General features: G+C 69.0%; 46 protein-coding genes and 3 pseudogenes. 15 read left to right on the forward strand and 34 right to left on the reverse strand.

What is annotated here, in order from left to right; translation table 11 throughout:
* Positions 1 to 68 precede the first annotated feature (68 nt).
* Positions 69 to 467, forward strand: a pseudogene (locus A5713_RS10025) (DUF222 domain-containing protein); the annotation flags it as partial.
* 1 nt (position 468) lies between these two features.
* Here A5713_RS10025 and A5713_RS10030 read toward each other — a convergent pair.
* From A5713_RS10030 to A5713_RS10060, 7 genes are all read right to left on the reverse strand, one after another.
* Positions 469 to 1,746, reverse strand: a complete 1,278-nt coding sequence (locus A5713_RS10030; RefSeq protein WP_068095152.1) for a hypothetical protein — start codon at positions 1,744 to 1,746, stop codon at positions 469 to 471.
* 4 nt (positions 1,747 to 1,750) lie between these two features.
* Positions 1,751 to 2,515, reverse strand: a complete 765-nt coding sequence (locus A5713_RS10035) for an SDR family NAD(P)-dependent oxidoreductase (RefSeq protein WP_068095155.1) — start codon at positions 2,513 to 2,515, stop codon at positions 1,751 to 1,753.
* Complete coding sequence (locus A5713_RS10040) at positions 2,512 to 4,845, reverse strand: CaiB/BaiF CoA-transferase family protein (protein ID WP_068095158.1); 2,334 nt, start codon at positions 4,843 to 4,845, stop codon at positions 2,512 to 2,514. Before A5713_RS10040 ends, A5713_RS10035 begins: the two co-directional genes overlap by 4 nt.
* A gap of 18 nt (positions 4,846 to 4,863) precedes the next feature.
* The gene (locus A5713_RS10045) at positions 4,864 to 5,832 is read right to left on the reverse strand and encodes an enoyl-CoA hydratase/isomerase family protein (RefSeq protein WP_068095220.1); all 969 of its coding nucleotides are present in this window, start codon (positions 5,830 to 5,832) and stop codon (positions 4,864 to 4,866) included.
* 30 nt (positions 5,833 to 5,862) lie between these two features.
* Complete coding sequence (locus A5713_RS10050; protein ID WP_068095160.1) at positions 5,863 to 6,699, reverse strand: mycofactocin-coupled SDR family oxidoreductase; 837 nt, start codon at positions 6,697 to 6,699, stop codon at positions 5,863 to 5,865.
* Positions 6,696 to 7,901 carry a cytochrome P450 gene (locus A5713_RS10055; protein ID WP_068095163.1) on the reverse strand — a complete coding sequence of 402 codons (1,206 nt, stop codon included), beginning with the start codon at positions 7,899 to 7,901 and terminating at the stop codon, positions 6,696 to 6,698. Before A5713_RS10055 ends, A5713_RS10050 begins: the two co-directional genes overlap by 4 nt.
* Before the next feature lie 205 nt (positions 7,902 to 8,106).
* Positions 8,107 to 8,787 carry a TetR/AcrR family transcriptional regulator gene (locus A5713_RS10060; RefSeq protein ID WP_068095165.1) on the reverse strand — a complete coding sequence of 227 codons (681 nt, stop codon included), beginning with the start codon at positions 8,785 to 8,787 and terminating at the stop codon, positions 8,107 to 8,109.
* Between the two features lie 175 nt (positions 8,788 to 8,962).
* Here A5713_RS10060 and A5713_RS10065 point away from each other — a divergent pair, with 175 nt between their 5' ends.
* The gene (locus tag A5713_RS10065; RefSeq protein WP_369804392.1) at positions 8,963 to 9,547 is read left to right on the forward strand and encodes a preprotein translocase subunit SecD; all 585 of its coding nucleotides are present in this window, start codon (positions 8,963 to 8,965) and stop codon (positions 9,545 to 9,547) included.
* A 469-nt stretch (positions 9,548 to 10,016) separates the two neighbouring features.
* On the opposite strand, the gene A5713_RS10070 is transcribed toward A5713_RS10065, so the two are convergent.
* Together A5713_RS10070 and A5713_RS10075 are read right to left on the reverse strand one after the other, a co-directional pair.
* Positions 10,017 to 11,300 (reverse strand): FAD-dependent oxidoreductase, encoded by a 1,284-nt coding sequence (locus A5713_RS10070; protein ID WP_082972879.1) that lies wholly within the window; start codon positions 11,298 to 11,300, stop codon positions 10,017 to 10,019.
* A 13-nt stretch (positions 11,301 to 11,313) separates the two neighbouring features.
* Positions 11,314 to 12,915, reverse strand: a complete 1,602-nt coding sequence (locus A5713_RS10075; RefSeq protein WP_068095223.1) for an arylsulfatase — start codon at positions 12,913 to 12,915, stop codon at positions 11,314 to 11,316.
* A 111-nt stretch (positions 12,916 to 13,026) separates the two neighbouring features.
* On the opposite strand from A5713_RS10075, the gene A5713_RS10080 reads away from it, so the two are divergent.
* Positions 13,027 to 14,046: a nitronate monooxygenase family protein gene (locus tag A5713_RS10080; RefSeq protein ID WP_068095169.1), complete on the forward strand. Its 1,020-nt coding sequence runs from the start codon at positions 13,027 to 13,029 to the stop codon at positions 14,044 to 14,046.
* 4 nt (positions 14,047 to 14,050) lie between these two features.
* Here the strand turns inward: A5713_RS10080 and A5713_RS10085 are convergent, their stop codons facing one another.
* The 4 genes from A5713_RS10085 to A5713_RS10100 are packed head-to-tail and all read right to left on the reverse strand — an operon-like array spanning position 14,051 to position 18,552.
* Positions 14,051 to 14,869 (reverse strand): class I SAM-dependent methyltransferase, encoded by an 819-nt coding sequence (locus tag A5713_RS10085; protein ID WP_068095171.1) that lies wholly within the window; start codon positions 14,867 to 14,869, stop codon positions 14,051 to 14,053.
* A 5-nt stretch (positions 14,870 to 14,874) separates the two neighbouring features.
* On the reverse strand, positions 14,875 to 16,143 hold the full coding sequence (locus tag A5713_RS10090) for an amidohydrolase family protein (RefSeq protein ID WP_068095173.1): 1,269 nt from the start codon (positions 16,141 to 16,143) through the stop codon (positions 14,875 to 14,877).
* Positions 16,144 to 16,184: 41 nt separating this feature from the next.
* The gene (locus tag A5713_RS10095; protein ID WP_068095177.1) at positions 16,185 to 16,958 is read right to left on the reverse strand and encodes a class II aldolase/adducin family protein; all 774 of its coding nucleotides are present in this window, start codon (positions 16,956 to 16,958) and stop codon (positions 16,185 to 16,187) included.
* Positions 16,945 to 18,552, reverse strand: a complete 1,608-nt coding sequence (locus A5713_RS10100; protein ID WP_068095179.1) for a class I adenylate-forming enzyme family protein — start codon at positions 18,550 to 18,552, stop codon at positions 16,945 to 16,947. The genes A5713_RS10095 and A5713_RS10100 overlap by 14 nt, the downstream gene beginning before the upstream one ends.
* Before the next feature lie 557 nt (positions 18,553 to 19,109).
* Between A5713_RS10100 and A5713_RS10110 the strand changes: the two genes are divergently transcribed.
* A complete protein-coding gene (locus A5713_RS10110) occupies positions 19,110 to 19,469 on the forward strand; it encodes an SHOCT domain-containing protein (RefSeq protein WP_068095183.1) in 360 nt (119 codons plus the stop codon).
* Here A5713_RS10110 and A5713_RS10115 read toward each other — a convergent pair.
* The 5 genes from A5713_RS10115 to A5713_RS10135 all read right to left on the reverse strand — a co-directional run bounded on the left by A5713_RS10115 (position 19,446) and on the right by A5713_RS10135 (position 24,735).
* The gene (locus tag A5713_RS10115) at positions 19,446 to 19,970 is read right to left on the reverse strand and encodes a hypothetical protein (RefSeq protein ID WP_068095185.1); all 525 of its coding nucleotides are present in this window, start codon (positions 19,968 to 19,970) and stop codon (positions 19,446 to 19,448) included. The two genes, A5713_RS10110 and A5713_RS10115, sit on opposite strands and share 24 nt — an antisense overlap.
* On the reverse strand, positions 19,963 to 21,327 hold the full coding sequence (locus A5713_RS10120) for a molybdopterin-dependent oxidoreductase (RefSeq protein WP_231980331.1): 1,365 nt from the start codon (positions 21,325 to 21,327) through the stop codon (positions 19,963 to 19,965). Before A5713_RS10120 ends, A5713_RS10115 begins: the two co-directional genes overlap by 8 nt.
* A gap of 79 nt (positions 21,328 to 21,406) precedes the next feature.
* Entirely contained in the window at positions 21,407 to 22,147 is a 741-nt protein-coding gene (locus A5713_RS10125) for an SDR family oxidoreductase (protein ID WP_068095187.1), read from the reverse strand.
* A gap of 67 nt (positions 22,148 to 22,214) precedes the next feature.
* Entirely contained in the window at positions 22,215 to 23,621 is a 1,407-nt protein-coding gene (locus A5713_RS10130; protein WP_068095189.1) for an acyl-CoA desaturase, read from the reverse strand.
* Between the two features lie 16 nt (positions 23,622 to 23,637).
* A complete protein-coding gene (locus tag A5713_RS10135; protein WP_068095227.1) occupies positions 23,638 to 24,735 on the reverse strand; it encodes a ferredoxin reductase in 1,098 nt (365 codons plus the stop codon).
* Between the two features lie 263 nt (positions 24,736 to 24,998).
* Between A5713_RS10135 and A5713_RS10140 the strand changes: the two genes are divergently transcribed.
* The gene (locus A5713_RS10140) at positions 24,999 to 25,874 is read left to right on the forward strand and encodes a DMT family transporter (RefSeq protein WP_068095191.1); all 876 of its coding nucleotides are present in this window, start codon (positions 24,999 to 25,001) and stop codon (positions 25,872 to 25,874) included.
* On the opposite strand, the gene fadD1 is transcribed toward A5713_RS10140, so the two are convergent.
* The 9 genes and pseudogenes from fadD1 to A5713_RS10180 all read right to left on the reverse strand — a co-directional run bounded on the left by fadD1 (position 25,850) and on the right by A5713_RS10180 (position 34,637).
* Entirely contained in the window at positions 25,850 to 27,439 is a 1,590-nt protein-coding gene (gene fadD1 / locus A5713_RS10145; RefSeq protein WP_068095193.1) for a fatty-acid--CoA ligase FadD1, read from the reverse strand. The two genes, A5713_RS10140 and fadD1, sit on opposite strands and share 25 nt — an antisense overlap.
* Positions 27,436 to 29,031, reverse strand: coding sequence for an NAD(P)/FAD-dependent oxidoreductase (locus A5713_RS10150; protein ID WP_068095229.1), 1,596 nt, complete (start codon positions 29,029 to 29,031; stop codon positions 27,436 to 27,438). The genes fadD1 and A5713_RS10150 overlap by 4 nt, the downstream gene beginning before the upstream one ends.
* A 20-nt stretch (positions 29,032 to 29,051) precedes the next feature.
* The gene (locus tag A5713_RS10155; RefSeq protein WP_068095195.1) at positions 29,052 to 30,008 is read right to left on the reverse strand and encodes an alpha/beta hydrolase; all 957 of its coding nucleotides are present in this window, start codon (positions 30,006 to 30,008) and stop codon (positions 29,052 to 29,054) included.
* Between the two features lie 29 nt (positions 30,009 to 30,037).
* Positions 30,038 to 30,130, reverse strand: a pseudogene (locus A5713_RS27495) (acyl dehydratase); the annotation flags it as partial.
* Positions 30,131 to 30,174: 44 nt separating this feature from the next.
* Entirely contained in the window at positions 30,175 to 31,374 is a 1,200-nt protein-coding gene (locus A5713_RS10160; protein ID WP_068095197.1) for a thiolase family protein, read from the reverse strand.
* The gene (locus A5713_RS10165; RefSeq protein ID WP_067917404.1) at positions 31,371 to 31,826 is read right to left on the reverse strand and encodes a MaoC/PaaZ C-terminal domain-containing protein; all 456 of its coding nucleotides are present in this window, start codon (positions 31,824 to 31,826) and stop codon (positions 31,371 to 31,373) included. Before A5713_RS10165 ends, A5713_RS10160 begins: the two co-directional genes overlap by 4 nt.
* A 7-nt stretch (positions 31,827 to 31,833) precedes the next feature.
* On the reverse strand, positions 31,834 to 32,334 hold the full coding sequence (locus tag A5713_RS10170; protein ID WP_068095199.1) for a MaoC family dehydratase N-terminal domain-containing protein: 501 nt from the start codon (positions 32,332 to 32,334) through the stop codon (positions 31,834 to 31,836).
* Positions 32,331 to 33,443 carry an acyl-CoA dehydrogenase family protein gene (locus A5713_RS10175; RefSeq protein ID WP_068095201.1) on the reverse strand — a complete coding sequence of 371 codons (1,113 nt, stop codon included), beginning with the start codon at positions 33,441 to 33,443 and terminating at the stop codon, positions 32,331 to 32,333. Before A5713_RS10175 ends, A5713_RS10170 begins: the two co-directional genes overlap by 4 nt.
* Positions 33,444 to 33,446: 3 nt before the next feature.
* On the reverse strand, positions 33,447 to 34,637 hold the full coding sequence (locus A5713_RS10180; RefSeq protein ID WP_067922637.1) for an acyl-CoA dehydrogenase family protein: 1,191 nt from the start codon (positions 34,635 to 34,637) through the stop codon (positions 33,447 to 33,449).
* Between the two features lie 255 nt (positions 34,638 to 34,892).
* Between A5713_RS10180 and A5713_RS28705 the strand changes: the two genes are divergently transcribed.
* A complete protein-coding gene (locus A5713_RS28705; RefSeq protein WP_197509197.1) occupies positions 34,893 to 35,057 on the forward strand; it encodes a hypothetical protein in 165 nt (54 codons plus the stop codon).
* Positions 35,058 to 35,073: 16 nt separating this feature from the next.
* Here A5713_RS28705 and A5713_RS10185 read toward each other — a convergent pair whose 3' ends face one another.
* The 3 genes from A5713_RS10185 to A5713_RS10195 form a co-directional block, all read right to left on the reverse strand.
* Positions 35,074 to 35,787, reverse strand: a complete 714-nt coding sequence (locus tag A5713_RS10185) for an MIP/aquaporin family protein (protein ID WP_082972881.1) — start codon at positions 35,785 to 35,787, stop codon at positions 35,074 to 35,076.
* Positions 35,788 to 35,896: 109 nt separating this feature from the next.
* Positions 35,897 to 38,590, reverse strand: a complete 2,694-nt coding sequence (locus tag A5713_RS10190) for an FHA domain-containing protein (protein WP_082972882.1) — start codon at positions 38,588 to 38,590, stop codon at positions 35,897 to 35,899.
* Positions 38,591 to 38,911: 321 nt separating this feature from the next.
* The gene (locus A5713_RS10195) at positions 38,912 to 39,949 is read right to left on the reverse strand and encodes an alpha/beta hydrolase (RefSeq protein ID WP_068095205.1); all 1,038 of its coding nucleotides are present in this window, start codon (positions 39,947 to 39,949) and stop codon (positions 38,912 to 38,914) included.
* A gap of 207 nt (positions 39,950 to 40,156) precedes the next feature.
* On the opposite strand from A5713_RS10195, the gene A5713_RS10200 reads away from it, so the two are divergent.
* Entirely contained in the window at positions 40,157 to 41,002 is an 846-nt protein-coding gene (locus tag A5713_RS10200) for an SDR family NAD(P)-dependent oxidoreductase (RefSeq protein ID WP_068095207.1), read from the forward strand.
* A 12-nt stretch (positions 41,003 to 41,014) separates the two neighbouring features.
* Here A5713_RS10200 and A5713_RS10205 read toward each other — a convergent pair whose 3' ends face one another.
* From A5713_RS10205 to A5713_RS10215, 3 genes are all read right to left on the reverse strand, one after another.
* A complete protein-coding gene (locus A5713_RS10205) occupies positions 41,015 to 41,518 on the reverse strand; it encodes an isoprenylcysteine carboxyl methyltransferase family protein (protein ID WP_067922650.1) in 504 nt (167 codons plus the stop codon).
* An 11-nt stretch (positions 41,519 to 41,529) separates the two neighbouring features.
* Positions 41,530 to 42,636: a type III polyketide synthase gene (locus A5713_RS10210; RefSeq protein ID WP_082972883.1), complete on the reverse strand. Its 1,107-nt coding sequence runs from the start codon at positions 42,634 to 42,636 to the stop codon at positions 41,530 to 41,532.
* 124 nt (positions 42,637 to 42,760) lie between these two features.
* Complete coding sequence (locus tag A5713_RS10215; protein ID WP_082972884.1) at positions 42,761 to 45,007, reverse strand: molybdopterin oxidoreductase family protein; 2,247 nt, start codon at positions 45,005 to 45,007, stop codon at positions 42,761 to 42,763.
* Positions 45,008 to 45,145: 138 nt separating this feature from the next.
* Between A5713_RS10215 and A5713_RS28250 the strand changes: the two genes are divergently transcribed.
* The 4 genes from A5713_RS28250 to A5713_RS10230 all read left to right on the forward strand — a co-directional run bounded on the left by A5713_RS28250 (position 45,146) and on the right by A5713_RS10230 (position 48,373).
* A complete protein-coding gene (locus tag A5713_RS28250) occupies positions 45,146 to 45,322 on the forward strand; it encodes a hypothetical protein (protein ID WP_156751832.1) in 177 nt (58 codons plus the stop codon).
* A 123-nt stretch (positions 45,323 to 45,445) separates the two neighbouring features.
* Positions 45,446 to 45,880 (forward strand): nuclear transport factor 2 family protein, encoded by a 435-nt coding sequence (locus tag A5713_RS10220; protein WP_068095211.1) that lies wholly within the window; start codon positions 45,446 to 45,448, stop codon positions 45,878 to 45,880.
* A 183-nt stretch (positions 45,881 to 46,063) separates the two neighbouring features.
* Positions 46,064 to 47,452, forward strand: a complete 1,389-nt coding sequence (locus A5713_RS10225) for a wax ester/triacylglycerol synthase family O-acyltransferase (protein ID WP_067922660.1) — start codon at positions 46,064 to 46,066, stop codon at positions 47,450 to 47,452.
* A 57-nt stretch (positions 47,453 to 47,509) separates the two neighbouring features.
* Positions 47,510 to 48,373, forward strand: a complete 864-nt coding sequence (locus A5713_RS10230) for an alpha/beta fold hydrolase (protein ID WP_197516351.1) — start codon at positions 47,510 to 47,512, stop codon at positions 48,371 to 48,373.
* A gap of 136 nt (positions 48,374 to 48,509) precedes the next feature.
* On the opposite strand, the gene A5713_RS10235 is transcribed toward A5713_RS10230, so the two are convergent.
* On the reverse strand, positions 48,510 to 48,980 hold the full coding sequence (locus A5713_RS10235; RefSeq protein ID WP_068095237.1) for a nuclear transport factor 2 family protein: 471 nt from the start codon (positions 48,978 to 48,980) through the stop codon (positions 48,510 to 48,512).
* A gap of 70 nt (positions 48,981 to 49,050) precedes the next feature.
* Between A5713_RS10235 and A5713_RS10240 the strand changes: the two genes are divergently transcribed.
* The 4 genes and pseudogenes from A5713_RS10240 to A5713_RS10255 form a co-directional block, all read left to right on the forward strand.
* The gene (locus A5713_RS10240; RefSeq protein WP_068095213.1) at positions 49,051 to 50,247 is read left to right on the forward strand and encodes an acyl-CoA dehydrogenase family protein; all 1,197 of its coding nucleotides are present in this window, start codon (positions 49,051 to 49,053) and stop codon (positions 50,245 to 50,247) included.
* A gap of 9 nt (positions 50,248 to 50,256) precedes the next feature.
* Positions 50,257 to 51,165, forward strand: coding sequence for a biphenyl-2,3-diol 1,2-dioxygenase (gene bphC, locus A5713_RS10245; RefSeq protein ID WP_068095215.1), 909 nt, complete (start codon positions 50,257 to 50,259; stop codon positions 51,163 to 51,165).
* Positions 51,162 to 52,628, forward strand: a complete 1,467-nt coding sequence (locus A5713_RS10250) for an FAD-dependent oxidoreductase (protein WP_068095218.1) — start codon at positions 51,162 to 51,164, stop codon at positions 52,626 to 52,628. Before bphC ends, A5713_RS10250 begins: the two co-directional genes overlap by 4 nt.
* 315 nt (positions 52,629 to 52,943) lie before the next feature.
* Positions 52,944 to 55,672 (forward strand): annotated as a pseudogene (locus A5713_RS10255) (cation-translocating P-type ATPase); the annotation flags it as partial.

The raw sequence follows: 55,672 nt of genomic DNA on the forward strand, positions 1-55,672 counted from the left end.
CACTTCAGACAAGTCACTTCCCGGGCCCGCAATCACACGCTACAACCAACACCCTTGACACAGAGAGGCGTCACTACTTGGCCGTCTTCGACGAGGGCAAAGCGTTGGCGCTGTACCACACCAAGCGGCTCGCCTCGCGCGGCCAGCGGATCATGTTGTATGCCAAGGACCGTGGTTGCTCGGCACCCGGCTGCACCGTGCCTGGCTATCTCTCCGAGGTCCATCACGTCACCGACTGGGTCAAGTGCCGCCGCACCGACATTGACGGCCTCACCTTCGCCTGCGGCGCTCACCACCGCATGCTCAAACCCGGCGGTTGGACAACCCGCAAGAACGCCAGGGGCGACACCGAATGGGTACCGCCGCCCCGCCTGGACAGGGACCGGCCACGCACCAACACTTTTCACCATCCGGAGAAGCTGCTGCGCGACGATGACGATGACGACGACGACGACGACGCGGCTTAGCTCAGCGGGGCCACTCCGTCAAAGCGGCGTCCAGCAGCTCGCCAACACCATGCCGGTCCCACAGGAACAGCAGATTCGACAGCATCTGCAGCGGCGCTCGCACGCTCTCGTCGTCGCGAATGAGCGGGTGCGTGCGGCTGTCTGGGATGGCCTCGAACCGCTTGCGGATCATCGCGGGCACGCCCAGGAGCCAGGTGACCCCCATTGCCGCCGCGTAAAGCAAGGTGTCCCGGCGCAACCGAACCGGATCGAGTTTCGGCCCGCCGTAACGATGGAACTCGGTCGCAAACAGCTGCAGCAATTCATCGAGATGGGCGTCCCACAAATCGGTCTCGGCGCCCGACATGGCGCCCCAGATCGCCATGCCCAGGTTCATCTGGCCGACGCACCCCCAGTCCATCAGGCCGCAGCACAGAGCGCCGCCGGTGTCGCGCCAGAACCACGCGTTGTCGATGTTGGCGTTCCAATGGCACAGCGCGACATAGTCGGAGTCTTCGGCCAGGAGGCCGGTGATCGCGTGCTCGTGGTGCGCGAGCCGCGGCACTTCTGCACGCAGGCGGGCCATCAACGCCGGCGAACCGCCTGGCAGCAATCCGTCATGAGCCTGGGTGAACGCGGCCAGTTGGTCCACTCGGCGAACCAGCTTGTCCGTCGACAGCGGCGCACGCTCCCCCACCGTCGCGGCCGCCACGTCCAACGGGAACGCCGCGGTCAACTCCGGCAACCTCCCGGACCGGTGGGTGCCGGCAAGCCGGGCCAGCGCGGTGAGCAGCGCGCGGTAATGCTCCACGGGCTGCTGCATCTCGTAGTCGAGGCACTTGTGATACTGCGGTTCGATTCCGTTCTGGCCGAAACGGATCCGTTCGGTGATCAGGATCCCGGTGCCGGTCTCGCCGTGGTAGTCGGCGAATTGCGGCTTCGGTACCGCGATGGGAAACCCCTGCGCGCGGGACAGCGCCGCGAACCGCACCTCCGGCTCCATCTGCGCCTTTCCGCGGTCCCGCGCCGGGTCGTCAAAGTCGCGCGAGAACTTGACGAACAAGTCCGTGGGCAGACCGGGTGCGGGTCCGGCGTATTCGACTGTGAGAGCGACCTTGCGCCCGGTGCTGCCGCCGGCGACCTCACGGAACCCGGTCACCCGAGTAACGCTGTTGTCCCGCAATGCTCCGGATGCGAGTAAGGCCTCGGTGAGAAAGCGCGCACCGCCGCTGTGCAGCGCCGCCGCGTCGGCGGGGAACGCCAGCCCATAACGGTCGCCGACGGCCCAATGCGAACTCAATTGATTACCAGGTTTGTTCGGCCGCGCGCACCAGCATGTGGTTGACGGCCACCCGACGGTCGCGGGTCACCATGAACAGCACCGCGTCGGCGATGTCTTCCGGGCGCAGCTTGACCATGCCGGCGGTCTGGCGCTCGACCGCTTCCCGCGACGACTCGGCGAGGTGGCTGAAGATCTCGGTGTCGACGGTTCCGGGGCCCACCACGCCGACGCGGACCCGCTTCCCGAGCACCTCCTGGCGAACGCCCTCGCTGAACGCGTTGACCCCGAATTTGGTCAGCGAGTAGACGGCCGTGTTGGGCCGGGCCACCCACCCGGCGGTGGAACTGATGGTGACCAGATCGGCGACGCCACGCGGCGAGTCGGCGGCGGCGTCGATCAGGTGCGGCAGCGCCGCACGGGTGACATACAGCACGCCCTGCACGTTGACCGTCACCATCGCGTCCCAATCCCGCAGCGAGGCCTCAACCGCTGGTCCGGATTGCATGAGTCCCGCGTTGTTCACCACGGTGTCGAGCCGGCCGAACTCCGCGACGGCGCGCCGCACAGCCTCCGACACCTGCTCGGCGTCGGTGACGTCGGCCGGCACGGCCAGCGCCGTGCCACCGGCGGACTCGATCTCGGCTTTCAGATCGGCGAGCCGCTCGGCGCGGCGCGCGAGCAGGGCCACCGCCGCGCCTTCGGCGGCCAGTGCTTTGGCCGTCGCGGCCCCGATACCGCTGCTGGCGCCGGTGACCAGCGCCGCGGTGTGTGCAAGCGTCCCCGTCATGCGCCCAGTATCCCGTGGACGACGTACTCGGAGTCCTCGCCCAGATCCGGGGCGCCACGGGCGATGCGCGCCTGACCGCGCGCCATCCGCCAGGACGGGCCGACGATGGGCCGCTGGCCCTCACGGTGGTCGCTGACGAATCGGAACAGTTCGCGGTCCCAGAGTCGTTGGTCGCCGATCACGTCGAGGGCCGTGGCGCTCTTGACCGCCGGGACCCCGGCCGCGCGCAGGCGATGCGCGAGGTGCTCGGCATCGTGGCGTGCCGTGAGTTGCGCCAGGTCGGCGGCGAGCGTTGCGGCGTGGCGCCGCCGCTCGGCCATGGTGGCGCAGCGCGGCTCCCGGGCCAACGGTCCCGCACCGAGCACGTCGCACATGGCCCGCCACTGCGCGTCGCACTCGACGGCCACCGCGACCCAGGCGCCGTCCGCGCACGGATAGCAGCCATGCGGGCACAGGTCGGGGTGGTCGTTACCGTTGGGCTCGAGGCGACGCCCGGTCAACGCTTCCTGGAGCAGGCTGTCGCCAATCATCGTCGACAGGGTTTCCACCGCCGACAGGTCGACGAACTGACCGGCTCCGGTGAGTTCGCGATGCAGCAACGCCACCACGGCGGCGTAGGCGGCGGCCGCGCCGACGGTCGAATCGCCGTAGCGCATGCTCGTCCCCAAGGGTGGCCCACCCCGGTAGCCGACCAGTGACGCGAGCCCGGCCAGCGCGGCGAAGCTTGGCGCGTAACCGGTTTGATGGCCCAGCGGTCCGTCGTTGCCCCACATCTTGATCGACACCGAGATGATGTCCGCCTTGATCTTCCTCAGGTGTTCATAGCCCAGGCCCTGCCGTTCCATCGCGCCTGGGCGCAGGTTGTTGATCACGATGTCGCTGTGGGCGATGAGGTCACGCAACCGCGCCATGCCCTCAGTGGACTTGATATCGAGATCCACACTGAGGATTTCGGGGTTGATGCTCAGGAAGTAGGGCGCGTGGTCGATGTCGGTGCCGCCGTAGGCCCGCATCTCCTCCGGGCTGCCCGCCGTCTCGATCTTGATGACCTCGGCGCCCAGCATCGCCAGCAGCTTGCCCGCGTAGGGGCCGGCCCACACCTTGGTGAGCTCGACGACCCGGACCCCTTCCAGCGGCCCACCGCGCGATTCCCTGGGCGGCTTGAGTTGCGCGGAAACGACCTGCGGCCGCGGGCGGGGCGAGCCGATGCCTTCCAGAACCCGCCCGGTGTGCTGGCCGAGCATGGGTGCGGCGGAGGTGATCCGGGCCGGGGAAGCGCTGAACGCGTACGGCACCGTGGGATACGCGGCGTCGCCGAGCAGCGGGTGCCGGACGTGCTGGAAGAAGCCGCGGTGGCGGTATTGCGGCGACTCGTGCAGGTCGGCGGCGCCGTTCACCGGAACCAGCGGCACGCCCAGGCGCTGAGCGTCCTCGGACGTCGCCTCCTTGGCACGGTCGCGGACCCACGCCGCGAAGCCCCGCCGGAATGCGGCAACCCTTTCCGCGGTGACGGAGAACTCCAGCCAGTCGTCGTCGAACGCATCCAGCCAGTCCGGTTGACCCATCAGCTCTTTGAGGCCCCGCCAGTGGGCGCGGCTGGTCATGTAGAGGTACACGAACCCGTCGGCGCACGCGAAAAACGCTGCCGGACCGGCCTGGTCGTAATCGCCGCGGTGGCCTTCGGCCATGACCTCGCCCGTGATGAACCGGCCGAGGATGCAGTCGGCGCGGGAAACCAGCACGCCGTGCGCGGAGATGTCGATGGAGTCGCCGTGACCGCTGTGCAGGCGCCCGAACAGTGCTGCCGTCACGCAGAGCGCGGCCTCCAGCCCCGCTTCGTAGTCGGCCAGGAACCGGCCGGGCCCCTGCAGCGGCGGCCTGGCGGGGTCGGCATGGCTGGGTGTGTGGTAGCCCCAGCCGCTGGCGTGGAAAACGTTGATGCTCTTCGCATTGGCGAACTCGCGGGGGGCGTCGCGCCCGAACGGTGTGATCGAGCAGAACACCACGGCCGGATGGCGCTGCGACCAGTCGGTGGCCCCGTCGCTGATGACCGCGTCGGCGCTGTCGATGAGCCGGTGGACGGTCTCGACGTCGCCGTCGGAACCCAGATCCAGCACGACCGACTGTTTGTTGGTGTTGAGGTACGCGAACAGCCCGCTCCCGTCACACCCGTCGGCCACGATGGGTGCCATCGCCCGCGTCGGGCTGCCGCACCCCGGCGCCTCGACCTTGGTGACCTCGGCGCCGAAGTCCGCCAACAGCTTTCCGCAGTACTCTCCCGCGACGGAGCCGGCCAGCTCAACGACCCGGAACCCCGTCAGCGCCGACATGCCAGCCCGTCCAATGGGTCAGGGCTTCGCGCGCCCGGAGCGGCTCAGCCGCCACTCCGGCGGGAAGTTCAGGTCGTTGTCCTTGACCACATTGTTCAGGCCCTTCTCGAAGGTGCCCGCGGTCAGGTCGACCTCTTCTGCGTCGTTGGTGATCATCGGGAGCATGCCCTCGACCATGCCGGTGAGCAGGCTGCCGAAGTATTCGCCTTTGTGCTGTTTGTAGAGCTCCAGGAAGGTCTTCTGCACCGCGACCGTGTCGGTCGGCCGGGAGCGCGAACACGCCATCGCGTACTTCAGCGTCTCTTCTTCCAGCTTCTCCCGGGGCACCACGCTGTTGATGAAGCCGCATTCGTACATCTCTTTGGCGGTGAACGGGCGCCCGGTGAACAGCATTTCGGAGAACTTGCGCAGGCCCATCGTCTCGGCCCACCACCACAGCCGCGGGCCCCAGCCCACGGAGCGGAAGGCCGGGTGCCCGAACAGGGCGTCGTCGGAGGACACCACCAGGTCCGCGTCGCCGGCCTGGTAGAAATGCCAGCCGTAGCAATAGCCCTTGGCCTCGATGATGCTGATCTTGCGCAGCTCCTGAAGCGGGCGGTTTCCGGCGCGGGCCTTGGCGTAGAAGTCGGTGACCGTCGACAGGTAGCGGTAGGACCCGCCGGGCGGGTACTTGACGTCGTCGTCGTTGATCGCCAGCTCGTGCAGCAGCGGCATCCCGGGGTTCTCCAGCATTCCCCGCTGTTCGGGCAGATCGCCACCGCTCCCGAAATCCTCACCCTCGCCGCGGATCACGACGACCTTGACGTCGTCGTCGACGTTGCACTTGTGGATCAGGTCGGCGTAGTTCTGCCGCATGCCCAGGGTGGTGGAGTTCAACTCCTCGGGTCGGTTGAAGGTGATGTAGGCGATCCGGTTCTTCTTGTCCTTCTCGAACTTGATGAACCGCTCGGCTTCCTTCTTCATTTCTTCGTAGTCGTACTCGGGCATGGTCTTCTCCACCTTCTCTTGAACGTGCGCCTATTTGAGCAAGCTGCCCGCGTCGACGGGAAGCGAAACGCCGGTGACATAACGCGATTCGTCAGAGGCGAGGAACAGGACCGCGTTGCTGATGTCAGCGGGTTCCATCCACGGCACGGGCAGGGTGTGCATCATCTGGGAAATGGGGGCGAAGGCGTCCGGTCCCGGGTTTTCCAGGTCGGGGCGGAACAGTCGAAACGTATTGTCGTTCATCACCATTGTGGTGCTGACCTGGCTGGGTAGCACCGCGTTGACGCGGATCATGTGCGGGCCCAGCTCCACGGCGAAGGCACGCATCAGGCCGATGACGCCGTGTTTGGCCGCGACGTAGTGGCCGGTGTTCGGATAGGCCTTGAGCCCGCCGACCGAGCTGGTCAGCACGATCGATCCGCCCCGGCCGCCCGCGAGTACGTGCGGGACGCCGGCTTTGACCGTGTGCCAGACGCCGGTCAGGTTGATGTCGATCATGTCCTGCCAGACGTTCTCCCGAATCTTGTGCAGCTTCCTGCCGTCGGTGCCCACGCCCGCGTTCGCGACGATGATGTCGAGCCGCCCGAGCTGTTCCACACCCCCGTCCACCGCGGATTTGAGCCCCTCGTAGTCGCGGACGTCCACCTGCGCGGTGACGACGCGACGGTCCTGGGCTTTCACCAAGTCGGCCGTCTCGGCCAGGTCTTGCGGCGTCGAGTGGGGATAGGCCAGGTTTTCGATCGGCCCGCAGACGTCGATCGCGATGATGTCGGCGCCCTCCTGCGCCAGGCGCACCGCATGGCTGCGGCCCTGGCCCCGGGCGGCGCCGCTGACGAACGCGACCTTGCCCTCGACGCGGCCGGTCATCTGGGCACCAGGGCAGGCATGCACTCCCAGCCGCGCACCGTCGACGTCGGGCTCAGCGTGGCATTGGCCAGGTCGATCTCCCACTCCGGGAATCGCTTCAAGATCTCCTCCAACGCGACCCGGCCCTCCAGGCGCGCGAGCGCCGATCCCAGGCAGAAGTGGGTGCCCACACTGAAGGTGAGGTGGGGGCGGACGGTCCGGTGGATGTTGAATTCGCCGGCGTCGGGCCCGAATTGGCGTTCGTCGCGGCAGGCCGCACCGATGAGCATCATCAGGACACTGCCCTCGGGCACCGTCCGGCCATAGAGCTCGACGTCGCGGGTCACATACCGCGAAACGTGGGGGGCGGGCGGCTCGTAGCGCAGCAACTCCTCGATCGCCTGCGGGATCAGCTCGGGATGCGCGGCAAGGTCGCGACGCTGGTCGGGGTGCTCGGCGAGAACCTTTCCGGCCCAACCGATCAGCCTGGTCGTGGTCTCGTTGCCCGCGCCGGCCACGACGTTGAGGTAGACCAGGATCTCGTCGCGGGTGAGCCGCCGCGTGGTGCCGGCCTCGTCGACGAATTCGACGTTGAGCAGCTCGGTCATGATGTCATCCGACGGATGGTCGGCGCGCCAGTCGATGTAGGCCTCGAACTGCTCGCCCACCGACAGCCCGTGCTCGGCCGCGGCCATCGGCTTGCCCGCCTCGGTGCGCAGCTGCGCGTTGCCGCGGTCCCGGATGTACACCTGGTCGTCCTCCGGGATGCCGAGCAGCGAGCTGATGACCTTCATCGGCATCTGTGCGCCGAGGTCGGCGACGAAGTCGAAGTGCCCCGAGCCGATCAGCGGGTCCAGCAGTTGGGCGCAGTAGTCGCGGATCATCGGCTCGAGCGCCGCGATCCGTCGTGGGGTGAACATCCGCGACAACAGCTTGCGGTGCACGTCGTGAATCGGCGGGTCTTCGAAGATGAGCATCCCCGAGGGAATCTCGAGGTTCGCCTTGATCAATTCCAAAATGGCGCCCCGGGCGGAACTGAAAGTCGCGTGGTCGACCAGCGCTTTGTTCACGTCGGCATATCGGCTCACCGCGAAAAAGTCGTATTCGGCGTTGTAGTAAAGCGGCGCCTCTTCGCGCAGCCGCGCGAACATCGGATACGGGTCGGCGATCAGCTCGACGTCGTACGGGTCGAATCGCACATGGCTCTCGGTGCTCGTCGTCACGAAATCCCTCCTACGGGAGCCTTTTACCGGGCATCCCCGCCACCTGGCAGCGCCGGATCCGGATCGGGCAATTTATACACTCCGCTTAATTGCATTTGCTGCGACTTGCGCATGGGCTGGGTCGAAATCCGCCCCTCAGCGTGGCTTAACTCTATTCTCGTAGAGAACCATACGGGGAATGGTCTGGCAAGACCCCATGCCGTGCTCACCCAGTCGCCGTGGCGCGCCGCACCGGGCGCCGTCCTGCGGACTCGGTCAGCCGGCCCCGGTGGGGGCTGCGCAGAATGCCGGCCGCGATGGCCGAAAGGATCCCGTCGAGCCGCTCGGGGGTGTCGACGATCCGGTCGCCGTGTGCGAACCGCAGCAGCAGGCCGTTGATGAACGTCAGCGTCACGTTGCTCAGATCCTCGACCACCGCGGGATCCAGGTCCGCGCCGTGCGGCATGAGCTGAACCAGGATCTCGCGATGCAGCTTGGTGAACTCGTCGGTGGCGCGCTGCAGGATGGCGGCCAGCGACGGGTCGCGGGCGGCCTGCATGGTCAGCTCGTAGCGGGCCCTGGTCCTGGACAATTGCGGCTCGTCGCCGGATCGGATGACCACCTGCGACAGCCGCGAGGGCGACGGGTTGCCTCCCCGGCCGTCGGAGTCGTCGGCGACGGACTGCAGGTCGGCGAGGTCCAGCTCGGCGAGGCGTTCGGCCACGGCGCGCAGCAACGCCGAGCGGGTGCGGAAATAGAACGACGTCGTCCCGTCGGGCACCTCGGCCTTGCGGTCCACCTTGAGATGGCTCAGCCCCTTGGCCCCGTCGTCGGCCAACAACTGAATCGCCGCATCGCAAAGGTCGCGGCGGCGCGCACCGGGATTAGGCTTGCGACGTTGCTCCATGGCGTCCTCTCCGCTCGAGACGCTACTCTATATTCGTAGTGCCGGTAAAGCGTGCCGCCCCCTTTTGTGCCGGGCTCATTTGCGGTGCGGTTCCGGCTGGAAGAATGGCCGGATGATTCGACGCCGGACCGGTGACCCGGTGGACGCGGTGACGCACCGGCCCACGCGTGGCCGATTGCGCGTCACGGCCGCCTGGCTGGCGTGCAGTGGCTTGCTCGGCGCGCTGACGTGCGCCTGCCACGCGACGCGGCACCAGGCGGCGCCCACCACGTCGACCACTACCCCGGCACCCACGACAACCGCGCCGGTCACGCCGGCCGCACCCATCGTGAAAATCGCGCCGCTGCCGGTTCGCCCGGTCAACAAGTCGCAGCCGACCAGCCCGCAGAAGTGCCCGGCCGCCGACCCGAATCACGGCGTGGCGCCGACCGATCCGCTCACCACGTGCGACATCGGGCGAACAACGTTGTACATGCTCGGCCCGGAGACCATGCAACTCGGGCTGCTGCACGTCGACCCGCCGAGGTCGCTGACCGCGGGTTTTTACGACGTGACCCTGAGCCTGGATCCCTCGTCGGCGGCCGCATGGGCGTCATACACCGGCGCCCACCTGCAGGACCACGTGGCCTTCGTCCGCGACAATCTCGTCATCGAGGCGCCGATCATCGAAGAACAGGTCACTTCCGGACGCATCGCGCTGACCACCCAAACGGCCGAGGGGGCCGCACAACTGGCCCAGCTGGCCGGTCGGCCCACCTGACACGGCGCCCGGCGTCCGCGTATTCGGGTCTCCGCCAGGGGAATTCTTGCGGAGATCAGCCCCGAGGCCGGCTACCCCGGGATCAGGTGCAGGGAACCCCGTGCGGGCCGCCGATCCAATGGCCGGGCGGGGCCTGCCAGGGACAAATCTGCTTGACCTGCCCAGGCGGCAGCGGATTCCAGTGACCATCGTCGACCACGTGCGGACCCGGTGGGACCGGCGGAGGCCACGGTCCCGGGTGGGCCTGCGCCACGCCGGTACCGAGACCGAGTGCCGCCGCGCTCAACGCGCCGGCGACGGCGGCTTGACCTGCGATTTTCTTGAGATTCACCATTTCTGGCCCCCTCTCGGTCCAGGGCTCGCCAGAGGCGGCGTCCGCGCTGCGCGGATAGGACCGATTTCCCGACCTCAAATTGTCACGAGAGGGTTACCCCAGGTCGCTAAGTAGCAAACCTCTCGGGGAGCCGACTCAGCCATCGCGGTCGGCGGCGGGGCGGCGCGCGAACGCGGGGGCATGCTCGGGCCGCACGCCGACGCCGACGAAGTAGGCCGGTACGGCCGACAGCCACGGCAGCCGCTGCATCAGGCCGAGCAGCGCCGCCGGCGGCGTGGGATCCGCACCGCGCAGCAACGGCCCGAGCAACATCCGGTGCAGCACCTGCTGGACCAGTTGCGTCACCACCGTGGGGAACACGCGCCTGCGGTGCACCGCGGCGAGTTCGCGCCGGCCGACCCGGTGCCGCCGCAGCGGTTCAGCCAGCACCGTCGCGGCGGCGACGGCATCCTGGACGGCGAGGTTGATGCCGACGCCGCCCAGCGGCGACATCGCGTGCGCCGCATCGCCGATGCACAGCAGCCCCCGAGTGTGCCAGCGACGGAGCCGATTCACGTGCACGTCCAGGTGTTTGACGTCGTCCATGGATTGCAGCGCCGCCACCGATTCGGGCATATCGGGAAGCAGCTCTTGGACGTCGCGCCGGAACGCCTCGATGCCGCGCGCCCGCAGCTGGGCGTCGGTGCCCTTCGGCCCGAGATACGCGATCTGGAAATAGCCCTCGCGCGGGATCACGGCGAGCCCCTTGCCCGGGCCCAACCGTGGCAGGAACGAATATTCGGTGTCTTCCTTGTGCGGCAACCGAAACCACCACACGTCGAACTTCACCGGGTATTCGCGCGCCTCAAGCCCCGCCGCCCGGCGCGCGACCGACCAGCGGCCGTCGCAGGCCACGGTCAACTCCGCCCGCAGTTCGCCCGGACCGTCGGGACCGCGGTAGCGCACTCCGGCAACCCTGCCGTCGTCCCACAGGAGCCCGGTGACTTCGGTGTTCATCCGCAGCGAGAAGCTCGGCTCCGCCTGTGCCGCATCGGCCAGCAGGTTGAGCAGGTCCCACTGCGGCACCATCGCGACGAAGGGATGCGGCTGGCGCAACCGCTCGAAGTCGACGTAGGTCACCGACCGCCCGTCGGATTCGAGCTTCGCGGTGCGGACCTCGGTGAAAGGCAACGCCGCGAAGGGTTCCCACAGCCCCAGCTCGTCGAGCAGTCGCATGGTGGTCGGGTGGACGGTGTCGCCGCGGAAGTCCCGCAGGAAGTCGCCGTGCTTCTCCATCAGGGTCACCTGGACACCCGCCCGGGCCAGTAACAGCCCCAGCACCATGCCGGCCGGGCCGCCACCGACGATCGCGCACGTCGTCGTCTCAGCTGTCGTCTCAACTGTCGTCTCAGCTGTCGTCTCAGCTGTCGTCTCAGCCATCAGAACTCACCCGTCACAGCTCGAGGTCGAACACCGAGACGGGGTCGAGGATCACGCCGTTTTCCTCGACGTAGCGATCCCACAACGCCAGCAGGTCGGCCAGCTTGTCGGGGTGGGAGTCCGCCAGGTCGTGGATTTCTCCGGGATCCGAGGCCAGATCGTAGAGCTGCCAACTGCCCGGGCCGTACGGTGCCGGCAGGTGCAGCGCCTTCCAGTCCCCCTGCCGAATGGCGCGGCGTCCGAACAACTCCCAGCCCGTGCCGGTATCGGCGCCGTGCACCGTTTCCGCGCCGCCCGACAGGTATCCCACCAAAGAGCGGCCGCGCATCGGTGCCACTTCGCGCCCGCGATACGCCGCCCCGGGATGCGTGGCGCCCGCCAGTTCGAGCACCGTCGGCGCGATGTCCATCACGGTGCTGAACGCGGTGCCGATCTGTGCTTGCCGGTCGAATCCGGGCCAGGTGATGAAACCGACCACCCGGATCCCGCCCTCGGTGGTGAACGCCTTGTGCAGCCGCGACGGCGCCGTGGCGGCTTGCGCCCACCGCGGCCCGTACCAGATGAACGAGGAGGGCCGGCCGAGGTTGTCGACGCTGTTGTCGCAATGCTTTTCGATCTGCTCGGCGATGCGGGGACCGACCAGCGGCATCGCTTCGACGATTGCGCCCTCGGCACCGTTGTCGGACAGGAAGATCACGACCGTGTCGTCGAGTTCGCCGGTCTCCGAGAGGAAGTCGATCACCCGGCCGATATTCCAGTCCATCCGGTCGACCATGGCGGCGTAGACCTCCATGCTGCGGGCCGACACCGCACGCTGTTCGTCGGTCATGTCGGCCCACTCCGGGGCGCCGTCGGCGACGACCGGGTGCGGCTCGACGTCCGGAGGGCACAGGCCCAGCCCCTTGAGGGCCGCCAGGCGTTCCTCGCGCAGCGCGTCGGGGCCGGCGTCGTAGCGGCCGCGGTACTTCGCGATCGATTCGTCCGGGGCCTGCAGCGGCCAGTGGGGCGCCTGGAAGGGCAGGTACGCGAAGAACGGCCGGTCGTCGCCTGGTGCGCGTTCCCCCAGGTACTGCAACAGCTTGTCGGTGTAGGAGTCCGACGAATAGAAGTCGTCCCCGACGGTGACGAACCGGTCGTCCTCGGTGTAAAGCGTAGGCACCGGCGAGAAACTCCGGGCCCCGCCGCCGCCGAAGTGGCTGGCCCCGGCCGGCAGCAGCGCGAACGACCGTTCGAATCCGCGTGCCCAGGGCGATGTCTCGATGGTGGCGCCCAGATGCCACTTGCCGGACATCAACGTCAGGTATCCGGCGTCGCGCAGCAGTTCAGGCAAGGCCACCACCCTGTCGTTGAGGTAGCCCTCGTACCCCGGGGCGCCGCGGAAGCCGGGGCCCGCGACCTCCAGCATCGTGCCGATCCCCGCAACGTGGTGGTCCGTTCCGGTCAGCAGCATCGCCCGGGTGGGCGAGCAGGCCGGCGCGGAATGGAAGTCGGTGAACCGGAGGCCGGCGTGGGCGAGCCGATCCAGGTTGGGTGTCTCGATTTCTCCGCCGAAGGCGCCGATATCGGAAAACCCGAGGTCGTCCGCAACGATCACGAGGAAGTTGGGCCTCTTCACGCTGAAGCATCCTGCCAGGTCCGGCCGCGGTGCGGAATGCCGCCGCGACGGCACGTCGTTATTGTCAGAGCGGCGCCATGCGCGCCCGCGAGACGGGAAGGGCCCTTGAAGATGCTGACACAGTTCGGGATGTCCATTCCGCTGGTCGCCGCCCCGATGTCGGGCGGCCCGACCACGCCCGCGATGGTGTCGGCCGCGAACCGCGCCGGCGCCCTCGGCCTGCTGGCCGCGGGTTACAAGACCGTGGAGGCCGTCGAAGCGGAACTGAAAGAGGTTCGGGCCGAAGGCATCCCGTTCGGCATCAATCTGTTTGCACCCAATCCCCTACCAGTCGATACCGGGAGTTACCGGGCGTATGCCGCGATCGTTCAGCGCGACGCCGACCAGTTCGGCTTGACGCTGCCCCCGGAACCCGTCGAGGACACCGACAAATTCGACGAGAAGATCGCGCTGTTGCTCGACGACCCGGTTCCGATGGTGTCGTTCACGTTCGGCATCCCGCCGCGCGGTGTGATCTCCGCGCTGCAGAAAGCCCAGAGCGTGGTGGTCCAGACGGTGACCACGCCCGAGGAGGCGGTGCAGGCGCGTGACGCCGGGGTCGACATGCTCGCCGTGCAGGCCGTCGCCGCAGGTGGTCACTCCGGCACGCTCTCGCCCCGGAAGCCGTTGACGCCGGTACCGATCGCCGAGCTCGTCGCACGGGTCGTCGCGGCGGTGCCGCTGCCGGTGATGGCGGCCGGCGGGCTCGCCACCCCCGCCGCCGTGGCCGAGGTGATCCGCGCCGGGGCGGCGGCGGCCGCCGTCGGGACGGTTCTGTTGCGCGCCGACGAAAGCGGCGCCTCGGCCACCCACCGGGCGGCCCTGACCGATCCCAGGTACACCGAGACGGTGCTCACGCACGCCTTCACCGGCCGCCCCGCCCGCGGGCTGCGCAATGCGTTCATCGACGCCCACGAGGCCCAGGCGCCGCTGGGCTATCCCGCCCTCCACCACCTCACCAGCCCGCTGCGCAAGGCCGCGGCCGCGGCGGGCAAACCCGACTTCGTCCACCTCTGGGCGGGCACCGGGTACCGCAACGCCACCGCCGAACCGGCGGCCGACATCCTGCGGCGGCTGGCTTCCGACCTGTGATGGCTTAGAACTCGAAGCGGTTCAGCACGTCGTAGTTGCGGGCGCCCGCAAACCACATCACCCGGTAGATGGTCCGCACCGCCGTCGAGTCGATCCGCTGGTAGCCCGCCAGGGTCGACGTCTGTTCGAGCAACCGCAGCCTGGGGTTCCACGCCTGCAGCTCCCGCGCGTCGCGGATACCCCACTTGATGATCCCCCTGGTGAACAGCTTCGACAGCAGCGGCGCCAGCGCCGACAGCGTGTCGAAATGCATTTCCCCACAGTCGAATCGGTCGGTCAACCGCTGTAGCAGCTGCCGCACCTGCTGCTCGGTCAAATACATCAGCAGGCCCTCGGCGACCACCAGCGTGGGGCGCCCGGCCGGGACCTGATCCAGCCACCGCGGATCGGTCACCGACGAGCCGATCATCCGGTAGCGCTCCGTGTCGTCGTAGAGCCGCCGCCTCAGCTCGATCACGGCGGGCTGATCGACGTCGAACCACGAAACCGACGACGGCACCGGCAGCCGGAACGCCCGGCCGTCGAGGCCGCACCCCAGATGCAGCACCACCGCGTCGGGGTGACGCCGCAGGAACGCCGCGCACCAGTCGTCGAGCGTCTTGGCCCGCAGGGCGACCAGGTACTGGTTGGACGCCGGCAGCGAGCTGCGGTGGATTCGCTTGAAGTCGTAGTCGATGCGGTCCACCGCTTCCGCGGCGGTCTTGTCATTCAGAATGGGCCGGCGGGAACGGCTTTCGCACGCGCGCAGGTAGAGCGTGACGAGGTTCGTCCACTCCACCGAGCCCCAGGACACGGAGCTGAAGTCGACTCTGGCGGTGGCCATGTCGGTCAGAACGCGTCGGGATCGCGCTGCACTGCCACCGGCACGGGATGCCGGTACAGGCGGGACGCGTTCTCCCAGGTGAACTTGCGAATCACGTCCGGGGGCAGGTCGCCGACTTGTTCGTGGATGGTCTGCTGGGTGTGCGGCCACGTGGAGTCGCAGTGCGGGTAGTCGGCTTCCAGCATGATGTTGTCGACACCGATCCGGTCGCGCTGGACGAACGACGATTTGTCCTCCACGGCGCAGAACCAGAAGTTCCGCGTGAAAACCTCCGCCGGAGTGAGGCTTTCGCCCAGGGCCTGCCAGGTGCCGTACATCGCGTGATAGCTGAGCATGTGGTCGAGCCGATCCAGCAGCCCGGCGACCCAACCGATTCCGCCCTCCGACAGGCAGATCTTCAGGTTGGGGAACCGGCTGGGCAGGCCGGAATACAACCAGTCGACGGCCGCGGAGATCGCGTAGGCGAAGAACAACACGCCCTGCACGTCCGGCGGCGCGTCGGCGGTGGTGGACGGCGACGACCCCGACGAGCCGATGTGCAGGTTCACCACCGTGTCCGTCTCGGCGCACGCCGCCATCATCGGGTCCCAGTGCCCGGAGTGAATGCTCGGCAGGCCCAGCATCGCCGGGTTCTCGCTGAACGTCACCGCGTGGAACCCACGCTCGGCGTTCTCGTAGATCATCTTGGCGCCGAGCTCGGGGTCCAGCAGCCAGGGCAGCTGGCACGGAATGATGCGTTCGGGATACGAGCCCGCCCACACCTCCAGGTGCCAGTCGTTCCACGCGCGCACCGACGCCAGCGCCAGCTCGCGGTCGCCGGTGACCTGCTGCAGCCGCTGGCCGGCGAATCCGGGGAGAAAGGACGGGAAGTTGAGCGAGGCGTAGATGCCGTTGAGGTCCATGTCCTTGACGCGCTCGTGAATATCCCAGGCGCCCCGGCGCATTTCGTCGAACCGCACCGGTTCGAAGCCGTATTCGGCCACCGGCCGGCCCACGACCGCGTTGAACCCGACGTTGGGCAGTTCCCGGCCGTCGTAGACCCAGGTCTGTCCCCCGATGTCGGTTTCCACCACTTTGGGTGCACGGTCGGCGAATTTGCGCGGCAACCGTCCGGTGAAGGTGTCCGGCGGTTCGACGATGTGATCGTCAACCGAGATCACCGTGTAGCGCCGCGGCGCCCGGGGCGGGTCCGGCAGGAAGGTGACCGAACGCTGCTCACCGGTCTTGGCGGTGGTGAAGCTGAGGTCGGCGGCCAGCTCGTCGATCGATTTCACTCGTCAATCTCCTTGCCCGACAGCGTCGTTGAGTGTGCGCTTCACGTGAGCACGTCGGGATCGGCCTTGATGGTCATCCTGGCGGCGCCCGCCCAGTACACGTCGGCGGCCCGTTCGACGAGCGACCGCTGCATGCCCACCATGTCCGACCAGTCCATGGCCACCGGCTGGATGCCGGTGAGCAGCACGTCGTAGGCCAGCTTGCAGACCCGTTCGATGGACGCGGCGCGGTAGACGGCCTCGGGCAGGGTGCGCCCGGTCGCGATGACGCCGTGGTTGGCCAGGATGGTCAGGTTGGCGGCGCCGATGCGGGCGGCCAGGTCGGCGGCGCGCGCCGGGCTGTCGACCTCGCCGTCGTAGGTGTCCACCAGGCACAGGTCGTCGAGAAAGAGCGAACCGGTCTGGTGCACCAATTCGGGCAGCCGGCCCAGCGCGGCGAGCACGCAGACGTAGTAGGGGTGGTTGTGGATGACCACCCGGGCGTCGTCGCGGACGCGGTGCAGCTCGGTGTGGATGTGGATCGCCGGGGTGACGTCCCAGCGGCCGCGCAGCACCCGGGCGTCGGCGTCGACCACACAGATGTCGGACGCCGTGATCTCCTGCCACCACAGCCCCCACGGATTGACCAACATGTCCGTCTGGCCGTCGGGTTGCCAGGTGATGTGTCCGGCCATGTTCTCGGCGAACCCGATGGCGGCCAGGTGGCGGAAGGCCACCGCGAGCGCCTGCTCGTCGGACAGGTCGACCCCGATCGGGGGAACCACCGACGGTGCCCAGACCTCCAGGCCGCCCCGGCGCGCGTTAGGAGCATTCATGATCGGCCTCCGTTCTGGCTCGAATATCCTCGCGGAGCCGGCCTTTGGCAACCTTCCCGCCCGACGAGCGCGGGAGGTCGTCGACCACGATGAGCCGCTCGGGCAACAGCTCCTTGGACACTCCCAGCGCCAGCAGGTGTTCGACCAGCTCGGGCAGGTCGATCGTCGCCGAATCGACGAGTTCGGCGTAGAGGCAGACCCTTTCGCCGAACACCGGATCGGGCATCGCGACCGCCGCCGCCACCGCGATGGCGGGGTGGGTGGTGACGGCGTCCTCGACCTGCGTTGCGCTGATGTTCTTCCCCCCGCGCAGGATGAAGTCGGAGGTTCGCCCGGTGACGGTCAGATACCCATCCGCGTCGATTTCGCAGAGGTCCCCCATGCGCATCCAGCCGTCTCGGGTGAACAACTTGTCGTGATCGGTCCCGCCGAGATAGCCGAGGCTGGTCGCCGGGCCGCGGCAGGCCGGCTGACCTTTGCCCGTCGCGGTCACGTCCCTGTCCCCGTCGAAGAGCCGGACCGCCATTTCGGGCACGATCCGGCCGCCGGTGCGCAGTCGGCGTTCTCGCGTGTCGTCGAGGCTGGTGGCGCTCAGCATCCCGGTTTCGTTCGAGCCGTAGAACTGCAGGATCTTGGCGCCGGTGAGCTCCTCGAACTCGGCGGCCGGCCGGTACGGCAGCGCCTCGCCGCCGGTGAACACGACGCGCAGCGAGCTCAGGTCATGGTCGCGGGTCGCGGGATCCGCCATCAGCATGGTCAACTGCGTACTGACACAGCACAATACGGTGGCCCGGTGCCGGGATATCGCCTCGCAGGCCGCCCCCGTGCTGAACCGTCCCAGAATGACCGCGGTGGCGCCCAGATAGATAGGCGTGGTGTGGCTGGTCCACAACCCGAAGCCGAACGGCATCGGGATGACCGGCAGGAAAACGTCTTCCGGCGTCAGCAGCCCGTTGGCGACGGCCTTCTGGTGGAAGTAATACCAACGGTTCTGGGTGTGCACCACGCACTTGGGCTGGCCGGTGGTCCCCGAGGTGGAGTTGATGAGGAAGACATCGTCGGGCCCGAGCCGGGATTCGGCGCCAAGCGCCTTGGGCGCCACCCGCACGTCGAGTCGTGGCGCGCCGGCGTCCGTGCTCAACATCAGCGTGGGGAGCGCAAGCTCGCCGGCGACGGCCGCCGCGGTATCGCCGCGCTGCGGGTCGCTGATCAGGATGTGCGGCTGGGCGCTGCGCAGTATCGCCGCGACCTCACGGGCTCCGGCGCGCGCGCCGATGCCGACGACGACGGCCCCGCAGCGCTCGATCGCCACGAACAGCACGTGCAGGGCAGCGGAGTCGCCGTGCCACACCGCGACCCGGTCGCCGGGAGCCGCGCCCGCGCCGGCCAGGCTTTCGGCCAAATCGGTCGCAATGCTGTCGAATTCGCGCCACGTCAACGATGCCCCGGGGTGGTCGACGTAGGCGGGGCGATCCGGGAACCGTTCGGCGTTGGAACGCACCGTGTCCGACAATGTCGTGTCAGACCACCATCCGGCAGCCCGAAACCGGGCCGAGTCCTCGGCACTGAACGCCGGCGAGGACTCGATCTCCATCAGCCGATGATAGGAAAGCGGCCGGCGGCCTCGTCGGGTAACGGCCCCCTAGGGGTTCTCCGGGGCCGGCGCGGCCGCGTCGTGTTGCGGGTCGCTAACGGGGCCCGGAGGACGGGGGCGCGGCTTATGGCAGTTGCGCGTGCAACCGCAGTTGAGGCCGATGATGCAGCCGCCCCCGCCGGCGGGTTGGACCGGCAGGGCGCCGCCCGGGGCAGGCGGGGGCGGGGTCACGCTCGACGAAGAAGCGGCCGCCACGGCCACGTCGCCGGCCGACCAACCGAACGCCACGACCAGCGCGGCCCCGCAGGCGCACAGCGCCATGGCCGTCCTGCTTCGCCCGTTCCCCACGCCTGACCACTCTAGTAACTCGCGTCGCCACGCGCAGAACACGCGCGCACTTCAAAGGACACTCCAAGAACTCGTCAAGGATCCGCCAAGGGCAGCCGCTCACGGTGAAGCAGCCCGGCGCCCTTGGGATCGGTAGCGCCGGGGGTGGTTTGCACTTGCCACAAGACGCTGCCGCCGACGGCGGCGAACTACACGGAGGTACACCGCGGATGAAAACAAAGGTCGTCGTGCTGCTGGCCGGCGGGCTGCTCGCGCTGGTTCTGCTGACGCGCTATTTCGCGCTGAGCCGAGCCGGCATGCCGCTGGAGTGGATGCTCTACCTCGGCCTGCCGATCACGGGCGCCGGCGTGCTGTTCGCCCTGCGGCTCATCGACCTGGGCGCTGGATGGACCACCAAGGGCGGCACCGTGCAGCACCACGGCGGGCTGCACGCCCGCCCGGCCGCGCTCCCGCTGTCGGAGCCGCCGGCTCCCGAACGCCTCAGACAATTGGAGCAGCTGCACGCCCGGGGCGCGATCTCCGACACCGAGTACAGCGCGCAGCGCCTACAGATCATCGCCAACATGTAGCCCGGGCACCCGCCCCGGCCGCGTGCCCGCCGTTGCCAGCCGGACCGCGTAGACGGCGGCGCTGACCCCGAACATCGCCGCGGTCAACAGCAACCAGCGGCCCAGAAAGGGGTCCTGGGTCTGACCGGTCGCCGCCGAATAGGTCGCGGCGCCCTGTCTGATGATGCCGGGCAGGAACACCAGCAGCGTCAGAACGGCGCCCAATGCCGGCACCCGGATGTGGTTGACCACCGGGACGCGAGGCGGCGCGAGCCGCGCGACGGTCCGCGACAGCAGCCCGTCGAGCAGCGCATAGACCGGGAACAGCACCAGGTCGTGGGCGACGATCGCCGCGGCGAACCACACGATGATCGACTGCCACCACACCTGCGGGTTCCACAGCGCGGCCGGCCCCACGGTGGCCACCACGTAGCCCAAGAGCGCGAACCCGGCGACCAGGATCAGCAGGTGCAGCGGGCGCGATCCGTAGAGCCTGACGAAATGGGTTCGGGCGCTACCCATTCGCGGCCGCCCGGAAGGCGATGGACTCCACCCACTTGGTGTTGTGCACCCCGGGCAGCGCCGGCACGATGACGCGCGCCGGGAAGCCGTGATCCGGGGACAGATCCGTTCCGTTGACACGCAACGCCAGCAGCGCGTCGGGGTGCAGCACCTGGCTCCCCTGCAGTGTGGCGCGGCCGAACGCCCCGGAGCGCTCCAGCGAGGAGACGTGCGCCGCTTCCGGGGCGGACACGCCGGCGAGGCGGGCCAGGTCCGCCAGTCGCACCCCGGTCCAGGTTTGGGTGGTGGACCAGCCTTCCACGCAGGCGATCGGCAGCACGGCGGTGTGCTGCGGCATGGCGAGCAGCGCGGAGCGGTCCAGCGTGACGGGGGCCGCGCCCCCGCGCAGGGTCAGCCGCCACCGCTCGCCGGCGTTCGCGGCGGAAATCCCGGCCACGGTGGCGGTGCGATTGACCTCGAAGTCGTTGGGCCCGTCACCGCGGCTGCGCCCGCGCGGCAGCAGCAGCGCGGCGGGCCGCGCGTAGCCACCCAGCGTCTGGCCCGCCGTGATGACCGCCATGAACAGCGCTCCGCCGCCCACCAGCGCCAGGGCGCCCCGGCGGCTGACCGTCGCGGGGTGCGGGTCGGCGGCGACCAATCCGTCCGGATCCCGCGCCTGCGCCGTCGTCTCGGCACGCCCCGTGCGCAGGACGTCCCGCGGTGAGATCGAGCGGAGGCCCGCCCACATGGCCGGGATCTTGATCGCGATATGCACGACGAAACCGGCGATGAACACCCACGCGCCGAAGTAGTGCGCCGTGTAGAAGCTGAAGCCGAAGATGTAGTCGTATTGAATGTTCAGCACGCCCGTGACGATCTCGAACAGGACGCCGCCGACCAGCATCAGCAGCGAAACCCGTTCCAGCAGTTGGGCGATCGATCGGGCGGGCGGCCACGCGAACAACCTCGGTATCACCGACCAGAGTTTGGCCAGCACCACCGGGATCAGAACCAGCCCGAGTCCGACATGCAGGCCCTGGGTCAGCCGGTACAGCCAGGGCGGGTTGGTGGGCCAATCGAACGTCGGCAGCTTCAACCACCCCACGTCGCCGGGGATGGCCTGGCCGAACCGCGGCCCGTAGGCGATGTACGACAGCAGGCCGGTGATGATAACGATCGGCAGCGTCACCAGCAGCACCGAACCGAACACGGAAGTCAGCCACGGTCCCCGCAGCGGGCTGCGCCACCGCTGCGCACGCCCGACCCCCGGGGGCGGGTGTTCGTCCAGCAGACGCCACAGGCGCGACGGAAACCCGTAGCCCCGGGAATCATCTGTCGGCCCGGTGTCCCGGGTGTCGGACCTGCGGCTGCGGTGCATCATCGATGATCATCCACGACCGGGCGGCGAAAAGGGTTCAGATCCGGCGCCTGTTCACACGGTGGCAGTCTGGCGCTGGCTAGCCCTGAACGGTGGGCCGAATGGTGATGTCGCCGATCTCGACGTCGTGCGGTTGTTCGATCGCGAAGGCGATGGCCCGCGCCACCGCCGCTGGCGGGAGGCCGAAGTCGGTCATGTTGCGGCGGATCTGCGCGCGCACCTCCGCGTCGTCAATGGAGCTGTCGAGTTGGGTGTCGACGAATCCCGGTGAGATCGACGTGGTCCGGATGACACCGTCGGTCGATTCCTGGCGCAGGCCCTCCATCAACGTGCGAACGGCGTTCTTCGTGGCGGCGTACACCGCCATGGTGGGGACGATCTTCAGCCCCGCGGTCGACACCGTCGTGACGAAGTGGCCGCGTCCCTGGCGCCGAAACACCGGCAGCGCCGCCGCGATCCCGTGCAGGACGCCCCGCAGGTTGACGTCGATCATCGCCGACCATCCGTCGACGTCGAGATCGGACATCGGCCCGATCTTGCTGATGCCGGCGTTGCTCACCAGGACGTCGAGCCGGCCGAACTCGCCGGTTGCCGCGGCGACCAGTCGCTCGAGGTCTTCGCGCCGCGAGACGTCGGTCTCGCAGGCGATGGCTTGTCCGCCGCGGTCGCGTATCCGTCGTGCGGTGTCGTCGAGGCGCTCGACCCGCCGAGCGCCCAGGGCCACCCGCGCTCCGCGCTCGGCGAGCAGGAGGGCGGTCGCCTCCCCGATGCCACTGCTTGCGCCGGTGATGGCCACGACCTGCCCGTCGATCCCCGCCATTGCGCTCCCTGAGTCGTGTCCGAATCCCGTTGCGGGTTAAGGCTACTCGGGGCGCCCGGCCGTCGCGTCAGTCCTCGCCGCGCGGTGGCGGCTCCACCTCGACACCGGTGGCCTCGTGTTCGGGACCCGCCGCCGGGTGCTCGGCCGGGACGCGGTCGCGGAACCGCGTGCCCTCACTGGGCCGCCCCGGATCCGGCCGGTGGACGTTGCCGCGGTAGGGACCCGGCTTCGGCCGGGACCTTCCGCCCGGGAAGGCCAGCCGGAAGATGCTGCGGTGCACCATCAACCACTGCTTGCCGAACCGGCCGGAGTTGTAGGGCAGTTCGTAGCGTTCGCAGATGTCCTTGACCTGCGGCGCGATCTCCGAGTATCGGCTGCTCGGCATGTCCGGGTAGAGGTGGTGCTCGACCTGGTAACCGAGATTGCCGCTGATGATGTGGAACAGCGGGCTGCCGTCGATGTTCGCGGCGCCGAGCAATTGGCGTACATACCAACCGCCGCGCGTCTCGTTCTCGACTTCCTCCTGCGTGAACGTGTAGGTCTGGTCCGGGAAGTGGCCGCAGAAAATGATCGCGTGCGCCCACACGTTGCGGATCAGGTTGGCGACCGCGTCGGCGCCCAGCGTGCGCAGGTAGGTGCTTTCCACGCCGGGCAACACCTTGTCGAGGAAGGCGGCCGCCGCGCCGACCCGGCCGCGGGTCGACACCTTGCGGAGCCTCCTGCCCAGGCGCGACTCGGCCGGCTGGCCGAGTCGGCCGCGCAACGCCAACTGCGCGAGCCCGAATGCCCCGGCACTGATCAGCGGCCAGCCGAGGTAGTCCTTGTAGATCTGCGCCCGCGCCTTGACCCCGATGCCTTTCAGGTCCTTGCGCACCTCCGACCACGGCTTCTCGCGCTTGCGGATGGCCTCGATGTCCATGTCGTGGACGGCCACTCCCCACTCGAACAGGAGGGTGAGCAGCAGGTTGTAGATCGGCTGGAACAGGAACCGGGGCTCCCATTTCTGGTTCGGGTCGATCCGCATGATCTCGTACCCGAGGTCCTTGTCCTTGCCGAGAATGTTGGTGAAGGTGTGGTGAATGTAGTTGTGCGAGTGCTTCCACGACTCCGCGGTCGACGCCGTGTCCCAGTCCCAGACCGAGGAGTGGATGTCGGGGTCGTTCATCCAATCCCATTGCCCGTGCATGACGTTGTGGCCGATCTCCATGTTCTCCAGGATCTTGGCCATGGACAGACAGGCGGTGCCGAGCAGCCACGCGGTCTTCGAGCGCGACGCCAGCAACAGCACCCGGCCGGCCACCACGATCTGTCGCTGCGCCGAGATGACGTTCTTGATGTAGCGCCGGTCGCGGTCGCCGAGGTCGGCGAACACCTCGTCGTGGATGGCGTCGAATTCCTTCGCGAGCTTTTCGAGTTCTTGTTCCCCAAGGCGGGAAAGCGGTGATTCCACAGTCTTTTTCACGGCAGTCGTCATAAGCCGCTCCTTTCGATCAGAGTTCGAGTTCGACGTCGCCCTCGGCGGTGTTGATGCAGATCCGGACGTCCTGCTCGATCGGTTCGATCACGTCACCCGAGCGCAGGTCGCGCAGCTTGCCCGATTTCAGCGTCCCGACGCAGGTATGGCAGATTCCGATGCGACAGCCGTAGGCGAGGTTGAGACCCGCCTTCTCGCCCGCCTCGAGAATCGATGTCCCACCGTCACATTCGACTTCCTTGTCACTGTCGAGGAAGCAGACGGTGCCGCCCTCGCCGGCGTTGGCGTCGCCGCCGATCTTCGGTTGGAACCGCTCGAAGTGCAGGCGGTCCCGATCGCCGTTGTCCTCCCAGTGCTCGATCAGCGCGTCGAGCATCTCGCCGGGCCCCGAGCAGAAGGCCTCGCGCTGACGCCAGTCCGGGCACACGTCGTCCAGGTCGGCGGGCGAAAGTCTGCCCTGTTCGGAGGTGAGGCGCAGGTCCAGCCGCATTCCCGGGTGCCGCTTTTCGAGCTCTTCCAAGGCGGGCAGGAACATCGCCTGTTCGCGGGTTCGCGCGGAATGCAGGACCACCGCGTCGCGCAATTGCCCGCGATGGTCCAGGTCGCGCAGCATGCTGATGATCGGTGTGATGCCGCTTCCGGCGCTGATGAACAACAGCTTGTCCGGCAGCGGCTCGGGCAGCGTGAAGACGCCTTCGATCTCGCCCAGCCGCACCAGGTCCCCCGGCTGGATCTTGTGCACGAGATACGGCGACACCACGCCGCCGTCGACCCGCTTCGGCGTGACGCTGATCAGCCCGTCTTCGGGCCTGGGATCCGACGTGAGCGAGTAGGCGCGCCAGTGGTAGACGCCGTCGATGACCACACCGAGGCGCACGTACTGACCGGGCTTGTGGCCGGGCCATTCGTAGCCGGGCCGGATGAGAATGCTGGCCGCTTCCGAGCCCTGCTGCTCGATGCCGTCGACCTTTCCGCGTAGCTCCTTGGTGGTCCACAGCGGGTTGATCATCTCGAGGTAGTCATCCGGCTGCAGCGGGCTGAACAACCGCCGCACCGCCCGCAGGAACAACCGCCGTCCCCATGGGACCTGGGGCTGGGCGCCGCGTTCTGCCATGTCGTCAGAGTACACAGGTGTACACTGAGTTCAAACGTCGATTTCGAATTAGCTTGTGGCGCTTTGCTTTGGCAGACCATCAATGACGACAGTAACGGCGCATGACTGTTCGCCCGTTGATATGGGTTTTGACCAGCCCCCCAGCCACGCGTACTTGTGACGTGCCCGGACTCCCCCTCGCCCAAACATTTGTTCAGAGAACTCTCAGGCGCCGCCCGCGCCGCCCGTCGCAGGCGCCTATTGTTCCGCCTATTGTTCGACGTGTGCTGATCGGATTCCTGCTCGCGCTGGGCTGCTCCGTCTGTTACGGCACGGCGTCGGTGTTGCAGGCGGCGGCCACCCGCTCCGTGGAGGCCGGCAGCGGCAGTGGTGTCGACACCGTGCTGCTGTGGCGCGCGGCTCGGCAGTGGCGCTACGTCCTCGGCGTTGGTCTCGACGGGCTCGGTTTCATCCTTCAAGTCGCGGCGTTGCGCCTGGTGCCCATCTATGTGGTCGCCGCCGCGCTGGCCGCCTCGATCGCGGTCACCGGCATCGTGTCCGCATGGGTGCTGTCGGTGCGGTTGTCGCCCGCCGAATGGAGCGCGGTGGGCATCGTGTGCGCGAGCCTGGTGGTGCTCGCACTCGCCGCCGGGCCCGGGCACTTCCGGCATGCGCCCGCCGGACTGGGTTGGGCACTGCTGGGGGTGGTGGCCGCGATCTTCGTCGCCGGCGCCGTGGCGGGCCGGCTGCCGGACCGGCCGCGCGCGCTGGCGCTGGGGCTGGCGGCCGGAACCGGCTTCGGCGCGATCGAGGTCGGCGTGCGGCTGATCGAGGTGCTCGATCCGACCCGACGCGCCTTCTACACCAATCCGGCGCTGTACGCGGCGGCCGCGGGCGGGGCGGCCGGTTTCCTGCTGCTGACCTCCGCGCTGCATCGCGGTTCGGTGACCACGGCCGTCGCCGGGATGGTCGTCGGTGAAACCATCGCCCCCGCGTTCGTCGGCGTGGTGTGGCTGGGCGACAGCGCGCGCGACGGGCTCGGCTGGCTGGTCATCGCGGGCTTCGCCGTGGCCGTGTCGGCAACGCTGGTGCTGGCGCGGTTCGGGGAAGCTCCCGAGGACCTTTCCGAATCGGCTCAGGCCGGCGAACCCGTCAGCTGACTGTAGGTGGTACCGCGCTGCGGGCGCGTCCACAGGACACCGCCCTCCGCGGTGACGCCGGCCGCCATCAGCGCGCGCTTGAGGACCTTGTTCGTCGCCGTCGTCGGCAGGTCTTCGTTGATGCGCACGTACCGGGGCCACGCTTTGGGCGACAGGTCCGGTTGCGCGGCAAGGAAATTCGCGAAGTCGTCCGGGCCGAGCCGCGCGCCCGCGCGCACTACCAGCGCGGCCATCACCTGATCGCCGACCCGGTCGTCGGGCACCGCGTAGACCGCGGCCTGGCTGATCTCGGGCAGGCGTCCCAGGATCCGCTCGATCGGCCCCGCGGCCAGGTTCTCGCCGTCCACCCGCATCCAGTCGGCGGTGCGGCCGGCCAGGTAGATCCAGCCGTCGGCGTCGCGGTAGGCGAGGTCGCCCGACCAGTACATGCCGTGCCGCATCCGCTCCGCGGTGGCGGCCGGGTCGTTGTAGTAGCCGGCGAAGGGGCCCGCGCCCTGGGTATTGACGAGTTCGCCGACCGCGTCGTCGAAGTTGGTCAGCGCCCCGTGCTCGTCGAATTCCGCGACGGCGCACTCCCGCACCGTCGCCGGGTTGTAGATGCCGACCCCCGGATACGGCTTGCCGATCGACCCCGGCGGGGTGCCATCCTCGCGGACGACGATGACCGCGAACTCGCTGGAACCGAAGCTGTCCACCACCCGGCAACCGAAACGCCTGGCGAATTCGGCGATGTCGCGGTCGGTGGCCTCGTTGCCGAACGCCACCCGCAGCGTGTTGTCCGCGTCGTCGGGCAGCTCAGGGGTGGACAGGATCAACGCGAGCGGCTTGCCCACATAGTTGAGATACGTCACGCCGTAGCGGCGCACGTCGTCGAGGAACCGCGACGGCGAGAACCGGGCCGGGACCATGGTGGCGCCCGCGCCGATGGCGACCGCCCACCCGGCGGCGACGCCGTTGGAGTGAAAGAGCGGCATCGACAGGTAGCACACGTCGGCGGCGGTGACGTCGTACTGGAAGATCAGGCTGGCGCCGCACATGATCGCCATCGCGTGGGCGAGCCGGACGACCTTCGGGTCGCCGCTGGTCCCGGAGGTGAAGATCATCATCAGGGTGTCACCGCCGGCGACCTCACGGTGCGGCACCAGGGCCGGCGCGGCGGCCACCAGTTCGGCGTAGCGCCGGCCGGTCACGTCGAGCACCTCGACTCCGCTGAGATCCACGCCGTCCAACAGCTCACGGTGTTCGGGGTCGACGAGCAGCAACTGGCAGTCGGAGCGCCGGATGTCGGCCAGCAGGCCGTCCCCGCGCCGGGTCGTGTTGATCCCGCACAGCACGTAGCCGCCCAGCGCGGCCGCGGCCATGGCGCGCAGCATCGCCGGGGAGTTGGGCAGCAGGGCCCCGACGTGCAGCGGACGGGCCGGGTCGGCGAGACCGATCAGGGCGGCGGCCTCCGCCTCGGCCTCCGTGAGGTGTTCTCTCCAGGTCCAGACGCGTTCGCCGTGGGCGAGCGCCGGGGTGTCGTCGTCCCGGCGTTGCCGCAGCAGTTGCTGCACCGTTTCGATCATCGGGTGGTCAGCACCAGCCCGGCATAGTGCCGGCGCGCGACGTCGTCGCAGTGGCGTCGGTAGGTGCCGAATCCCCCGGCGTAGGGCATGAAGACCCGCTTCTTGCCCTCGATGTTGGCGCCGAGGTACCACGACGAGGCGGCTTTCGGGAACAGCGTCTGCTCGGCCGCCGTCGCGACATGCTCCGTCCAGGCCTCGGCGGCGTCGCGGCGCGGCTCCACCTCCGTCACCCCGAGGCGGCGCATCGTCACCAGCAGCTCGATCACCCAGTCGACCTGCACCTCGGCGTGCAGCACCATGTTGGCCAGCACCGAGGGGCTGCCCGGGCCGCTGATGGTGAACATGTTGGGCAGGCCGGGCACCATCAGGCCGAGGAAGGTCAGGGGGCCGTCGGCCCAGAGGTCGCGCAGCCGCGCTCCCCCGGGCCCCTGCGGGTCGATGCGGGTCAGCGCTCCGGTGAGCGCGTCGAAGCCGGTGGCGAAGATCAGCACGTCGCACGGGTAGGTCGCGGCGGTGGTTCGCACGCCGTCGGCGGTGATGGTCTCGATGGGCTCGCGGCGCAGGTTGACCAGGTGGACGTTGTCCCGGTTGAACGCGGCGTAATAGCCACCGTCGGTGCAGATTCGCTTCGTCCCGATCGGGTGGTCGACGGGGATGAGGTCGTGGGCGACGAGGGGGTCGGCCACGATTTCGCGGATCCGCTCCTCGGCGAACTCCCGCGCGATGTGGTTGGCCGCGAGGTCGGAGTTCTGGTCGGGGAACGTCTTGGCGAACAGCACCCCGCCCTCGCGCCAGCGCCGCCACAGCGCCTCGGCGCGTTCCGCTGGATCGGTATCGATCGCGTTCTTGTGGTACGTGCCGTGCGGCGTGCCCGAGGCCGCGTAGGCCGAGGCGCGACGGCGCTCGGGGTACTGCTCCCGGATCTGTCGTTGTTCCTCCGGCGTCCAGGGCCGGTTGGGCATCGGGATGCTGTAGTTCGCCGATCGCTGGAACACCACCAGCCGGTCCGCCTGCGCGGCGACGATCGGAACCGCTTGAATGCCGGAGGATCCCGTGCCGATCAGGCCGACCCGCTTGCCGCGCAGGTCAGGGTCCTCGCGCGGCCATGCGGCGGTGAAGTAGACCTCGCCCGCGAAATCGTCGGCGCCGGGGATGTCCGGGCGGTTGACCGCCGACAGGCAACCCGTCGCGCAGATGAGGAACCGGGCGGCATAGGTCTGGTGGTCGCGGGTGCGGACCCGCCATCGGCCTTGGGCGAACGTGGCGCCGACGACGTCGACCCCGAACCTGTAGTGGCGGCGCAGATCGAACCGGTCGGCAACGTGGCCCAGGTAGGCAAGGATTTCCGGTTGGGCCGCGAAACGTTCGGTCCACGTCCAGCCCTGCTGGAGCTCCTCATCGAATGAGTAGGAATAGTCGACACTTTCGACGTCGCACCGCGCGCCCGGGTAGCGGTTCCAGTACCAGGTGCCGCCCACATCGGGTGCCGCCTCGATGCCGAGCACCGACAGTCCCGCCGACGCGGCGCGGTGCACGGCGTAGAGCCCGGCGAACCCCGCGCCTATAACGATCACGTCGATCACGTCGGTCATGTCTTTCACATCGTTATCGGTCATGTCGCCTCACGAAGGGTCGTCCGGAGCAACCCCCGCAGGTCGGCGCAGATCAGGTCAAGCGCCGAGACCGCAGGGGGAAAGGCCGGGATGGTCAGGAAGCCGTGAAACAGGTCCGGGAAATCGCGGTGCACCGCGGGCACCCCCGCGTTGCGTAATCGGCGCGCATAGTCGCAGCCCTCGCTGTGCAGCGGATCGAGGCCGGCGGTGACGACCACGGCCGGAGGGAGGCCGGCGTGCGAGTCGGCGCGAGCCGGCGCCACCAAATCGGTTTGGCCCGAGGCTGTTTCGCCACCGAGGTACTGGCGCCAGTACCATTGCATGGCTGCGCTGGTGAGGAAGTAGCCGGTGGCGCAGCGCCGGTAGCTGTCGGTGTCGAACGACGGGTCGATGACCGGATAGATAAGGAGTTGCGCGGCCGGCCCGGGGACCCGGCGTTCGCGGCAGCGGATGGCGGTCACCGCGGCGAGGTTGCCGCCGGCGCTGTCACCGGCGATGGCCGTGCGTGCCGGGTCGATGCCGAGTTCGGGCGCGTGGTCGACCACCCAGCGGAACGCGGCGAAGGCGTCCAGCGCGGCCGCGGGCGCCGGGTGTTCGGGCGCGAGGCGGTAGCCGATCGACACCACGACCGCCTGCACACCGCGGGACAGTGCGCGACAGAAGCCGTCGTGAGACTCGATGTCGCACAACACGAATCCGCCGCCATGGTAGAAGACGACCGCGGCGCGGTCAGCCTGCGGTTCGCCGTGCGGGTAGTAGATCCGCGCGGGGATGTCCCCGGCGGGCCCGGGAATCGACCGGTCTTCGGTGCGGCGGACGTCGTCGATGTTGTCGACGGGCCTGCGCCGCTCGGCGACGGCCGCGCGAGCCTGCACGGCGGTCATGGTCTCGATACGCGGGAATCCCGCGTCCAACTCGCGCAACAGCGCCCGGACGCCGCCAAAGGGGTCGTCCATCTACACCTCCGAGCTCGTCGTTGAGCCGGTCACGCCGGCCGGTATTTCAAGAGGGTGATTCCGGCTTCGGGCAGATCGTAGAACACCGGCTCGACCCGGATACCGATTCCGATGTCGCCCGGGGTCCGCGACACCGGCGTCGGCTCGGGAACTGGGAGGCGCATCGCTAGTCCCCCCGCATCAGCAGCGCGACCTGCTCGCTCATGATGCCGCCGTTGCCGGTGACGAACGCCGTGTGGCAGTCGCTCACCTGCGCGTCACCCGCCCGGCCCATGACCTGCCGGGCGCCGTCGACGACGTGGTGCATGCCGCCGGCCATCCCGGCCTGCCCGAAGGACAGCTGCCCGCCGGCGGTGTTGAGCGGAAAATCGCCGCGGTAGGTCAGGTCGTGGCGGATGATCCAGGACATCCCGTGGCCCTTGTCGCAGAAGCCGGCGTCTTCGAGGCTCATCAGCACGGTGATGGTGTAGCAGTCGTAGATCGACGCCACGTCCACGTCGGAGCGGTGCAGACCGGCCATGGCGAATGCCCTGTCGGCGGCGCGGGCGATCGGGGTGCGCAGCAGGTCCTCGGCGTAGGTCGGGGTCTTGAAGGCGATGTGCTCGCCAAAACCCTTGATCCACACCGGTCGGTGGCGGGCGGTGCGGGCGATGTCGGCGTTGGCGATCAGCACGCCCGCTCCCCCGTGCACCCGCATCACGGTCTCGAGCATGTGAATGGGATCGGCGATCATCGGGCTGGCGAGCACGTCGTCCACCGTGATCGGGGTGCCGTGGAACACCGCGCCGGGGTGGGCGCACGCGTTGGTCCGCTGATCGACGGCGATCTTGGCGACCGCGGCAGGGTCGTAACCGAATTCGGCGGCGTAACGCTGGGCGATCTGCGCGTACGGCGCGTTCTGGCCCACGTTGCCGTACGGGATCTCGAATTCCGCCTGCGGCGACCCGTAGTTGTTCGACGACGCCCCATACCAATTCGGGTCCGGCGGGGGCCGCTTCTCGGACTGCGGCTGCGACGCCGAGCCCGGCACGACGGCCAGGACGGCATCGCAGATGCCCAGCTCCACCGCGGCCGCCGCCCGCCAGATCATGCCCGCCGCGGTGGCCCCGCCCAGGTCGACCCGCTCACCGAAGTCCAGGGGCAGGCCGAGGTACTCGCACAGGGTGGCTGGCGCGAACATCGCCGACTCGGCGATGCCGTGGGTCAGCAAACCGTTGACGCAGGAGGCGTCGACGCCCGCGTCGTCGATCACCAATTTCGCCAGCACCGCGTACTGGTCGAGCGTGAACAGCGGTCGAGTGGGACGCCGCTGCGCCGGCAGTTCGGCGATGCCGACGATCGCCGCCTCGCCGCGCAGCCCGGTCACTGATCGGCCTGCCGAGGCGTTCCGCGCCGGGGCAGCTCGACGGTCGCGGTTCCGGGCATCAGCACCGTCTGCTCGCGGCGGCCGGCGATGTCGAGATCCACCAGGCCGGCGCCCTCGCCGGAGAGGCGCATGCCGGTGATCGTGCCGCCGAAGCTCAGCGGCTGGCCGGGATGGGCGACCGCGCGGTTCTGGACGGAAAAGGACACCAGCCGGCCACGCCCGCCGATCCAGTCCCCGATGGCCCGGCCGAGCAGCGCGGCCTGCAGGGGTCCGTGGACCAGTACGTCGTCGTAGCCTTCGACCGTGCGCGCCCAGTCTTTGTCGTAGTGGATGCGGTGGCCGTTGTAGGTGGCGGCGCTGAAAAAGAACAACTGCGTTTCGTCGACGGTCAAGGTGAGTTCGGGCATCTGGTGGCCCACCTCGACGTCCTCGTAGAAGACTTGGCCGGTCATCGGGCTCCTAGGGGCGGGCGATCATGGACGTCGACGCTTCGGCGAGCAGGTCCTGGTGCTGGTTGCGGTACACCGTGTGCCAGGTGACCAAGACGAATTTGCCGGAGCGGCCCTGCTTTTCGACGATGGAGGCGATGGTGCGCACCATCTCGACTTCGTCGCGGTGATACGCCGGCAGGTGGAAGGCGAAGCTTTCCCCGCCGGCCATCCGCTTGGGGGCGCGCGGAAACGCGAGGCTGCCCGAGACAGCGCCAGAGGAACCGTCGGGCCGCAGCGCCTCGAGGTGCGTGACACCGAGCACGGCGTACTGCAGGAAAAGCGGGGGGCAGACGATGTCGCGAAAGCCGTTTGCCCTGGCGTAGTCCGGATCGAACCACAGCGGGTTGTGGTCCCCGATCGCCGCCGCCCACCGTTGCCAGTCCCGCCGGTTCACCTCACCGGTCGCCGTGGCGGCGACCGTGCCGACGCGCGACGCCGATTCGGGGTCGATCAAGCTGTCGTCGTTCATTCGGTCTCGTCCAAGGTTTCCTCCAGCCACGATGCGGCGACGTCCGCCCCGCCGCCCCACGTCGAGCCCAACCGTGCCCGCTCGGACCACAGGTGCAAATCGGTCTCGGTGACGTACCCCATGCCGCCGTGCAATTGGTGGGCGTCCAACGTGATCAACCGGGAAGCGGTGGCGGCGTGCATGCGCGCGATGGCGGTCTCCCGGGTCGCCATGCGGCCGCGCGCGATCCAGAAGACCGCCGCATGCGCGGCCAGCCGGGCCGCCGACAGGGCGATGTGCATGTCGGCGACGAGGTGCTGGGCGGCCTGGAACGACGCGATGGGCCGGCCGAATTGGTGACGCAGCGTGGTGTAGTCGACGGTGCGGTCGATCACGGCCTGCCCGACGCCCACCAAGTCGAGCGACCCCAGGGCGACCGCGGCGTTGGCCACGCGCCGCAACGCCGTGGCGGTGGCGTCGCCCACCAGCGCGTCGGCGCCGACCATGACGTCGTCGAAGCGGGCCGTGAACGCCCGGTGCCCGCCCGCCATGGCGAGCGGCTCCACGGACACACCGGGGGCGTCGGGGTCGACGACGAACACCAACGTATCGTCTTGCACCGCAGCCGATATCACGATGACATCGGCGACGTCGACGTCGGCAATGTAGTCCGCGGTGCCGCTCAGCCGCCAACCCGCGGCAACGGGATCGGCCCGCAGCTCGGCCGACACCACGGCGGCGTCGCGTGGGCTCCACAGCGCGGTGGTGCCGCGGATCGCGCCCGACACAAGGCCCGGCAGCAAGCTCCGCTTGGCCACCGGGGAGCCGAGTTGATCGATCGCCAGCGCCGCGTGGATGCTGCTGGCGATCGTCGTCGGGCACAGCGCGCGTCCGGCCTCGATGGAGAAAACGGCGAGGTCGTCCAGCGTGCCGCCGGAGCCGCCGTACTCCTCGCCGATGACCAGCCCGAGCACACCCGCCTCGGTCAGCGCCTTCCACAGCGCTGGGGTACGCCGGTCGGCGCCCGGTTCGGTCAGCGCGCGCACCAGGGGCACCGGGCACTCGGCGGCCAGCAGGGCGCGCAGCGACGACGCGAACGCGCGCTGTTCGGCGGTGGGTATCACCTTCATGCGTCAGCGCCCGTAGCTGGGCATGTTGTGCCCGCGCTGGGCGATGATGTCGCGGAGCACCTCGTTGGTGCCGCCGCCGAATCGCATCAGGGGCGCCGCCCGGTAGAGCCGCTCGAACGTGCCGGCCAGCGGCGCGGCAGGGCTGCGGTGCGCCAGCAAGCCGTCCGGGCCGAGCAGATCGAGCGCGAGGACGGCGATGCGCTGGCGCAGCTCGCTGGTGAACACCTTTTCGACGCTGACCTCCACCGAGGGGATCACTCCGCCGTCGAGGATGGACGCGGCCTCGTAGCCCATCAGGGTGGCGACCGCCACGTCCGCCTCGGCCTGCGCGAGCCTGCGCCGCAGCGACGGGCTTGCGGCCGGCACGGTGCCATCGCGTCGCGGCCGCCGCGCGAGCTCCCGCAACTCGTCCACGGCGCGCCGCAGGTCGCCCGCGTTGGTCAGCGCACCGCGTTCCAGATCCAGCGCGCCGGTGATGTAGGTCCAGCCGCGGTTGACTTCGCCCACCAGGTTGGTGACCGGCACCCGCACGTCGCGAAAATGCACCTCGTTGGTGCGGTAGCCCGACCACGCGTAGAGCGGGCGGACCGTCACGCCGGGACTGTCGATTCCGACGACGATGACCGAGATGCCCCGATGGCGGGCGGCCGCGGGATCGGTGCGCACGCAGAGCCACTCGTGGGTGGCACGCTGCGCGCCGCTGTTCCAGATCTTGGTGCCGTTGATCACCCACTCGTCGCCGTCGCGGACCGCACTGGTGCGCAGGTTGGCCAGGTCGGTGCCCGCGTCGGGCTCGGAATATCCGACGGCGCAGATCATTTCGCCCCTGGCAATCAGGGGTAGCCATTCGGCTCTGTTCCGTTCGGTGCCGTGCCGCATGATCATGGGCGCCACCGAGGTGACCGTCAGATCGGGCCCGGGCACGCCCCAGTACTCGAATTCGCTCATCAACAGGTGCAGGTGCATGGCACCCAGGCCCTCTTTGTCGGCAAGGCCGCCGTACTCGGGTGGCCAGTTCAGCCCGAACCAGCCCTTCTGCCCGATCTTGCGACGGAACCGCGCCACCTCTCCGTCCGGGAATTCCAGGTCGTGCTGGGCGAGCTCGGCGCGCAGCTCCGCGGTGACGTTGTCGTGGAGGAACTCGCGGACCTCGGCCAGCCACGCGCGCTGCCCGGCGTCGAGTTCGAAATCCATGCGGGCGCCTGTGCCTTTCTGCCAGCCTTACACCAAGCAGCGTCAGCGTAACGCTACGGCGATCGTGCGCCCGGAATTTCGCCGCAACGTCAGGCCCGGCGCCGGTGATTCGTGGGCGCCGACTGTAAATACGCTGTCAAACTCCCGTTAATTCGCATCGGCGCTCTCGCAGATCGGTGGCACGGCTGCCAAAATTTGTGAATCGGCTGGTCGACGCGGACCAGGACCTGCCCGAGGGAGCCCGAGGGAGATGTCATGCCCACCGTTGAGACACGCCTCCGCGAAGACTTACGCAACTATGCCGTCGAATTGCGGCAACTGGCATACACCCTTCCGCTCGGTGTGGGCGAGCACGCGCTCTTGCAGTTGTCCGACCGCATGCGCGCCGCCGCCGAGCAGGCCATGCGCAAGGGAGCCTGACCGCGATCCGACGCGCTTACGCGTCGTCCGGGTTCAGACCGGCAAACGTCAGTCCTGCGGCGACGGCGGCTATGGCCTGCGCGACCAGATAGATCCATAACGTCGGCCACGCGAACAGACCATCGAGCGCGGCACCCACTGCGACCGACGGGTTGAACGCGCCACCGGAGACGGAGCCGACCGCGAAAGCCCCTGCCACCACGGTGAATCCGATGGCCAGGCCGTAGTACGAGTTGTCGGGGTGCGCGCTGCTCGTGGCGACGTTGAGCACGACGTAGCACAGGGCGAAGGTGAACAGGAACTCCACGACGAACACGGCGACCAGTCTGTCGGTCGGCAGCACCAGCGTCGCCGGCCTCCCGGCGTGCGCGGGGTCGACGACCCAGTGCACCACCGCCGCCGCGATCAGCCCGGCGCCCAATTGCGCGGCCCAGTACCAGGCGGCCTCCGCCGCCGATATCCGCCGCCGCACCAGCACGGCCAGCGTGACCGCCGGGTTGTAGTGGCCCCCGGAGATGTGGCCGCCCGCGTACACCATCACCATCAGTACCGCACCGATCGCCAACGGCGCCAGCGGGTTTCCGCTGCCGGCCGCGGCACCGCAGGTGAACACCAAGAAAAAGGTGCCGATCGCCTCGACCACGCACTTCGCTGCGGTACGTGAGCGGCCGGCGGCGGGGTCCGCTTCGACAGTGGTGTCCTTGCCCTCGAGCTGGGTGATTCGTTGCATGACACCACCATCGCCCGGGATGGGGGCGGCGTCGTCGGTGCTGCCGCCCGTCGACGCCCCCGGCTGGCGTCAGTTTCGCGATTCCTGCCAGCCGCAACCGCCTGCCCGCTCAGCCGCCCTTGAGCCGGATCTTCCAGCGGACGAAGCTCAGGTAGAAGACGCTGATCACCACCAGCATGCCGATGTCGAACCACCACGCGGCCGGCGTGTGCCGCCAGTGCGAGTCCTTCGGGCTGAGCGGGCCGGGAACCAATTTGGACAGGTCCGCGGTGGAGGCCGACGCCGCGAAGCCCCAGCGCGCCGGAGTGGCCCAGGACATCTGGTCCAGCCCGAGCCGGCCCGTCACCGGGATCATGCCGCCGGAGAACACCAGCTGCGACATCACGGCCACCACCAGCAGCGGCATGATCTGTTCGTTCGACTTGGCGATGGCCGACAGCGCCAACCCGAGCATGGCCGACGCCACGCACGTCAGCGCGACGTCGGCGAACAGTTCGAGACCGGGCCGGCCGAGGGCCACCGCACCCTGGGTCGGACCGCCCTTGCCGATCAGCACGATGATGGTCACGATCGCCGACTGGATGACCGCGAAAACCGTGTAGACGCAGACCTTGGCCAGCAGGTAGGCGCTGGTGGACAGCCCGACCGCCTGTTCGCGCAAAAAGATCGGGCGTTCACCGATCAGGTCACGGATGGTCAGCGCAGTTCCCATGAACACCGCACCGACGTTGAGCAGCACCAGGATCTGCCCGGGTTCGTTGGGCGCGGCGCCGTACGGGTTGGGGATGCCGAACCCGACGTTGCCGGGCACCGACATGGACAGCGAACCCATGATGAACGGCAGCACCGCCAGGAACACGAAGTAGCCCCGGTCGGAGAAGATCAGCCGGACCTGCCGCCGCGCGATCGTGGAGAACTGCCGGACGAGGCTGGTGTGCGACGGGTCGCCCAGGTCGGCGGGCTGCTGCGCGGGCGGCGGCGGCGGTGTCGGGCCGGTGCGGGCCAGGTAGCGGGCCTTCGCCCCGTCGGGATCGCCCGCGACGCTGCTGAAAATGTCGGCCCAGTTCGTGGTCCCCATGGCCGCCCCGATCTGGCTGGGCGGCCCACAGAAGGCGGTCTTGCCGCCGGGGGCCAGCAGCAGGACCTGATCGCAGACGTCCAGGTAGGTCAGCGAGTGGGTGACCACGAGCACCACGCGGCCGGCGTCGGCCAGCTGCCGCAGCATGGTCATCACCTGGCGGTCCAGCGCGGGGTCCAGGCCGGAGGTCGGCTCGTCGAGGATCAGCAGCGACGGCCCGGTCAGCAACTCCAGGGCGACCGAGGCGCGCTTGCGCTGGCCGCCGGAGAGCTTGTCGACCCGGGTGTGCAGGTGCTGGGTCATCTCGAGTTCCTCGAGCACCCGGGCGACCACCTGGGCCCGGTCGTCCTTGGTGGTGTCCGGCGGCAGCCGCAGCTCGGCGGCGTACATCAGCGCCTGCTGCACCGTCAGCTGCCCGTGCACCACGTCGTCCTGGGGCACCATGCCGATCCTGCTGCGCAGCGAGGCGTACTCGGCGTGCACGTTGTGGCCCTCGAACGCGACGGTGCCCCTGGTCGGGTGCGTGTACCCCGCGACCAGCCGGGCGAACGTCGACTTGCCCGCCCCCGACGGCCCGATGACGGCCGTCAGCGTCCCGGGCTGCGCACCCAACGAGATGTCGTCCAGCAGCGTCTTGTTGTTCTCGATCGTCCACGTCACGCCGCGCACGTCCAGCCCACCCGTGGGGGTCGCGGTCGCGCTCTCGTCGCGCCGGGCCAGCGTGCCGCCGGCGAAGACGAGGTCGATGTTGCCGATCGTGACGACGTCGCCGTCGTGTAGCACCGCCGAGTCGACCCGGGCGCCGTTGACGAAGGTGCCGTTGATGCTGCGGTTGTCGTGGATCTCGGTGCCGTGCGGCGTCGGGACCAAGGTGGCGTGATGGCGCGACGCCAGCACTTCGGGAATGACGATGTCGTTGTCGTTGGCCCGACCGATCTTGATCGCGCCCGGGACCGATTCCGCGGCCTTGCCCGGCCGCAGGATCTTCATCATCGATGTCGCGATGTTGGACGCGTCGCCGCCGACCCGCCCGGTCTCCAATCCCGCCGGCTGCCCGGCGGGGGCCGGGGGCACGTTCACTGGCTGCGGGCGGTAGATCTGCGGCGCGTGTTGCGCCCCGCTGGGCGGCGCCGCCGGGTGGGCGCCGGTCGGGTACCGCGGCTGCGGGGCCGAGGGGTGGCTCGGCATCGATCCGCTCGGCGGATGCACGGGCTGCGGCCCGCTGGGCGGGTGGACGGGCTGCGGCCCACTCGGCTGATGCGTGGGCTGCCGGAACGAGGCCGACGCCGGTTGGTGCGGCTGGCCGGGCCAGTGCGCGCCGGACGGTTGGGACTGGGTCACGCGGGAGTTCGCCGCGGCGGCCGGGCTGACGATCGGGATCGACGTCGTCAGCGGGGGTCGCCCGGCCGAGCCCTGGTGGCGGCCGACCTCGAAGGTCAGCGCCGGCCCGTCCGGATTGCCGATGTTGACGCGCATGCCGTCCTGGATATCGACCATGGGCACGCGATGGTGATTGACGAACAGCCCGTTGAGGCTGCCGTTGTCGATGGCTATCCATCGGCCCTGGTCGAATCGGACGATGAGGTGCGTGCGGGAGATCAAGGGATGTGCCACGCGGACGTCGGCGCGGAGGTCACGCCCGATCGCGACATCGTTGCCTGCGGCGAACGTGCGCTCGGATCCTTCGTACCGCACGGTCAATACAGGTGGGGCTGATCGGCTCATTACGACCAACTGTATCGGCAGCGCCGGGAATCGGGTCGTGGAATCTCGACCGGGTGGGCTCCCCGCGCCCCGGCGCCGGCCGGCCCGCCGTCCCTGCCTGAGGGGGACGACGGTTTTCCCGACGACGTTCCCGTCGCCGATGCCGCGAAGAAGCGGCGTGCCGGGGCCCGCCTCGGAGTTCCCCTCGGGCGGTCAGGGTCCGACTGGGCGGAGCGGCGGCGCACGGTGCCGGCGACGCCCACAGTCGAGGACGGTGACGGGCAGTGGCGGTTACCGATCATGGCCGGATAGGCTTGCTGCCCTGCCACTTTCGTAGTTAAGTTAGCCGGCTGCCGCGGTGGTGTGCAGGCCGCGCCGCCACGGTGGAGCCTCGGCGGTGACGTCCTTGACGAAATCCCCGATATGGCGGATGGCGCGCCTGCCCTCCGGCAGGATGTCCGCCGCCAACGGAAAATCGTGGATCTGCCCGTCCCACAGGTGTAGATCACACGCAATGCCGCTGGCTTCCAAGCGCTTTGCCATCAGCTCGGCATCCGGGAGCAGCAGTTCATCGGAGCTGGCGTGGATGGTAACGGGCGGCAGCGCGGACAGGTCGGCGTCCACCGGCGAAGCCACGGCGGAGTCGCGGCGCCCCTCCACAACCTGTGCCTGACTCAGGTATTGGGCGAACATCGACAACGCCCCGCGCGTGAACATCGAGCACTTCCGCGCGTTGGGGTGCCGCAGCTTTCGCGCCGGGTCGGCATCGGTGAACGGTGAGATGGTCGCAATTCCCGCCGGCCGCATCACTTCGTTGCGAATGGCCAACAGCGTGGTCATGAACGCGAGATATCCGCCGGCCGAGTCGCCGGCGACGACCACCTGGTCACCGTCGAAACCACGATCCTGCAGCCAGCGAAGCCCGCTGATCCCGTCGTCGATCGCGTCGGTGATGTGATGCGAGGGCAGCTTTCGGTATCCCACGGTGAGCACCGCCGCATCCGCCGCCTTCGACAAGCGGGTGACCACCGAGCGGTGCGTGTTGAGACCGCAGGTGAGGAAGGCGCCGCCGTGCAAATAGAGGATCGCCCGGTCGGTCGACGCGCCGGGGGCGCAAACCCACTCGGCCGCACAGTTTTCCAGTCGCACCGGTTCGATTTCGGCGGAGATGCCCACGCGCGGCACCAATCCCGCGAGCCCGTCGACGTACTCGAATGGCCAGTGCAAGTTGGGAGTAACGGCCCAGGCGCGCACTGTGTTTTTCACGATCAATCGGCTGGCCAAGGAGACCGCGACCGATTGCGGGCTGTGGCGCCGGTGGACCCGCCGCTTCATTGCGCCACTTGGCAATACGCGATGTGGATCGGTGGTGCTAACCATGCAATCCCTCCTAAGTGGGCAGGGGATACCCGCGCGAGGCCGGGAAAAACTGCGGGTGAAGGTGTCGCGAATGTTGGGTACATCACGGTTTACCGCCGGTGGCCGGTGGGTATAGGTGAACTTTCCGGCTCTTGATGAAGGGCTCTTCTAGAGAGCTCCAGGGGCCCGGGCCTCGCGAATCTGGCCCGGTGGCCCAGGATATGAGCCATGAAACCCGAGATGCGGGCCGACCCGCTGTTGAGTGGCCGGGTGGCGGTGGTGACCGGCGGTGGCGGCGGCATCGGCGCGGCCACCGCCAGGGTGTTCGCGGCGCACGGAGCCCACGTGGTGATCGTCGACGTGGATGCCGCGCTAGCCGCAGGGACGGTCGACGACATCGCGGCCGCGGGTGGATCGGCCGTGGCCGTGGTCAGCGACGTCCGGGACGCGGATGCGGTCGACGACTTGGCGCGGTCGGTGCTGGATCGCTACGGTCGGGCCGACGTCCTGGTCAACAATGTGGGCCACTGGCTGCGGCATCCGGGCGACTTCGTCGACACCGACGCGCAATTCTGGGACGAGCTCTACCGGATCAACCTGCACCACGTCTTCCTGGTCACCCGGGCTTTCCTGCCGGCGATGACCGCCCGGCGGGCCGGCGCGATCGTCAATGTCTCCTCCGTGGAGGGGTTGCGCGGCTATCCGGAGGACCCGGTCTATGCCGCCTTCAAGGCCGCCGTCATCCAGTTCACCCGCAGCCTCGCCGTGCAGGTGGGCCGGCACGGGGTGCGGGTCAACGCGATCGCCCCCGACGTGACGGAATCGCTGCAGGTGCCCTACTCGCAATGGCTGTCGCCCGAAGAGCAGGCGCAGTGGCCGCAATGGGTTCCGGTCGGCCGGATGGGGGTGCCCGAGGATCAGGCCGACGTGATCCTGTTTCTGGCGTCGGACTTGTCGGCGTTCGTCACCGGCCACACCATCCCGACCGACGGCGGAACCGGCGCGGCGGGCGGCTGGTTCCGCTCGTCGCGCCGGCCCGACCGCGAATGGACGAATCGGCCGATCGCGCCGTGATCGTCCGGGCCCTCAGACCAGCCCCAACGCGGCGTTCTCCGCCCGGATCCGGACGTTGAGCACCAGTGCGTTCGCGATGCTGAATGCGATCGCCGTCAGCCACGCCGAGTGCACCAGCGGCAGCGCGGCCACCTCCGCCGTGACGGCGGCGTAATTCGGGTGGCGTACCCATCGGTAGAGTCCGTCGCGCACCAACGGCGCGCCCGGGATGACGATGAGCCGTGGATTCCAGCGCCTGCCGAGCACGCTCACGCAGCGCCAGCGCACCGCGGTGCTCAGCGCCACCACCGCGAGCATCGGCCAGCCCAGCCATCCGATGAACGGCCGTGCGAACACCCAGGTTTCCACGACGCATGAAACCAGCAGCAGGGCATGCATACTGACCATGGCCGGGTAGTGGTCACGGCCGAATTCCTTGCCGCCGTGCGCGAGTGACCATTTGGTGTTCCGTTGTGAGACCGCCAGCTCCACCAGGCGCTCGACGCCGATGGCCAGAATGAACAGGTAGTAGTACATGGCCTCGTCCCTCACCACTGCAGCAGGAGCAGCTCGAAGCTGAAGCCCGGCCCCATCGCCAGCATCACCCCGAAGGCCCCTTCGGCGGGCGGTTGGGCGACGGTTCGGCGCAGGACGTCGAGCACGGACGCCGAGGAGATGTTGCCGTTGTCCCGCATCGAGTTTCGGCTGTGCACCAACGCCTCCGGCGGGAGTTCAAGCGCATCCTCGATCGAGTCGAGGACTTTCGGGCCGCCGGGATGACACACCCACGCCGAGACGTCGGCCAGGGACAGGCCGTGGTCGGCCAGGAAACCGTCGACCTCGTCCCGCAGGTAGGCATCGGCCATCTTGGGCACGTCGCGCGACATCACCAGCTGGAACCCGCTGGATCCCACGTTCCACCCCATGACGTCAACGGTCTCGGGCACCACACAGCTGCGCGTCCCCAAGAGCCGGGGCGCACGACGTCCGTTGTGGGCGGGGGGGATTCGGTCGGCTCCGGTGGCGACCACGGCGGCGGCGCCGTCACCGAACAGGGACACCCCGATCAGGGCGGGGATCGAGGTGTCGTCGCGCTGCAGCGTGAGGGAGCACAACTCGACCGACAGGAGCACGGCCACATCCCCCGAGTAGCCATGCAGATAGTCGTGCACGCGCGCCATCCCGGCGGCGCCGGCCACACAGCCGAGGCCGAACAGCGGAACGCGCTTGATGTTGGGCCGCAGGCCGATTCGGGTCATCAGCCGCGCGTCGATGGTCGGCACCGCGACGCCTGTGCTGGAGACCATCACGATGGTGTCCACCTCGTGTGCCGCGATGCCGGCCTCCTCCAGCGCCGAACGTATCGCCCGTTCGCCGAGATCGACGGCGACCTCGAGATAGGCGTCGTTGGCTTCGGTGAAGCCGCTCAGCTGTGGGTAGCGTGACAGCGGCAGCGCGAGGCTGCGGTGGTCTACCCCCGTCGTCTCGGCGAAACGCAGGAACCGCGGATCGGTGAATTCGGTGAGCTCGCGGGCGACTTCGTCTTGGTTGTACCGGTGCGGGGTGAAGGCCACCGCCGCCCCGGCGATGTGCGGTGCGCCCTGCTCGCGGTGAGCGGCCCGGCGCGGCGATGTGAGATGCGTTGTTGCGGTCATGCCTATGCCGACGACGGGCCGCGCCGCACGGTTCATCCGAATGACTCGCGGGTGAGATGAACCACACGGCGGCGCTTGCCGTTAACCAACCGAGGGGATGGCAGGGGAAGTAGCGCGACGCGAGTCAGGGTGTCTGCGCAGGGCGGAACCGTGCCTGGTCGTCGATGACCGTGACCGGTATGCCGTTGAGCGCACCGTTTCCGGACGGCTCGTCGATAAACGTCGGTGGGGAAAGCACATTCGTGTTGACCCCCGGTGAACTGTTGGCGACCGACAGTCGAGTGCCCGGCTTGCCGTGCCCCCATCCGTGAGGCATCGACACCACGCCCGGTTTGATTGCGTCGGTGATCTCCACGGGCACCTTGATCTCGCCGGCCGCCGACTTCACGGTGACGACGTCGTCGTCGGCGACACCGCAGCGCGCCGCGTCGTCGGGATGAATCAGCAACGTGCAGCGGTCCTTTCCCTTCATCAGCGCCGGCACGTTGTGCAGCCAGGTGTTGTTCGAGCGCAGGTGCCTGCGACTGACCAGGACCAGCGGCTCGGCGGGCCGCTCCAGCCGCGCCGTGAGCCTCGGCAGGTCATCCAGCAGGTATTGCGGGGCGAGATGGATCTTCTTGTCGAGGGTGCCCAAGATCTCGGGCAGCTGCGGCACCATCGGGCCGAAGTCTATGCCGTTCGGGTTGGCCTTGAGCATGTCCAGGGTGAGCCCGCCCGGGTTCTTGCCGTACTGGTCCCCGAACGGCCCGGTGCGCAGCGTGAGGTCCAGCATGCGCTCGGGGCCACCTTTCAAACCGGCTTCGTCATACAGCTTGCGGATCTCCGCGCCGTCGAGGCCCCGGGTGAAGGCGAGGTAGTCGAAGAAGCCGTCGTCGATCGCCGCGACGTCGACGTCCTCGGCCGGTGTCCCGGTGCATAGGCCGGTCAGCCGGATCAGGATCTCCCACTCGTGCGGGCGGTCGCCCGGATCAAACACCGGCGCGGAGTAGTTCGCGATGCTGCGGATCGCGAAAAGCAGGATCAGGTCGTCGTGGTGCGGCTGCTCCAGCGGGGACAGGCCCGGCAGGATCACATCGGCGTGCCGCGTCGTCTCGTTGAGCCAAAGGTCAACGGAGATCATCGCTTCCAGCGTCGGCAACACCTCGTCGAGCTTGTCGCCGCCCGGGGTGGACAGGACCGGATTGCCTGCGACGGTGATCAGCGCCTTGAGCTGGCCCTCGCCTGGGGTGGCGATCTCCTCGGCCATGCAGGACACCGGCGCCTGGCCCAGCACTTCCTTCGCCCCGCGCACCCGGGTGTGCCAGCGGCCGAATTCGGGCAGGCCGCCCTCCAGGCCGGGCAGCGGCTGCGTGGTGATCGACCACGCCGCCGGCTTCGGAAACATCGCTCCCCCGGGCACGTCGAAGTGGCCGGTCAGGATGTTGATCACGTCCACCAGCCAGCTGGCCAGGCTGCCGAACTCTTGGTTGCACAAACCAATTCGCCCGTACACCACGGATCTCTCGGTGCCGGCGAGCTCCCGGGCCAGAAGCCGGATGCGGTGCCCGTCGATGCCGGTGACCGCGCTGACCCGTTTCGGCGGCCACTCCGCGGCCACCCGGCGCATGGTGTCGACACCGTCGACGTGCGGCCCTGGATTGATCAGGTCTTCGTCGAACAGCGTGTGCGCCACGGCCAGCAGCAGCGCGGCGTCGGTGCCGGGCACGATGGGAAGCCATTCGTCGGCGCGGTCCGCCGTCTGCGTGCGCACCGGGTCGATCACGATCACCTTGCCTCGCTTGCGGATCGCCTCGATCAGGCCCATCACGTTGGGCGCGGCCAGCAGCGACCCCTGCGACGCGGCGGGGTTGGCCCCCATGATGACCATCAGGTCGGTGCGTTCGATGTCGGGCACCGGGAAGTTCCACCAGAGGCCGTACATCAGGTGTGAGGACAGGTTCTTCGGCCATTGGTCGACCGTTCCCGGCGAATACGTCACCGGCATGCCGGACATACCCATCAGCACACCGGCGTACCGGGCCAGCGAAAACGAGTGCGCCAGCGGGTTGCCCGTGTAGGCGGTGACCGCGCCGATCCCGTATTTCTCGATCACCGGCGTCAGCAATTCGGTGCAGCGGCGGAAGGCCGCGTCCCAGCTGACCTCGCGCCATTGGCCGTCGACCTTGATCATGGGCCGGCGGATGCGATCCGGGTCGTCGTGCAGCGCCGCAAGTGAGACACCCTTCGGGCAGATGTGTCCGCGGCTCCACACGTCGTCGCGGTTTCCCCGGATGCCGGTGACCTTGCCGCCGTCGACCCGAATCTCCAAGCCGCACATGGCTTCACAGAGGGGGCAGGTGCGCAGGTGCCTGCCGTCTTCGCCCGTTGTCACCCACCCACTGTATTCCGCTACCGACCGTCGCGGAAGTGGCAAAATGCGGCAACCGGCGGCCGACGAATTCCTTGAGAGACATTTGAATCGGGTCGGTGCGCTGTACAAGGGCGAGTCGCCGAACTTAGCGTCGACGCCGTGAGCGATCACGCCACCGCCATCGAATACCTGCGCGCTGAAGTCATCGACCGGATAGACGCCCAGCCCTTCGAGGACTGGTCCCCCGCCCTGCTGCGGGCCCTGATCGCGGTCTTCGACCTGAACGGCGTGGTCCCGGCCACCCCCCGCGCCTTCCGGCCGCACATCGTGAAGTAGCCGTCGCAAGCGCGAAAACGGCACTGGCAGAGCGCTTTCCACGACGCCTCGGTGACGGGGCAACGTCCGCGTATTAGGCTCCGGGAAAGCCCGGCAACCCGGCGGGAGAACGGAGCCACCGCGGTGGAGATGTGGGAACTGTCCGCGCGTGAGCGGATCCGCGACACGATCGCCCGCTACAACTGGGCCGGAGACGCCGGCGATGCGGACGGCCTGGCCGCGACGTTCTGCGTGGACGGCGTCCTGGAAATCCGCGGCCGCGAGCCGCTGCGGGGACGATCGGCGATCGCCGCGTTTCTGCGCGGTGTGGCCGTCACCCGGGAAGCAGACGTCAAGCCGATCGTCCGGCACATCGTCACCAACGTGCTGTTCACCGGGCTCAGCCACGACACGGCGCACGTCTCGTCGTACTTCACCGTGGTCACCCACGTCGGCCTCGACCATGCCGGCCGCTACCGCGACACCTTGGTGCCCGACGGCGGCACCTGGCTCATCAGCCATCGAAAGGTGTCGACCGACTGGGTGGCCCCGGACTCCGCCATGGCTCACCGCAGATGAACGTCGGTGGCGATTCCGTTGAATGTCTGGCCGACGATGTTTGCCGCGGACCGCTCAACGGCTACAGATAGAAATCACACCTAGACATTGCGGTTGATCCTGATTGCGTTCGCCGGTGGGCCCCGGGACTGAGCGCACGCTGTGTGACCAGCGGTCATAGCCGCACCGACGAGACGAGCGGATATGGAACGACTGAGCGGTTTTGACGCGTTCTTCCTGTACATGGAATCACCGACGCAGCCCTTGAACGTTTGCTGCGTGCTGGAGTTGGACCCGTCGACCATGCCGGGTGGCTACACATTCGGCCGGTTGCATGAAGCGCTGTCGGCGCGGCTGGACGCGGTGCCGGAATTCCGTCTCAAGCTGGCCGACAGCCAACTGAACCTCGACCATCCGGTGTGGACCGACGACGATGATTTCGACCTCGGGCGGCATCTGCACCGTGCTGCGGTCCCGGCGCCCGGCGGGCCCCGGGAGTTAGCGGAGATCTGTGGTCACGTCGCCGGGCTCCCACTCGATCGCGATCGACCGCTGTGGGAGATGTGGGTGATCGAGGGCCTGCACGGCAACGAGGCGCTGGCCGTCGTCCTCAAGGTTCACCACGCGGTGGTGGACGGGGTGGGTGGGGCCAACCTGTTGGCCCAGTTGTGCAGCAGCGCGCCCGACGCCCCGGCGCCGGAACCCGCCACCCGCGTCGGCGCGGCGAATCCCCTGCTGATCGCCGCCTCCGGGCTGGTCGCCGCCGGGCTGCGGCCGTGGCGCCTGGCCAAGGTGTTGCCGACGACCGCGCTGACGCTGGCCCAGACGGTGCTGCGCGCCCGCGGCGGTGGACACACCATGGCGGCCCCCTTCGCCGGGCCGCCGACGCCTTTCAGCGGCCGCTTCACCAAACGCCGCAACGTCGCCTTGGCCAGCCTGGACCTTGAAGACGTCAAGAAGGTCAAGAACAGGTTCGGCGTCACCGTCAACGACGTGGTCACCGCGCTGTGCGCGGGGGCGCTGCGGCAGTTCTTGCTGGAGCGGGGCGAACTGACCGACAGGCCGCTGGTGGCCAGTGTGCCGGTTTCGGTCCGGGGCAAATCGGACCGGCCGGGCCGCAACCAGACCACCTGGATGCTGTGCCGGCTGGAAACCCACATCGACGACCCGGCGCAACGACTGCGCAGCATCGCCGAAGGCAACACCGCCGCCAAGGAGCACGCCGCCGCCCTCGGTCCCAGCCTGCTGCAGGACTGGACGCAGGTGGCCGGACAGACGATGTTCGGCGCCGCGATGAAGCTGCTGCCGCGCATACCCCTGCCTGAGAAGCCGCCGCACAACCTGGTGATGTCCAACGTGCCCGGCCCGCAGGAACAGCTCTACTTCCTGGGCTGCCGGCTCGACGCCATGTACCCGCTCGGCCCGATCATCGCCGGCGCCGGACTCAACATCACCGTGATGTCGCTCAACGGGCGGCTCGGCATCGGCCTCATCGCCTGCCCCGACCTGGTCGCCGACCTGTGGGACGTCGCCGACGCCTTCCCCGCCGCGCTCAAAGAGCTGCTGAATTGCAGCGAACCCAGCCACGATTAAACCCGGCCCGCGCAGCCCCGTCGGACCACGCGGCCGTGGCATGGCAAGGTGACTTCCGTGGCACACACCGTTGCGCAACATGACCTGCGTGAAATCAGCACTCCCAAGGGCGCTTTGCGTTACTACGACACCGGCCCGGAATCCGCCCCGGTGCTGCTGTTCCTGCACGGCTCCGGCCCGGGCGTCACCGGATGGCGCAACTTTCGCGGCATCCTGCCCGCGTTCGCCGAGCGGTTCCGCTGCCTGATCCTGGAGTTTCCCGGCTTCGGTGTCAGCGACGACTTCGGCGGCCACCCGATGGTCACCGCGTTCGGGACCGTGTCGCCCTTCCTGGACGCGCTCGAGGTCCGGAAGGTGCACATCGTCGGCAATTCGATGGGCGGCGGGGTCGGCATCAACTTCGCCACCCACAACCCCGACCGCGTCGACCGATTGGTGACCATCGGCGGCATCGGGACCAACATCTTCAGCCCGAGCCCGAGCGAGGGCATCCGGCTGCTGCAGGAGTTCGTCGAGGACCCCACCCGGCAGCGGCTGGTCGACTGGCTCAAGTCGATGGTCTACGACCAGGCGCTGATCACCGAGGAGCTGATCGCGGAACGCTGGGAGCTGGCCACCGACCCGGACACGCTGGCCGCGGCGCGCCGCATGTACGGGAAGGCGGCCTTCGCCGCGATGAACGCCGCGATGGCCGCCTCCGACCGCCCGATGCCGTGGGCCGTCATGCACAAGCTGACCGCGCCCACCCTGCTGACGTGGGGACGCGACGACCGGGTGAGCCCGCCGGACATGGCCCTCATCCCGATGCGCACCATCCCCAACGCGGAGCTGCACATCTTCCCCAATTCCGGGCACTGGGCGATGATCGAGGCCCGGGAGGCGTTCGAGAGCGTCGTGCTGGCGTTCCTCTCGCGGGGCTAGCGGCGACGGCCAGCGCGGCGAAGCCGGGCGAAGCGGGTCGATGCCATCTACACGCCGACGCCCGTGTCTCCCCTCGAAATCGACGCCAGCGCGGAAAAGTGTGAGAAGAGTTGGCGCTAACGTCGATTTCGACGGCCTAGCCGGCGAGGCCTTGGGTCAGCAACGCGCGCGCGTCCGGATTGCCGTCCAGGACACGGGTGGTGCGGACGCCGATCCGCCACTCGCCGTCGATCCGCAGCAGCGTGAAATGGTTTGCCGCGCAACGCCATACCCGATAGCCGTCGCCGTCTCGGACCAGCACCAACGACTCGCACACCGCCACCGCTGAGTCGCCGCTCACGGTGACGACGCACGGTCCGAGGAAGTGACAGCACCCCTTGGCCACCAGGTTCTGGTGGGCCGGCGACTGCACCATGGCGCGCACCTCCGCGCGGCCCTCCATGCGCCAGCCGTCGACGTCGTAGCTGCCGTCGCGCGTCCACAAACGCGCGGCCGCTTCGGCGTCCCCCGCATCCACCGCCGGGCCGTAGGAGGCGATGAGGCGGGCGATGTCGCGTTCGTCCTCGAGTCGGCGCAGCCGTGCCGCGATGTCGTCGACATCGGTCATGGTTTTCTCCTCATCGTCGGGGTTACTGCGGTAGACCATTACTAAGCCCTCACACGTTAGGACGAACTGCATGAGCGAGCGGGTTCCGAACCGGGTAATCGACCGGGTCATTGAACTAGGCGACCAGCTGCGCGACCAGGCCGCCGAAGCCGAGCGGATCGGCCGGCTCACCGACGACACGGTCAAGCTGATGAAGGGCGCGGGCCTGATCCGGATGCTGCAGACCAAGCAGTATCAAGGCTTCGAGGTCCACCCGCGCGAGTTCGCCGAGACGACGATGGCGACCGCGGCGCTGGACCCGGCCGCCGGCTGGATCGTCGGCGTGGTGGGCGTGCACCCCTACCAGTTGGCCTACGCGGATCCGAAGGTGGCCGCCGAGATCTGGGCCGACGACGTCGACACGTGGATGGCCTCCCCCTACGCGCCGCAGGGGGTGGCCAGGCCGGTCGACGGCGGCTATTTGTTCAACGGCCGATGGCAGTTCAGCTCGGGCACCGACCACTGCGACTGGATCATCCTGGGCGCGATGCTGGGCGACGACAAGGGCATTCCGATCATGCCGCCGCAGATGTTGCACATGATCCTGCCGCGCAAGGACTACGAGATCGTCGAGGACTCGTGGAACGTGGTGGGGCTGCGGGGAACCGGCTCCAAGGACGTCATCGTCTCCGACGCGTTCGTCCCGTCCTACCGGACGATGGACGCGACCAAGGTGATGGACGGCACCGCCCAGCGTGAGGCCGGCATGACCGAACCGCTGTACCTGATGCCGTGGTCGACGATGTTCCCCCTGGGCATCTCCGCGGCGACCATCGGCATCGCCGAGGGCGCGCTGGCCGCGCACCTGGATTACCAGCGCGGGCGCGTCGGCGCCACCGGAACCGCGATCAAGGACGACCCCTACGTGATGCACGCGATCGGCGAGGCCGCCGCCGACATCAACGCCGCCCGCCAGGAACTGCTGGCCAACGCCGACCGCATCTACGACATGGTCGCCGCCGGCAAGGAGGTGTCGTTCGCCGACCGCGCGGCCGGGCGGCGCACCCAGATCCGCGCGGTGTGGCGCGCGGTGGCGGCGGTCGACGAGATCTTCGCCCGCTCGGGCGGCAACGCGGCACGCATGGACAAGCCGCTGCAACGGTATTGGCGCGACGTGCACGTCGGCCACCTGCACGCCATCCACGTCCCCGGCACCGCCTATCACGCGTCGGCGCTGAGTTCGCTGGGTATCGATCCGCCCGAGGGCCCCCTGCGGGCTTTGATCTAGGAGAGCGCGTTGACCGATCTGAAAAGCCTGGGCTACATCACCGTTTCGACGAACGACGTCGACCGTTGGCGGCACTTCGCCTTCGGCGTGCTGGGTTTCGCCGAGGGCAAGGGCCCCGACCCCGACGCGCTGTATCTGCGGATGGACGAGCGCGCAGCCCGGCTGATCGTGGTGCCCGGCGACAGCGACCGGGTGCTCACCGTCGGCTGGGAGGTGCGCGACCGCGCTGCCCTGCAACGGGTGAAGGCCACCCTGGACACCGCCGGGACCCCGTTCAAGCAGCTGTCCACCGACGAGGCCGAGCAACGCCGGGTGGAAGAGGTGATCACCTTCGAGGACCCGGCCGGCACCACGCTCGAGGTGTTCCACGGTGCGGTGCTCGACCACAGCCCGGTCGTCACCCCGTTCGGCGCGAGATTCGTCACCGGCGACCAGGGCATGGGCCACGTGGTCATACCCGCCACCGACCCCGGCGCGCTGTTCGACTTCTACACCGAGGTGCTGGGTTTCCGGTCCCGCGGCGCGTTCCGGGTGCCGCTGCCGAAAGAGTTTGGGCCCGTGCGGGTTCGGTTCCTGGGCATCAACGAGCGACACCACAGCCTGGCGATCGTGCCGGCCGCACACCAGCGCGACCCGCGCGTGGTGCACATCATGGTCGAGGTCGACAGCCTCGACGCCGTCGGGCAGGCCCTGGACCGGGTCAACGCCGACGGCTTCCAGCTGTCCTCCACCCTGGGCCGGCACACCAACGACAAGATGGTGTCGTTCTACGTCCGCGCGCCCGGTGACTGGGACATCGAATTCGGCACCGACGGCATGCGCGTCGACGAAAGCTATTACACCGCAGAGGAAATCACCGCCGACAGCTACTGGGGCCACCAGTGGATCGGCGACATGCCCGCGGCCATGCGGTTATGACGCCCGATACCGAGGTCACCCCGATCCCGGCCTCCTCGATCACGTCGTGGGATGACGAGGCCGACGTGGTCGTCGCCGGCTACGGCGTGGCCGGGGCCGCCGCGGCGGTGGAGGCGGCGCGTGGCGGCGCCGACGTGCTGGTACTGGAACGCACGGGATCCTGGGGCGGCGCGGCGGCGATGGCCGGCGGGTTCATCTACCTCGGCGGCGGCACCCCGCTGCAAAAGGCCTGCGGCTTCGAGGATTCCGTGGACAACATGGCGGCGTTCCTCAACGTCGCGATGGGACCCGGCGCAGACGCGAACCGCATCGCCGACTACTGCGCCGGCAGCGTCGCCCACTACGAGTGGCTCGTCGGCTGCGGCGTGCCGTTCAAGGCCGAGTTCTTCGCCGAACCCGGCTGGGAACCGATGGGCGACCAGGGCCTGATGTACAGCGGCGGGGAAAACGCCTACCCGTTCAACACCGTCGCCTCCCCCGCCCCGCGTGGGCACGTCCCGCAGATGTCCAACAAGAAGCAGGGCGAGGCCAGCGCCGGCTACATGCTGATGAAGCCGCTCGTCGAGACCGCCACCGCGGCCGGCGCGCGTGCGGTCTACGACGTGCGGGTGCAGCGCCTCATCGTCGAAGCCGACGGTCGGGTGGTCGGCATCCGCGCGCGCCGGTACGGCAGCGAGATGTCGTTTCGCGCGCGTCGCGGCGTCGTGCTCGCGACGGGCAGCTTCGCCTACAACGACGCGATGGTCGCCCGCTACGCGCCGCGAATCGCGGGTCGCCCGGCCGCCTCCATCGAGCAGCACGACGGCCAGGCGATCCGGATGGCCCAGGCGCTGGGCGCCGACCTGGCGCACATGGACGCCACCGAGGTCGCGATCTTCATCGACCCGCAGCAGCTGGTGCGCGGCATCCTGGTCAACGGCCGCGGCCAGCGCTACGTCGCCGAGGACACCTACCCCGGCCGCATCGGCCAACTCACGCTCTACCAGCAGGACAACACCGCCTACCTGATCATCGACGACGACGCCCAACAAGAGGCCAAGGCCTCGTGGTCTCCGAAATTCATGCTTCGCGAGGCGACCTGGGTGGCCGACACCGTCGCCGACCTCGAACGCGACATGGGCCTGGCGCCCGGTTGCCTGCAGGCGACCGTGGCCGCCTACAACGCGGGCGCCGCCCACGGCGAGGACCCCCTGCTGCACAAGAAACCCGAATGGCTCAAGCCCATCAGCTCCCCGGTCGGCGCCATCGACCTGCGCGAGAACACCGGCGGCTTCACCCTCGGCGGGCTGGCCACCACGCTCGACGCCGAAGTGCTCCACGTCAGCGGCCAACCCATCCCCGGCCTCTTCGCCGCCGGCCGTTGCACCGCCGGGCTCGCCGCCTGGGGCTACGCCAGCGGCATCTCACTCGGCGACGGCAGCTTCTACGGCCGCCGCGCGGGCCGATCGGCCGCCCGGGGTTGACCCCCGTCGCGAGCGCGATCTCCCACGGCGAAACGCGGCGCGATGGGTCGCGATGACGCTACGCCGCGGTACGGTGACAGCGACAGCCTCTGAGGGTTTGCTCTAAATATGAATCAGGCGACCCGAACAATTTGATCGAATGCCCCCAACAGCATCGATCACTTTTTACATGTTCTTTACTCGGATTCGCCTCAAGTTGCTGGCCCCTTAACCGCGGGTTAGGTTGGTCGGGTTTGCAGCCCCGGCCAGCGTCGATCGGCGGCCTCCCCGCGGATAGCCGCGAACCAACCATTCGTCGTGTGAAAGGGGTTGCGTGTGCGACAACTTTCGCCGTTGCGGGTGGCGTCGACCGCGCTCGGCGCCGCCGCGGGGGTTGGCGATGCGGCCGGCAGACTCGCCGCCGCCGGCCTCGATGTTGCCGCCCTGCCGGTCCGGGTGGGCGCAAAGCTGCTCTCGGGTGAGGTTTCCCGCTCCACGCTGACCCGGCGTACCGGGCGCGGTGACGGTCGCATGTGGATCGAGGTCCGCGGAATCGACGGCGCGGCGCGGGCCCGAGCCGTCGTTGATGCGCTGCGGGCACAGCCCGGCGTCGCGAACGCCAGCCTGAATCTCCCGCTGTCGCGGGTGGTCGTCGAGACCGACCCCGACGGAGCGTCGCTGAACGACCTCTGCTCTGCGCTCGATGAAGTCGAATCAGATTGCGGTGCAACGGGATTCACCCGCGGGGAGAGTCTGCCCGGTGACGGTCTGCTGCTGGCGGCACGTGGCGCGATGGTGGCCGCCAATGCCGCCGCGTTCACGGTCGCCCTCGCGGGGCGGGCGTTGCGGTTGCCGGCGGCGCCGATCGCTGTCGAGGCGGTGTCCGCGATCGCGAATCATCAACCGTGGGTGCGCCGTGCGCTCGAGGCCGGGATCGGACCCGGCGCGACGGACAGGGCGTTGTCGGTCACCGGCATGGTCGCGCACGTGGTCACGCTGTCGCCGGCGAAACTGTCGGTGGACCTGACGATGCAGGCCTTCAAGGCCGCCGAGTGCCGCGCGGCGGCGCGGGCATGGGACCGCTACGAGCCGGAGTTGGCCCGGCACGCCCAGGATTCGGGGGTGCACCGCGCACCGCGCCCGGTCCGGGCACCGGCTGGGCCGATCGAGCGGCACGGCACGCGCGCGGCGTGGGGGCAGCTGATCGGTGTCGGCCTGACCGGGGCCCTCACCCGCAACGTCACGATGGCCTCCAATGCGGCCCTGGCGGCTTCCCCGAAGGCGATGCGCACCACGCATGAGGCGTTCGCGACCACCCTCGGGCGGGGCTTGGCGGACCGGCACGCGGTGCTGGCGCTGCGCCCGGAGGGTTTGCGCCGGCTCCACAAGGTCGATGCGCTACTGATCGATCCGCGCGTGTTGTGTGGCGCTCAGATGCGGGTGGTGCGCGTCCGCGGCGCCGGCGACGACGAGTTGCTCAGCGCGTGGACCCGCGCGCAGGGACTCCTCGACGACGGCGCGGCCGCGGGCTGGCACCCGATCCATGCGATCGACGGCAACGGCGCGGTCGAGGCGCTGATCGCCCCGGCCGCTCACCCGCTGGCCTCCGCGATGATGACCCAGGCGCGCGACTCCGGCGCTCGGCTGGTGTCGGTCGACACCGACCTGCTCGGCGACTTGCGGCAGGCGTTCGATGACATCCGGCCGGTCGGCGATGGCCGCATCGACGACGCGCTCACCGATGCGGTGGCCGAGCTGCAACGGGGAGGGCGCACGGTCGCCGTGCTGTCCTCGGCTGCCGCACAAGCCCTTTCGGCCGCCGACCTGGCGCTGGGGATCAAGCCCGACGCCGATGGGCCGCCGCCCTGGCACGCGGACCTGATGATGGAGGACCTCGCGGCGGCCTGGCGGGTGTTGCATGCGTTGCCCGCGGCGCGCAGGGCGAGCCAGCAGGGCATCGCGATATCGGTGGGCGCGTCGGCGCTGGGCGCGCTGTTCATGGTGCCCGGGGTGCGCAGGTTGCGGGGACCGGGCCCGGTGACCGTCGGAGCCGTCGCGGGGATCCTGTCGGGATATCTGCTGGCGCGCCGCACGATCGGCACCCCGATCCCCCGGCCCGCGCCGGCCCACGAATGGCATGCGATGTCCGCCGAGCGGGTCCGCGACGTATTGGCGACGCTGCGCGACTCCGACGAGTGTTCTGCCGCGACGGAATCCGAGCCACGCGGCGCACGGTTCCCCGGCGCGGCATGGGATTTCGTCAAAGCCGCCGGCGCCGAGCTGACCGGCGACCCGTTGACCCCGGTCCTCGCGTTGTGTTCGACCGCGACCGCGGTGTTGGGGTCACCGGCCGACGCGCTACTGGTCGGCACCGTGCTGACCGGGAACGCGATGCTGTCGACCTACCAACAGCTGCAGGCCGAAAACCGGCTGACCCGCCTGCTGGCTCAGCAGGCGCCGCCGGCGCGGTTGGTCACCGCCGAGCGCGGCTACCGTGACGTCGTGGTCGAGCAGTTGCGGCCCGGCGACGTGATCGAGGTGCGCAGCGACGAGGTGGTGCCCGCGGACGCCCGGGTGATCGAGGCGCACGACCTCGAGGTCGACGAATCGTCGCTCACCGGCGAGTCCCTCTCGGTCCAGAAGCAGGTCGAGGCCACACCGGGGGCCGAACTGGCCGAACGTCGCTGCATGATCTACGCCGGAACCACCGTGGTGGCGGGCACCGCAGTCGCGGTGGTCACCGCCGTCGGCGCGGACACCCAGACGCGTCGCGCCGCCGAACTGGCCTCCGGGGACCTGCCCACCGTCGGCCTGCATCATCAACTCAGCCAGCTGATGAGCCGCGCGTTCCCCTTCAGCGCGGGCGGCGGCGTCGCTGTCGGCGCCCTCGGCCTGCTGCGCGCCGGCGGCCTGCGCCAAGCGCTGAGCAGCGCCATCGCGGTCTCGGTGGCGGCCATCCCGGAGGGCATGCCCTTGATGGCGACCCTCGCGCAGTCCGCGTCGGCGCAGCGGCTGGGCGAAGCCGGCGCGCTGGTGCGAGTCCCGCGAGCGGCCGAGGCGCTCGG

The sequence above is a fragment of the Mycobacterium sp. E2497 genome (genome assembly GCF_001668695.1).
Lineage (GTDB): Bacteria > Actinomycetota > Actinomycetes > Mycobacteriales > Mycobacteriaceae > Mycobacterium.

Coding starts and splice junctions, on each gene's coding strand:
- A5713_RS10180 (WP_067922637.1), bottom strand. CDS start 34,637: ATGGATTTCGAACTCGACGCCGGGCAGCGCGCGTGGCTGGCCGAGGTC.
- A5713_RS10150 (WP_068095229.1), bottom strand. CDS start 29,031: ATGACCGACGTGATCGACGTGATCGTTATAGGCGCGGGGTTCGCCGGG.
- A5713_RS10130 (WP_068095189.1), bottom strand. CDS start 23,621: ATGACGACTGCCGTGAAAAAGACTGTGGAATCACCGCTTTCCCGCCTT.
- A5713_RS10085 (WP_068095171.1), bottom strand. CDS start 14,869: ATGGCCACCGCCAGAGTCGACTTCAGCTCCGTGTCCTGGGGCTCGGTG.
- A5713_RS10165 (WP_067917404.1), bottom strand. CDS start 31,826: ATGACCGGCCAAGTCTTCTACGAGGACGTCGAGGTGGGCCACCAGATG.
- A5713_RS10035 (WP_068095155.1), bottom strand. CDS start 2,515: ATGACGGGGACGCTTGCACACACCGCGGCGCTGGTCACCGGCGCCAGC.
- A5713_RS10040 (WP_068095158.1), bottom strand. CDS start 4,845: ATGTCGGCGCTGACGGGGTTCCGGGTCGTTGAGCTGGCCGGCTCCGTC.
- A5713_RS10250 (WP_068095218.1), top strand. CDS start 51,162: ATGACGCCCGATACCGAGGTCACCCCGATCCCGGCCTCCTCGATCACG.
- A5713_RS10225 (WP_067922660.1), top strand. CDS start 46,064: ATGGAACGACTGAGCGGTTTTGACGCGTTCTTCCTGTACATGGAATCA.
- A5713_RS10235 (WP_068095237.1), bottom strand. CDS start 48,980: ATGACCGATGTCGACGACATCGCGGCACGGCTGCGCCGACTCGAGGAC.
- A5713_RS10115 (WP_068095185.1), bottom strand. CDS start 19,970: ATGGGTAGCGCCCGAACCCATTTCGTCAGGCTCTACGGATCGCGCCCG.
- A5713_RS10070 (WP_082972879.1), bottom strand. CDS start 11,300: ATGGCTGAGACGACAGCTGAGACGACAGCTGAGACGACAGTTGAGACG.
- A5713_RS10110 (WP_068095183.1), top strand. CDS start 19,110: ATGAAAACAAAGGTCGTCGTGCTGCTGGCCGGCGGGCTGCTCGCGCTG.
- A5713_RS10175 (WP_068095201.1), bottom strand. CDS start 33,443: ATGAAGGTGATACCCACCGCCGAACAGCGCGCGTTCGCGTCGTCGCTG.
- A5713_RS10060 (WP_068095165.1), bottom strand. CDS start 8,787: ATGGAGCAACGTCGCAAGCCTAATCCCGGTGCGCGCCGCCGCGACCTT.
- A5713_RS10095 (WP_068095177.1), bottom strand. CDS start 16,958: ATGAATGCTCCTAACGCGCGCCGGGGCGGCCTGGAGGTCTGGGCACCG.
- A5713_RS10045 (WP_068095220.1), bottom strand. CDS start 5,832: ATGCCCGAGTACGACTACGAAGAAATGAAGAAGGAAGCCGAGCGGTTC.
- A5713_RS10185 (WP_082972881.1), bottom strand. CDS start 35,787: ATGCAACGAATCACCCAGCTCGAGGGCAAGGACACCACTGTCGAAGCG.
- A5713_RS10210 (WP_082972883.1), bottom strand. CDS start 42,636: ATGACCGCAACAACGCATCTCACATCGCCGCGCCGGGCCGCTCACCGC.
- A5713_RS10050 (WP_068095160.1), bottom strand. CDS start 6,699: ATGACCGGCCGCGTCGAGGGCAAGGTCGCGTTCGTCAGCGGCGCCGCC.
- A5713_RS10170 (WP_068095199.1), bottom strand. CDS start 32,334: ATGAACGACGACAGCTTGATCGACCCCGAATCGGCGTCGCGCGTCGGC.
- A5713_RS10155 (WP_068095195.1), bottom strand. CDS start 30,008: ATGGACGACCCCTTTGGCGGCGTCCGGGCGCTGTTGCGCGAGTTGGAC.
- A5713_RS10190 (WP_082972882.1), bottom strand. CDS start 38,590: ATGAGCCGATCAGCCCCACCTGTATTGACCGTGCGGTACGAAGGATCC.
- A5713_RS10205 (WP_067922650.1), bottom strand. CDS start 41,518: ATGTACTACTACCTGTTCATTCTGGCCATCGGCGTCGAGCGCCTGGTG.
- A5713_RS10135 (WP_068095227.1), bottom strand. CDS start 24,735: ATGGCAGAACGCGGCGCCCAGCCCCAGGTCCCATGGGGACGGCGGTTG.
- A5713_RS10195 (WP_068095205.1), bottom strand. CDS start 39,949: ATGGTTAGCACCACCGATCCACATCGCGTATTGCCAAGTGGCGCAATG.
- A5713_RS10120 (WP_231980331.1), bottom strand. CDS start 21,327: ATGCACCGCAGCCGCAGGTCCGACACCCGGGACACCGGGCCGACAGAT.
- A5713_RS28705 (WP_197509197.1), top strand. CDS start 34,893: ATGCCCACCGTTGAGACACGCCTCCGCGAAGACTTACGCAACTATGCC.
- A5713_RS10200 (WP_068095207.1), top strand. CDS start 40,157: ATGAAACCCGAGATGCGGGCCGACCCGCTGTTGAGTGGCCGGGTGGCG.
- A5713_RS10080 (WP_068095169.1), top strand. CDS start 13,027: ATGCTGACACAGTTCGGGATGTCCATTCCGCTGGTCGCCGCCCCGATG.
- A5713_RS10100 (WP_068095179.1), bottom strand. CDS start 18,552: ATGGAGATCGAGTCCTCGCCGGCGTTCAGTGCCGAGGACTCGGCCCGG.
- fadD1 (WP_068095193.1), bottom strand. CDS start 27,439: ATGATCGAAACGGTGCAGCAACTGCTGCGGCAACGCCGGGACGACGAC.
- A5713_RS10125 (WP_068095187.1), bottom strand. CDS start 22,147: ATGGCGGGGATCGACGGGCAGGTCGTGGCCATCACCGGCGCAAGCAGT.
- A5713_RS10240 (WP_068095213.1), top strand. CDS start 49,051: ATGAGCGAGCGGGTTCCGAACCGGGTAATCGACCGGGTCATTGAACTA.